The sequence below is a fragment of the Mesorhizobium sp. f-mel genome (assembly GCF_053850215.1).
The window spans coordinates 110773-163952 of the sequence record NZ_JBSPTO010000009.1 but is presented as its reverse complement, the minus strand read 5'-3'; the positions used below and the strand labels follow the sequence as shown (position 1 = coordinate 163952).

Annotated in this window: 61 protein-coding genes, 2 tRNA genes and 1 pseudogene (2 of these 64 only partly in view); 29 read left to right on the top strand and 35 right to left on the bottom strand. The window is 62.0% G+C overall.

The window, feature by feature from the left end:
- Positions 1 to 420, top strand: the 3' portion of a protein-coding gene (locus ACWUKX_RS14575; RefSeq protein WP_456007563.1) for a hypothetical protein. 168 nt of this gene lie to the left of the window's left edge; 420 of the gene's 588 nt are visible here — the last part of the coding sequence; its start codon lies off the left edge, out of view; the stop codon is at positions 418 to 420.
- A 36-nt stretch (positions 421 to 456) separates the two neighbouring features.
- Here the strand turns inward: ACWUKX_RS14575 and ACWUKX_RS14570 are convergent, their stop codons facing one another.
- Positions 457 to 1161: a TetR/AcrR family transcriptional regulator gene (locus ACWUKX_RS14570; RefSeq protein ID WP_456007561.1), complete on the bottom strand. Its 705-nt coding sequence runs from the start codon at positions 1159 to 1161 to the stop codon at positions 457 to 459.
- Between the two features lie 77 nt (positions 1162 to 1238).
- On the opposite strand from ACWUKX_RS14570, the gene ACWUKX_RS14565 reads away from it, so the two are divergent.
- The 4 genes from ACWUKX_RS14565 to ACWUKX_RS14550 all read left to right on the top strand — a co-directional run bounded on the left by ACWUKX_RS14565 (position 1239) and on the right by ACWUKX_RS14550 (position 4702).
- The gene (locus ACWUKX_RS14565) at positions 1239 to 2021 is read left to right on the top strand and encodes an NIPSNAP family protein (protein WP_456007559.1); all 783 of its coding nucleotides are present in this window, start codon (positions 1239 to 1241) and stop codon (positions 2019 to 2021) included.
- Positions 2022 to 2168: 147 nt separating this feature from the next.
- The gene (gene fumC / locus ACWUKX_RS14560; protein WP_456007556.1) at positions 2169 to 3566 is read left to right on the top strand and encodes a class II fumarate hydratase; all 1398 of its coding nucleotides are present in this window, start codon (positions 2169 to 2171) and stop codon (positions 3564 to 3566) included.
- 122 nt (positions 3567 to 3688) lie between these two features.
- The gene (locus tag ACWUKX_RS14555) at positions 3689 to 4111 is read left to right on the top strand and encodes a DoxX family protein (RefSeq protein WP_456007540.1); all 423 of its coding nucleotides are present in this window, start codon (positions 3689 to 3691) and stop codon (positions 4109 to 4111) included.
- Positions 4112 to 4279: 168 nt separating this feature from the next.
- Entirely contained in the window at positions 4280 to 4702 is a 423-nt protein-coding gene (locus ACWUKX_RS14550) for a DoxX family protein (RefSeq protein ID WP_456007538.1), read from the top strand.
- Between the two features lie 28 nt (positions 4703 to 4730).
- Here the strand turns inward: ACWUKX_RS14550 and ppx are convergent, their stop codons facing one another.
- Together ppx and ACWUKX_RS14540 are read right to left on the bottom strand one after the other, a co-directional pair.
- Positions 4731 to 6266, bottom strand: a complete 1536-nt coding sequence (gene ppx, locus ACWUKX_RS14545; RefSeq protein WP_456007536.1) for an exopolyphosphatase — start codon at positions 6264 to 6266, stop codon at positions 4731 to 4733.
- Positions 6266 to 8467, bottom strand: a complete 2202-nt coding sequence (locus ACWUKX_RS14540) for an RNA degradosome polyphosphate kinase (protein ID WP_029354247.1) — start codon at positions 8465 to 8467, stop codon at positions 6266 to 6268. Before ACWUKX_RS14540 ends, ppx begins: the two co-directional genes overlap by 1 nt.
- 321 nt (positions 8468 to 8788) lie before the next feature.
- On the opposite strand from ACWUKX_RS14540, the gene ACWUKX_RS14535 reads away from it, so the two are divergent.
- Both ACWUKX_RS14535 and ACWUKX_RS14530 read left to right on the top strand, forming a co-directional pair.
- Positions 8789 to 9034, top strand: a complete 246-nt coding sequence (locus ACWUKX_RS14535) for a zinc-finger domain-containing protein (RefSeq protein WP_456007534.1) — start codon at positions 8789 to 8791, stop codon at positions 9032 to 9034.
- Between the two features lie 16 nt (positions 9035 to 9050).
- Positions 9051 to 10295, top strand: coding sequence for an FAD-dependent monooxygenase (locus tag ACWUKX_RS14530; RefSeq protein ID WP_456007532.1), 1245 nt, complete (start codon positions 9051 to 9053; stop codon positions 10293 to 10295).
- Here the strand turns inward: ACWUKX_RS14530 and ACWUKX_RS14525 are convergent.
- From ACWUKX_RS14525 to ACWUKX_RS14505, 5 genes are all read right to left on the bottom strand, one after another.
- On the bottom strand, positions 10286 to 10972 hold the full coding sequence (locus tag ACWUKX_RS14525; RefSeq protein WP_456007530.1) for a TIGR02117 family protein: 687 nt from the start codon (positions 10970 to 10972) through the stop codon (positions 10286 to 10288). The genes ACWUKX_RS14530 and ACWUKX_RS14525 overlap by 10 nt on opposite strands.
- A 103-nt stretch (positions 10973 to 11075) precedes the next feature.
- A complete protein-coding gene (locus ACWUKX_RS14520) occupies positions 11076 to 11879 on the bottom strand; it encodes an amino acid ABC transporter ATP-binding protein (protein ID WP_065008990.1) in 804 nt (267 codons plus the stop codon).
- Between the two features lie 21 nt (positions 11880 to 11900).
- A complete protein-coding gene (locus ACWUKX_RS14515; RefSeq protein WP_456007528.1) occupies positions 11901 to 13058 on the bottom strand; it encodes an amino acid ABC transporter permease in 1158 nt (385 codons plus the stop codon).
- A 4-nt stretch (positions 13059 to 13062) separates the two neighbouring features.
- Entirely contained in the window at positions 13063 to 14250 is a 1188-nt protein-coding gene (locus tag ACWUKX_RS14510) for an amino acid ABC transporter permease (RefSeq protein ID WP_029354257.1), read from the bottom strand.
- A 63-nt stretch (positions 14251 to 14313) separates the two neighbouring features.
- Positions 14314 to 15342 (bottom strand): amino acid ABC transporter substrate-binding protein, encoded by a 1029-nt coding sequence (locus ACWUKX_RS14505; protein ID WP_127209546.1) that lies wholly within the window; start codon positions 15340 to 15342, stop codon positions 14314 to 14316.
- Between the two features lie 445 nt (positions 15343 to 15787).
- Here ACWUKX_RS14505 and ACWUKX_RS14500 point away from each other — a divergent pair, with 445 nt between their 5' ends.
- The 6 genes from ACWUKX_RS14500 to ACWUKX_RS14475 all read left to right on the top strand — a co-directional run bounded on the left by ACWUKX_RS14500 (position 15788) and on the right by ACWUKX_RS14475 (position 19689).
- The gene (locus tag ACWUKX_RS14500; protein WP_456007526.1) at positions 15788 to 16957 is read left to right on the top strand and encodes a cystathionine beta-lyase; all 1170 of its coding nucleotides are present in this window, start codon (positions 15788 to 15790) and stop codon (positions 16955 to 16957) included.
- Between the two features lie 210 nt (positions 16958 to 17167).
- The gene (locus ACWUKX_RS14495) at positions 17168 to 17848 is read left to right on the top strand and encodes an RNA polymerase sigma factor (RefSeq protein ID WP_456007524.1); all 681 of its coding nucleotides are present in this window, start codon (positions 17168 to 17170) and stop codon (positions 17846 to 17848) included.
- Positions 17849 to 17947: 99 nt separating this feature from the next.
- A complete protein-coding gene (locus tag ACWUKX_RS14490; RefSeq protein ID WP_029354260.1) occupies positions 17948 to 18472 on the top strand; it encodes a DUF4142 domain-containing protein in 525 nt (174 codons plus the stop codon).
- Positions 18469 to 18798 (top strand): cupredoxin domain-containing protein, encoded by a 330-nt coding sequence (locus tag ACWUKX_RS14485; protein ID WP_456007522.1) that lies wholly within the window; start codon positions 18469 to 18471, stop codon positions 18796 to 18798. The genes ACWUKX_RS14490 and ACWUKX_RS14485 overlap by 4 nt, the downstream gene beginning before the upstream one ends.
- 238 nt (positions 18799 to 19036) lie before the next feature.
- A complete protein-coding gene (locus tag ACWUKX_RS14480) occupies positions 19037 to 19189 on the top strand; it encodes a hypothetical protein (protein WP_456007520.1) in 153 nt (50 codons plus the stop codon).
- 110 nt (positions 19190 to 19299) lie between these two features.
- A complete protein-coding gene (locus ACWUKX_RS14475) occupies positions 19300 to 19689 on the top strand; it encodes a YkvA family protein (RefSeq protein WP_029354264.1) in 390 nt (129 codons plus the stop codon).
- 51 nt (positions 19690 to 19740) lie between these two features.
- Here the strand turns inward: ACWUKX_RS14475 and ACWUKX_RS14470 are convergent, their stop codons facing one another.
- Positions 19741 to 20967 carry an anion transporter gene (locus tag ACWUKX_RS14470; RefSeq protein ID WP_456007518.1) on the bottom strand — a complete coding sequence of 409 codons (1227 nt, stop codon included), beginning with the start codon at positions 20965 to 20967 and terminating at the stop codon, positions 19741 to 19743.
- A gap of 521 nt (positions 20968 to 21488) precedes the next feature.
- Between ACWUKX_RS14470 and ACWUKX_RS14465 the strand changes: the two genes are divergently transcribed.
- Positions 21489 to 22781: an Nramp family divalent metal transporter gene (locus ACWUKX_RS14465; RefSeq protein WP_456007516.1), complete on the top strand. Its 1293-nt coding sequence runs from the start codon at positions 21489 to 21491 to the stop codon at positions 22779 to 22781.
- A 42-nt stretch (positions 22782 to 22823) separates the two neighbouring features.
- Here the strand turns inward: ACWUKX_RS14465 and ACWUKX_RS14460 are convergent, their stop codons facing one another.
- From ACWUKX_RS14460 to ACWUKX_RS14420, 9 genes are all read right to left on the bottom strand, one after another.
- Positions 22824 to 23045 (bottom strand): hypothetical protein, encoded by a 222-nt coding sequence (locus ACWUKX_RS14460; RefSeq protein WP_456007514.1) that lies wholly within the window; start codon positions 23043 to 23045, stop codon positions 22824 to 22826.
- A 40-nt stretch (positions 23046 to 23085) separates the two neighbouring features.
- Complete coding sequence (locus tag ACWUKX_RS14455; protein WP_455850524.1) at positions 23086 to 23286, bottom strand: hypothetical protein; 201 nt, start codon at positions 23284 to 23286, stop codon at positions 23086 to 23088.
- Positions 23287 to 23361: 75 nt separating this feature from the next.
- Positions 23362 to 23661, bottom strand: coding sequence for a DUF1236 domain-containing protein (locus ACWUKX_RS14450; protein WP_095519499.1), 300 nt, complete (start codon positions 23659 to 23661; stop codon positions 23362 to 23364).
- 791 nt (positions 23662 to 24452) lie between these two features.
- Complete coding sequence (locus ACWUKX_RS14445) at positions 24453 to 24734, bottom strand: hypothetical protein (protein WP_456007512.1); 282 nt, start codon at positions 24732 to 24734, stop codon at positions 24453 to 24455.
- Positions 24735 to 25131: 397 nt separating this feature from the next.
- Positions 25132 to 25341, bottom strand: coding sequence for a hypothetical protein (locus tag ACWUKX_RS14440; RefSeq protein ID WP_352962406.1), 210 nt, complete (start codon positions 25339 to 25341; stop codon positions 25132 to 25134).
- 128 nt (positions 25342 to 25469) lie between these two features.
- Positions 25470 to 25754, bottom strand: a complete 285-nt coding sequence (locus ACWUKX_RS14435; RefSeq protein ID WP_456007510.1) for a DUF982 domain-containing protein — start codon at positions 25752 to 25754, stop codon at positions 25470 to 25472.
- Between the two features lie 691 nt (positions 25755 to 26445).
- A complete protein-coding gene (locus ACWUKX_RS14430) occupies positions 26446 to 26613 on the bottom strand; it encodes a hypothetical protein (RefSeq protein ID WP_456007508.1) in 168 nt (55 codons plus the stop codon).
- Between the two features lie 358 nt (positions 26614 to 26971).
- Positions 26972 to 27262 carry a hypothetical protein gene (locus ACWUKX_RS14425; RefSeq protein WP_456007506.1) on the bottom strand — a complete coding sequence of 97 codons (291 nt, stop codon included), beginning with the start codon at positions 27260 to 27262 and terminating at the stop codon, positions 26972 to 26974.
- Positions 27263 to 28009: 747 nt separating this feature from the next.
- Positions 28010 to 28294: a DUF982 domain-containing protein gene (locus ACWUKX_RS14420; protein WP_456007504.1), complete on the bottom strand. Its 285-nt coding sequence runs from the start codon at positions 28292 to 28294 to the stop codon at positions 28010 to 28012.
- 56 nt (positions 28295 to 28350) lie between these two features.
- On the opposite strand from ACWUKX_RS14420, the gene ACWUKX_RS14415 reads away from it, so the two are divergent.
- Positions 28351 to 28674, top strand: a complete 324-nt coding sequence (locus tag ACWUKX_RS14415) for a hypothetical protein (RefSeq protein ID WP_456007502.1) — start codon at positions 28351 to 28353, stop codon at positions 28672 to 28674.
- A 38-nt stretch (positions 28675 to 28712) separates the two neighbouring features.
- On the opposite strand, the gene ACWUKX_RS14410 is transcribed toward ACWUKX_RS14415, so the two are convergent.
- Both ACWUKX_RS14410 and ACWUKX_RS14405 read right to left on the bottom strand, forming a co-directional pair.
- Positions 28713 to 28789, bottom strand: a tRNA-Arg gene (locus tag ACWUKX_RS14410).
- 61 nt (positions 28790 to 28850) lie between these two features.
- Positions 28851 to 29156: an ETC complex I subunit gene (locus tag ACWUKX_RS14405; RefSeq protein WP_127320127.1), complete on the bottom strand. Its 306-nt coding sequence runs from the start codon at positions 29154 to 29156 to the stop codon at positions 28851 to 28853.
- A 974-nt stretch (positions 29157 to 30130) separates the two neighbouring features.
- On the opposite strand from ACWUKX_RS14405, the gene ACWUKX_RS14400 reads away from it, so the two are divergent.
- Positions 30131 to 30207, top strand: a tRNA-Pro gene (locus tag ACWUKX_RS14400).
- A gap of 132 nt (positions 30208 to 30339) precedes the next feature.
- Here ACWUKX_RS14400 and ACWUKX_RS14395 read toward each other — a convergent pair.
- The gene (locus ACWUKX_RS14395) at positions 30340 to 31167 is read right to left on the bottom strand and encodes an alpha/beta fold hydrolase (RefSeq protein ID WP_456007500.1); all 828 of its coding nucleotides are present in this window, start codon (positions 31165 to 31167) and stop codon (positions 30340 to 30342) included.
- A 129-nt stretch (positions 31168 to 31296) separates the two neighbouring features.
- On the opposite strand from ACWUKX_RS14395, the gene ACWUKX_RS14390 reads away from it, so the two are divergent.
- Positions 31297 to 32268, top strand: a complete 972-nt coding sequence (locus ACWUKX_RS14390; RefSeq protein ID WP_456007498.1) for a GlxA family transcriptional regulator — start codon at positions 31297 to 31299, stop codon at positions 32266 to 32268.
- Positions 32269 to 32394: 126 nt separating this feature from the next.
- Here ACWUKX_RS14390 and ACWUKX_RS14385 read toward each other — a convergent pair whose 3' ends face one another.
- The 5 genes from ACWUKX_RS14385 to ACWUKX_RS14365 form a co-directional block, all read right to left on the bottom strand.
- Positions 32395 to 32778: a type II toxin-antitoxin system VapC family toxin gene (locus ACWUKX_RS14385; RefSeq protein WP_029354282.1), complete on the bottom strand. Its 384-nt coding sequence runs from the start codon at positions 32776 to 32778 to the stop codon at positions 32395 to 32397.
- On the bottom strand, positions 32775 to 33032 hold the full coding sequence (locus tag ACWUKX_RS14380) for a type II toxin-antitoxin system Phd/YefM family antitoxin (RefSeq protein ID WP_029354283.1): 258 nt from the start codon (positions 33030 to 33032) through the stop codon (positions 32775 to 32777). The genes ACWUKX_RS14385 and ACWUKX_RS14380 overlap by 4 nt, the downstream gene beginning before the upstream one ends.
- 318 nt (positions 33033 to 33350) lie before the next feature.
- Positions 33351 to 34058 (bottom strand): DnaA regulatory inactivator HdaA, encoded by a 708-nt coding sequence (gene hdaA / locus ACWUKX_RS14375; protein ID WP_456007496.1) that lies wholly within the window; start codon positions 34056 to 34058, stop codon positions 33351 to 33353.
- A gap of 5 nt (positions 34059 to 34063) precedes the next feature.
- Positions 34064 to 35263, bottom strand: coding sequence for an AI-2E family transporter (locus tag ACWUKX_RS14370; RefSeq protein WP_455850437.1), 1200 nt, complete (start codon positions 35261 to 35263; stop codon positions 34064 to 34066).
- The gene (locus ACWUKX_RS14365; protein ID WP_029354290.1) at positions 35235 to 35792 is read right to left on the bottom strand and encodes a CDP-alcohol phosphatidyltransferase family protein; all 558 of its coding nucleotides are present in this window, start codon (positions 35790 to 35792) and stop codon (positions 35235 to 35237) included. Before ACWUKX_RS14365 ends, ACWUKX_RS14370 begins: the two co-directional genes overlap by 29 nt.
- 616 nt (positions 35793 to 36408) lie before the next feature.
- Between ACWUKX_RS14365 and purM the strand changes: the two genes are divergently transcribed.
- From purM to ACWUKX_RS14350, 3 genes are read left to right on the top strand one after another with little or no spacing between them, the layout of a single operon-like run.
- Positions 36409 to 37473 carry a phosphoribosylformylglycinamidine cyclo-ligase gene (gene purM, locus ACWUKX_RS14360; protein WP_455850438.1) on the top strand — a complete coding sequence of 355 codons (1065 nt, stop codon included), beginning with the start codon at positions 36409 to 36411 and terminating at the stop codon, positions 37471 to 37473.
- Positions 37470 to 38180 (top strand): phosphoribosylglycinamide formyltransferase, encoded by a 711-nt coding sequence (purN, locus tag ACWUKX_RS14355; protein ID WP_456007494.1) that lies wholly within the window; start codon positions 37470 to 37472, stop codon positions 38178 to 38180. Before purM ends, purN begins: the two co-directional genes overlap by 4 nt.
- A gap of 25 nt (positions 38181 to 38205) precedes the next feature.
- Positions 38206 to 38721 carry a SixA phosphatase family protein gene (locus tag ACWUKX_RS14350; protein ID WP_456007592.1) on the top strand — a complete coding sequence of 172 codons (516 nt, stop codon included), beginning with the start codon at positions 38206 to 38208 and terminating at the stop codon, positions 38719 to 38721.
- A 198-nt stretch (positions 38722 to 38919) separates the two neighbouring features.
- Here the strand turns inward: ACWUKX_RS14350 and ACWUKX_RS14345 are convergent, their stop codons facing one another.
- From ACWUKX_RS14345 to ACWUKX_RS14320, 6 genes and pseudogenes are all read right to left on the bottom strand, one after another.
- Positions 38920 to 39189: a DUF680 domain-containing protein gene (locus ACWUKX_RS14345; protein ID WP_456007492.1), complete on the bottom strand. Its 270-nt coding sequence runs from the start codon at positions 39187 to 39189 to the stop codon at positions 38920 to 38922.
- A gap of 376 nt (positions 39190 to 39565) precedes the next feature.
- Positions 39566 to 39727, bottom strand: a complete 162-nt coding sequence (locus ACWUKX_RS14340) for a DUF2270 domain-containing protein (RefSeq protein WP_456007490.1) — start codon at positions 39725 to 39727, stop codon at positions 39566 to 39568.
- Positions 39728 to 39843: 116 nt separating this feature from the next.
- Positions 39844 to 39933, bottom strand: a pseudogene (locus ACWUKX_RS14335) (DUF2270 domain-containing protein); the annotation flags it as partial.
- 223 nt (positions 39934 to 40156) lie between these two features.
- Positions 40157 to 42265, bottom strand: coding sequence for a molybdopterin-containing oxidoreductase family protein (locus tag ACWUKX_RS14330; protein WP_455837251.1), 2109 nt, complete (start codon positions 42263 to 42265; stop codon positions 40157 to 40159).
- Positions 42266 to 42313: 48 nt separating this feature from the next.
- Entirely contained in the window at positions 42314 to 44191 is a 1878-nt protein-coding gene (locus tag ACWUKX_RS14325) for an ATP-binding cassette domain-containing protein (protein ID WP_456007488.1), read from the bottom strand.
- Between the two features lie 396 nt (positions 44192 to 44587).
- Complete coding sequence (locus ACWUKX_RS14320; protein WP_029354302.1) at positions 44588 to 44773, bottom strand: hypothetical protein; 186 nt, start codon at positions 44771 to 44773, stop codon at positions 44588 to 44590.
- A gap of 150 nt (positions 44774 to 44923) precedes the next feature.
- On the opposite strand from ACWUKX_RS14320, the gene ACWUKX_RS14315 reads away from it, so the two are divergent.
- From ACWUKX_RS14315 to ACWUKX_RS14305, 3 genes are all read left to right on the top strand, one after another.
- A complete protein-coding gene (locus ACWUKX_RS14315) occupies positions 44924 to 45094 on the top strand; it encodes a hypothetical protein (RefSeq protein ID WP_456007486.1) in 171 nt (56 codons plus the stop codon).
- Between the two features lie 101 nt (positions 45095 to 45195).
- On the top strand, positions 45196 to 47277 hold the full coding sequence (locus ACWUKX_RS14310; RefSeq protein WP_456007484.1) for an ATP-dependent helicase: 2082 nt from the start codon (positions 45196 to 45198) through the stop codon (positions 47275 to 47277).
- Positions 47278 to 47430: 153 nt separating this feature from the next.
- Positions 47431 to 47733: a DUF982 domain-containing protein gene (locus ACWUKX_RS14305; RefSeq protein ID WP_065008963.1), complete on the top strand. Its 303-nt coding sequence runs from the start codon at positions 47431 to 47433 to the stop codon at positions 47731 to 47733.
- Between the two features lie 87 nt (positions 47734 to 47820).
- On the opposite strand, the gene ACWUKX_RS14300 is transcribed toward ACWUKX_RS14305, so the two are convergent.
- Together ACWUKX_RS14300 and ACWUKX_RS14295 are read right to left on the bottom strand one after the other, a co-directional pair.
- The gene (locus ACWUKX_RS14300) at positions 47821 to 48609 is read right to left on the bottom strand and encodes a GGDEF domain-containing protein (RefSeq protein ID WP_456007482.1); all 789 of its coding nucleotides are present in this window, start codon (positions 48607 to 48609) and stop codon (positions 47821 to 47823) included.
- 100 nt (positions 48610 to 48709) lie between these two features.
- On the bottom strand, positions 48710 to 49222 hold the full coding sequence (locus ACWUKX_RS14295) for a DinB family protein (RefSeq protein WP_456007480.1): 513 nt from the start codon (positions 49220 to 49222) through the stop codon (positions 48710 to 48712).
- A gap of 91 nt (positions 49223 to 49313) precedes the next feature.
- On the opposite strand from ACWUKX_RS14295, the gene ACWUKX_RS14290 reads away from it, so the two are divergent.
- The 4 genes from ACWUKX_RS14290 to ndk all read left to right on the top strand — a co-directional run bounded on the left by ACWUKX_RS14290 (position 49314) and on the right by ndk (position 51632).
- Positions 49314 to 50009 carry a glutathione S-transferase family protein gene (locus tag ACWUKX_RS14290; protein ID WP_456007478.1) on the top strand — a complete coding sequence of 232 codons (696 nt, stop codon included), beginning with the start codon at positions 49314 to 49316 and terminating at the stop codon, positions 50007 to 50009.
- An 81-nt stretch (positions 50010 to 50090) separates the two neighbouring features.
- Positions 50091 to 50726: a 5,6-dimethylbenzimidazole synthase gene (gene bluB / locus ACWUKX_RS14285; RefSeq protein ID WP_456007476.1), complete on the top strand. Its 636-nt coding sequence runs from the start codon at positions 50091 to 50093 to the stop codon at positions 50724 to 50726.
- A gap of 57 nt (positions 50727 to 50783) precedes the next feature.
- Positions 50784 to 51080 (top strand): DUF1905 domain-containing protein, encoded by a 297-nt coding sequence (locus tag ACWUKX_RS14280; protein WP_029354315.1) that lies wholly within the window; start codon positions 50784 to 50786, stop codon positions 51078 to 51080.
- A 129-nt stretch (positions 51081 to 51209) separates the two neighbouring features.
- The gene (gene ndk / locus ACWUKX_RS14275; RefSeq protein ID WP_456007474.1) at positions 51210 to 51632 is read left to right on the top strand and encodes a nucleoside-diphosphate kinase; all 423 of its coding nucleotides are present in this window, start codon (positions 51210 to 51212) and stop codon (positions 51630 to 51632) included.
- A 137-nt stretch (positions 51633 to 51769) separates the two neighbouring features.
- Here the strand turns inward: ndk and ACWUKX_RS14270 are convergent, their stop codons facing one another.
- Positions 51770 to 52534 carry a YbaY family lipoprotein gene (locus tag ACWUKX_RS14270; RefSeq protein WP_455837258.1) on the bottom strand — a complete coding sequence of 255 codons (765 nt, stop codon included), beginning with the start codon at positions 52532 to 52534 and terminating at the stop codon, positions 51770 to 51772.
- A 280-nt stretch (positions 52535 to 52814) separates the two neighbouring features.
- Between ACWUKX_RS14270 and ACWUKX_RS14265 the strand changes: the two genes are divergently transcribed.
- On the top strand, positions 52815 to 53138 hold the full coding sequence (locus ACWUKX_RS14265) for a BufA1 family periplasmic bufferin-type metallophore (RefSeq protein ID WP_164759703.1): 324 nt from the start codon (positions 52815 to 52817) through the stop codon (positions 53136 to 53138).
- A 32-nt stretch (positions 53139 to 53170) separates the two neighbouring features.
- On the top strand, positions 53171 to 53180 hold the 5' end (the start) of the coding sequence (gene bufB, locus ACWUKX_RS14260) for an MNIO family bufferin maturase (RefSeq protein WP_456007472.1). 914 nt of this gene lie beyond the right edge of the window; only the first 10 of its 924 coding nucleotides appear in the window; the start codon lies at positions 53171 to 53173; the stop codon falls past the right edge of the window.

The following is a 53180-nucleotide window of genomic DNA, read 5'->3' as shown; positions in this document are numbered from 1 at the left end:
TACCAATCCCAATCGCCGCAGACGCAGTTTCTGTTCGGCGGCCTGATCGAGGTGTTTCGCGACAGCGAGACCGGTCAGCTTGCCATGATCCCGTTTTCCGATCTCAGAAAGCTGTTTCCGCTCAAGGCCGGGGCGAAGAGCAAGACGATATTCGTCCGTCTCGCAGCAAACAAACAACCGAAGGGCACCGAGACGCTCGAGATCAACGTCAAGGGCAAGGAGACCTTCAGCCTGGGCGACTGCAAATACAACGTGCTCGCCGTGAGGCAGACGATCAAGAACGAGGCCGGCAAGACACAGGATGAATTCACCGCGCTGTACGCGCCCGACCTGCAGGCCGTTCTGGCCAGGCGCTATGACGAGGGCACCAGCGGCGAAAGCGTGGTCGGCTACGAGGTGATCAAACCGCTGCCAAATTAAGTCCCGGCAGGGCAGAGGGCGACTGGCGCTCCGGCATCAAAAGGCTTTGTACTGCCGCAGCGCCCTGCGACGTCGCTTCGCTCCTGCTCCGCCCTTGGATGACGAAACTGGGGAAGCTGCCTGCTCCAGCGCGTTCAGGCAATCCCGCAGCACACCAGAATCCTGCGTCGTCTTGGCCATCGACATGGCGCCGGAATAGGTCGCGACCGCAAGCGCGGCGAAGCGCTGCGGATTGGTGTCCTGCTCCCTGCCCGCCTGCTGGTCGGCCCGAACCTTGTCGGCGATTGCCTGGCGCCATGCCGAAAAGATGCCGGCAAGGGCAGCGCGAAAATCCGTATCGGCCAGCGACAGTTCATGCGCCAGATTGTTGAGCGGGCAGCCGCGCACGAAACCCTGTTGCTCCAGTTCCGCCGCCACGGCCTCGAACACGCCGCGCACGCCCTCGCGCGCCGAGCCTGCCGCCTGCACCGGCGCGATCCATGTTTCTTCGACGGCCGCGGAGACCCGCTCCTCGATCACCGCCAGCGCCAGCGCCTTCTTGGTCGGGAAATGATGATGCAGCGCGCCGCCGGTGACGCCCGCCGCCGCCATCAGGTCGCCGAGGCTGGAAGCGTGGTAGCCGCGCGCCTGAAAGGAGGCTTCGGCGACATCGAGCACGCGTTTGCGCAGGCCGCCCGGGTCGTTGGTGCGTTTCCCGGGCCGCATCTTCAGGCGAGCGGTTATCTCTGCTGACATTTCCATACGATAGCAGATTGACAAAACAGGACAACCGGTCTGTTTATAAAACAGGATGAACACCCTGTTTTGGAGATTGTGCGATGAGCCTGCCCCCGAATGCCCCGTCGAAATCCAGCCTCAACGCCTCGCCGGTCGTCGAGCTCAGGCAATACACACTGAAACCTGGCCGGCGCGACACGCTGATCGACGTCTTCGACGGTCACCTGATCGAGGGTCAGGAAGCGGCGGGGATGACGATCATCGGTCAGTTCCGCGATCTCGACCGGCCTGACATGTTCGTCTGGCTGCGCGGCTTCGACGGTATGGAAGCGCGGAAAAATTCGCTGACCGCTTTCTACGAGGGACCCGTATGGGCGGCCTGGCGCGATGCCGCCAACGCCACGATGATTTCCTCCGACGACGTGCTGTTGCTGAAACCGGCATGGCCGGGCGCGGGTTTCCAGCTGACAGGCTCACAACGGACAGCCGTGCCGGCTTACGAAAAGCCAAGCGGAGACAATCGCTTGTCGGACAGTGTTGTCATCAAGATTCATCATCTGCGGCCCGGCGCCGAGGCCGACTTCGCCAGCCGCTTCGAAACCGACGCCATTCCCACGCTGGCGGAATTTGGCGCACGGCCACTTGCTGCGTTTGTCACCGAACATGCCGAAAACAGCTTTCCCCGCCTGCCGGTGAGATCAGGTGAAAACGTCTTCATCAGTGTCACCGCCTTCGACAGCGCGGACGCCCATGCCCGCCACGAGGCAGCCCTTGCCAGTTCCCCGGAGTGGCAGGCACTCGAGCGGGAGGCCCAGTCATGTCTGGCTAGATCGACCAAGACCTTGCGCCTATCTGCAACCTCACAGTCGCTGCTTGGGCGGTGAGAGGCAAGCCTCTTCCTTCTCCCCCCTGCGGTTGAAGGAAGTGAGGTTCGTTCAACCGATTTGCATCCTTGCGGCTCGCAATCTCCGCTTGAAGCCATTTGTGCAACGCGATACGCCGGTGCCGAATTCGACAGACTGGAGACACAAGTGAGCGCGCCAGAGACCAGAACCGAAACCGACACGTTCGGTCCCATCGACGTCGCCGCCGACCGTTATTGGGGCGCGCAGGCGCAGCGTTCGCTGGGCAATTTCAAGATCGGCTGGGAAAAGCAGCCGGCGTCGATCGTTCGCGCGCTCGGCATCGTCAAGCGGGCGGCGGCCGAAACCAATATGGAGCTGAAGCGGCTCGACCCGGCCATCGGCAAGGCGATCGTCGAAGCCGCTCAGGAAGTCATCGACGGCAAGCTCGACGATCATTTCCCGCTGGTCGTCTGGCAGACCGGCTCGGGCACGCAATCCAACATGAACGCCAACGAGGTGATCTCCAATCGGGCGATCGAACTGCTGGGCGGCGTCATGGGCTCCAAGAAACCGGTGCACCCCAACGACCACGTCAATATGAGCCAGTCGTCGAACGATACCTATCCGACGGCTATGCACATCGCCTGCGCCGAGCGCATCGTGCACGACCTGTTGCCGGCGCTGAAGCATTTGCATGCGGCGCTCGAAGCCAAGACCAAAGCTTTCGCCCACATCATCAAGATCGGCCGCACCCACACGCAGGACGCGACGCCCCTCACCCTTGGCCAGGAATTCTCCGGCTATGCCGCGCAGGTCGCCTCGGCGATCAAACGCATTGAGATGACGCTGCCCGGCCTGCAGGAACTGGCGCAAGGCGGCACGGCCGTCGGCACCGGCCTCAACGCGCCGATCGGCTTTGCCGAGAAGGTGGCGGCGCGAATCGCTGACATCACCGGCATCGGCTTCGTCACCGCGCCGAACAAGTTCGAGGCCCTGGCCGCGCACGATTCCATGGTGTTTTCGCATGGCGCCATCAACGCCTGCGCCGGCGCCCTGTTCAAGATTGCCAACGACATTCGTCTGCTCGGCTCCGGCCCGCGCTCCGGCCTCGGTGAACTGTCGCTGCCGGAAAACGAGCCGGGTTCATCGATCATGCCGGGCAAGGTCAACCCCACCCAGTGCGAGGCGTTGACGCAGGTCTGCATCCAGGTGTTCGGCAACAATGCCGCACTGACCTTCGCCGGCAGCCAGGGCCATTTCGAGCTCAACGTCTATAACCCGCTGATGGCCTATAATTTCCTGCAATCGGTGCAGCTGCTCGCCGACGCCTCCATCTCGTTCACCGACAATTGCGTCGTGGGTATTGAGGCGCGGGAAGAGAACATCAAGGCCGCACTCGACCGCTCGCTGATGCTGGTGACGGCGCTGGCGCCGACCATCGGCTACGACAACGCCGCCAAAATCGCCAAGACCGCGCACAAGAAGGGTACAACCTTGCGGGAGGAAGCGCTGGCCACCGGGTTGGTCAGCGAGGCCGACTACGACCGCCTGGTGCGCCCGGAGGACATGACGCATCCGGGATGATTTTGAGCTGATCGCAAAAACGTTACTGCTGTGAACAATCTGTAACCAAATCTGCATCTTTGGTGAACAGTCGCCCTGCTCTATGTGGATGGGCAACGCAACCCTTCCGGAGAGAGCCCATCATGTCTACCAATACATCCGTTGCCGGTTCCGGCACCGTTTCCAACGCCTCGGCCACCATCCTGTTTGGCCGCGTTCTGCTTTCAGTCATTTTCGTGCTTTCCGGTTTCGGCAAGCTCACTGCGATTGCCGGCACCGCCGGTTACTTCGGCAGCATGGGCCTGCCGATGCCGACCGTAACGGCGATTGTCGTCGGCCTGATCGAGCTGCTTGGCGGTCTCGCCATCCTCATCGGCTTTCAGACCCGGATCACCGCCTGGGTGCTGGCAATCTTCACCGTCGCCACGGGACTGGTCGCCCACACCGGCTGGGCCGATCAGATGCAGATGATCAGCTTCATGAAGAACCTGGCGATTGCCGGCGGCTTCCTCGTGCTGGCTTCCTCAGGCGCCGGCGCCTATTCGGTCGACGCCAAGCGCGGCTGACGCAGGCTTATAACTAGTGCAGCAAGGGGCGCGGAATTTTTCGCGCCCCTTTTTCGTTGTCGATCTAACGACCTTCGATTGGCCGGGCCGAGTGGCCTGGCTCGAATTTCTGCTAAGATCGAGACGTCGGGGTGAGCCAACCGGCTGGCCGACCTCGGAGGTGACCAAATGCCCCGCAATGCGCTGCTACTGCTTTCCCGACTGCTGCTCGCCGCGCTATTCGTTCCGTCCGGCTTTCACGCGCTTAGCGACATCGCCGGCACATCGGGCTATTTCGCCGGCCTCGGCCTACCGCTGCCGACGCTTGCTGCCTGGGGCACGGGGCTGTTCGAGCTGATCGCCGGGCTGCTCATCCTCGTCGGCTTCAAGACACCTGTCTTTGCGCTTCTGCTTGCCGCCTTCTGCATCGCGGCAGGCTTCATCGGCCATTATGGCCAGGGCGGCGAGGATCCGACGCTGACCTTCATGCATTCACAGATGCTGATGAAGGACATCGCCTTATCAGGCGGTTTTTTGGCATTGGCGATGGCTGGCGCCGGCGCCTATTCGTTTGATGGGCGGATACTTCGGATCGGCCCTGAAACGACTTGACCGGCACAAGCTGTTTGTCTGAGCCAGATTACTTGGCTGGCATATTGGGGCCGCTCTCGACCGCCAGCACCAGCCGGCGGTTGGTGACCCTCGCCAGCTGTGCCAGCCGGCCGGCCGGCCGCTCGCCGTAAAGGTCGGCCAGCGACGCGGGCAGCACCAGCGCAAGCACGCCATTGCCGCGGCTCTCCCATTTCAACCGCGGCATGACGCCCGGCATCGCCGCCGTCAGCAGATAGACGACGCGCATTACGGCGGCCAGCACGCGGGCGCGCTCGATATAGCGTGGTGTCGCCAGTGCCTTGATTTCCGGCGCGATCGATTCGTTGAAGATGCCCTCATGACGGTAGGCGTTGGCCAGCGCCAGGAAGGCGCGGCCGGGATGGTCGACGCCGATGAAGGAGGCGTGGGCAATGATGTTGAGCGATTGCTTGCCGCGATATTCGGGATGTGCGCGCCAGCCGATGTCGGCCAGCAGACAGGCGGCCTGGCGGTAACGCGCCTCGTCGACCGTCTCCTCGATGCCGAAGGCGGCGAAGGTCTTGCCCGTCCACTCGACAAGCTCATGCGCGTGGGTGACCGAGCGCGAACGCAGCCGGGCGAGTTCCTCCGAGGCCGAGATCAGCGGATCTGCCTTCTGATCGGCTTTGTCGAGCAGCGAATAGAGGAAGCCCTCGCGCACGCCCAGCGCCGAGACGATGATCTTGGACGGCTGCATCGCCGCCATGATCTCCTGCAGCACGATGGCGCCATAGGGTAGCAGCGAGCGGCGGTTCTTTGAGACGCCCTCGATACCCCTTACCTTCTCGATCTCGCCCTTGGCGACCTGCTTGAGGAAGTTCGTAGCGCTGTCGATGCCGATCTCGTAATGGTGCATGACGCTCAGCGGATAGCTGGTCATTTCCATGTACAGCCGGGCGAGGTTTCGCCAGGTGCCGCCGACCGCATAGAACGGCCTGCCCTGCCCGCCTTTCAGCAGCTTTGCCCGTGCCAATTCGTCGCGCGCTATCTTTGCCGCCTGGGCCAGTGAATTCTTGGCCATGTCCTGCAGACGCAGGCCGCCCAGCGGCAGCGTGATGCCGTCGCCGATTGCCTCGCCATCGACGTCGACCAGTTCGAGGCTGCCGCCGCCGAGGTCGCCGGCGATGCCGTTGGCCGGGTGGAAGCCGGAAATGACGCCAAGCGCGGAATAGTGGGCTTCCTGGCGCCCGCTCAGCACCTGGACCTCGGTCTTGAGTACATCTTCGGCGCGGTGGATGAAATCGGGACCGTTGACCGCCTCGCGGGCGGCGGCGGTCGCGAGCACATACATTTGCTCGGCGCCGACCTGCTCGGACAGCGCGCGGAAACGCCGAAACTCCTCCATCGAGCGGGTCACCGCCTCGGGATCGAGCTTTCCGGTCGAGACGATGCCGCGACCGAGGCCGGCCAGCATCTTTTCGTTGAACAGCGTGGTCGGCGAGCGCGCCAGCCCCTCATAGACGACAAGACGGATCGAGTTCGACCCGATGTCGATGATGGACAGCGGTCGGCGGTCCTGAAGCCGGCCCTGGGACGTTGAAATCATCAGCCGGTCGCTGCGGCGTTTTTCTTGCGGCGCTTGAACTGCGCGATGCGCTTGGGCGCATGCGATTTCAGCGCATCACCGCGTCCGGAAAGGCTCGGATTGGTCATGAAATATTCCTGCGCGTTGAACGGTTCCTCGCCCTCCTCAAGCGTGGCGCGCCGGGAGGTTCCGTCAGCCAATACGTCGAAACTTTGCTGGTTGTCCATGATGTTGCCCAGCATGATCTGGCCGAGGACTTGTTCATGCACCGTTGGATTGGTGATCGGCACCATGGTTTCGACGCGACGGTCGAGATTGCGCGGCATCAAATCGGCCGATGAGATGTAGACGACCGCCCCGTCCGACGGCAGTCCATGGCCGTTGCCGAAACAATAGATGCGGCTGTGTTCGAGAAAGCGGCCGACGATCGACTTGACCCTTATGTTTTCCGACAGGCCCGGCACCTGGGGCCTCAGACAGCAGATGCCGCGCACGACAAGATCGATCTCGACGCCGGCGCGGCTGGCGTCATAAAGCGCGTCGATGATGATCGGATCCACCAGCGCATTCATCTTCATCCAGATGCGGGCCGGCCGGCCTTCCAGCGCATGGGTAATCTCGTCTGAAATATGCTTGAGAATCCGGCTTCTCAGCGTGAAGGGCGAGATAGCCAGCCGCATCTCATCGGTCGGCTCGGCGTAGCCGGTGATGAAATTGAACAGCTGGGCGACGTCGCGGGCGATCGTCGGAGCGGTGGTGAAGAAGGACAGGTCGGTGTAGATGCGCGCGGTGACGGGATGGTAGTTGCCGGTGCCGAGATGCACATAGTTGCGCAGCTTGCCGTCCTCGCGCCGCACCACCAGCGACATTTTCGCGTGTGTCTTCAATTCGAGGAAGCCGAACACGACCTGAACGCCGGCGCGCTCGAGGTCGCGCGCCCAGCGGATGTTGGCTTCCTCGTCGAAACGCGCCTTGAGCTCGACCAGCGCGGTAACCGACTTGCCGGCCTCCGCCGCGTCGACCAAAGCGCGCACGATCGGGCTGTCGTTCGAGGTTCGATAGAGCGTCTGCTTGATCGCCACGACTTCCGGGTCGGCCATCGCCTGGCGCAGAAACTGCACCACAACGTCGAAGGATTCATAGGGGTGATGAACGATGATGTCCTTCTCGCGGATGGCGGCGAAACAGTCGCCGCCATGCTCGCGGATGCGCTCGGGAAAGCGCGGATTATAGGGCGTGAATTTGAGATCGTCGCGGGCGATGGCGACGATCTCGGAAATCTGGCTGAGCGCCAGCGGACCGGTGAGCACGCTGATGCGGCTCGATGAGACACCAAGCTCGCCGGCGACGAACTCGCGCAGTTCGGCCGGCATCAGCTTGTCGAATTCGATGCGGATGACCGAGCCGCGGCGGCGCCGCTTCAACGCCGTCTCGAACAGGCGCACGAGATCCTCGGACTCCTCCTCGACCTCGATGTCACTGTCGCGGATGATGCGGAACGTTCCAGAACCCTTGACTTCGTAGCCGGGGAACAGCTTGCCGATGTAGAGGCCGACCGCTTCTTCCAGCGGAATGAAGCGGACATGACGCTTGCGGTCGGGCAAGCGGATGAAGCGCTTCAGCGCCACCGGCAGACGCAACAGCGCGCTCATCTCCTCGCCATTCCTGCGATGGCGCAATTGCAGGGCCATCGAGAAGCCGAGATTGGGAATGAACGGGAATGGATGCGCCGGGTCGATCGACAGCGGTGTGAGCACCGGAAACACCTGCTCCTGGAAATGATCCTCGAGCCAGGTTTTCTCGTCCTTGGTCAGCCCATCGCGGCTGATGCTCTCGATGCCTTCCTTGTCGAGCAGCAGCATCAGCGCGGAAAGGCTTTTCTGCTGGTCTTCCTGCAGACGCTCGACTTCGCGCAGCAATTGTTCGAGCTGTTGTTCGGGGGTGCGGCCGTCCGGGCTCTTCAGCGTGATGCCTTCGCGGACCTGGCCGGCGAGACCGGCGACGCGAACCATGAAGAACTCATCGAGATTGGCGGCCGAAATCGATAGGAAGCGGACACGCTCGAGCAACGGATGGTTGGCGTTTAGCGATTCCTCGAGGACGCGGCGGTTGAATTGCAGCCAGGAAAACTCGCGGTTCACGAAGCGGTCCGGGTTGCCGCCCTCGGGGCTCGCCACCTCGACAGTGGTGAATTCGCTCTGCACCGGCTTTAGTTCGTTCATGGTTCCTGCTCGTTTCGCACCCGCTGGCCACAGCGCCGCGCGTCTTTGCGGACGCGCAAAGGACGCTCTACCGCTCTTAAGCTACGCACGATCCCCAGCGAACCGAATTCGGTTTTCGGGGCCATGCCTTAACCGGCTTAGCTTATCCTGTGACAGGCTTTTACGACAGTTTGATTTCATCGATCTTGCAAAGAGACAGCTTATGATCCAGATGCAATCCAGGCTACAGCGCGGCGCGCCCTTGGACTCGCAAAGGACGCGGCGGGAATTTTGATTTTTTGCGCGTGATCCGGGGTCATGCGGCAAATGTAGGAGACGACGATGGCAAGCGGTTCCATTCCCCATTTCCAGAACGATGCGGGCTATGCGGCGATCGACATCGGCGTGAAGGAATTCATGTGCACCGGCGCCAACCCCCCTTTCGACCATCCCCATGTGTTTCTCGACATGGGCGACGACAATGAAAAGGTCTGCCCCTATTGCTCGACGCTTTTTCGCTATTCGCCAAAGCTGAAGGCGACGGAAACGCAGCCTGCGGGATGCCTCTATATCCCTCAGGCAGCCTGAGGCGCACGCCATCCCCATGGACGACATCCGGTCCCGGCAGGTCGTTATCGCCGGAGCCGGCGTCGCCGGACTGACTGCGGCGCTGGCATTTTCCGAACGCGGCTATCTGGTGCGGCTGTTCGAACAGGCGCCGCGCCTCGAAGCAGCCGGCGCCGGCATCCAGCTGTCACCCAACGCAACGCGCATCCTTCGCCAGCTCGGCGTGCTCGACCGGCTGTTGCCGGCGGCGGTGCGGCCGGAGGCGGTCGTGCTCAAGGACGCCGCCACACTGCGCGAGCTGGCGCGGGTGCCGCTTGGCGAAGAAGCCGAAAGGCGCTGGCACGCGCCCTATCTCGTCGCTCATCGGGCCGATCTGCAAGACGCGCTGATGGCGCGCCTTGCCGAACAGCCCGACATCAGTCTCGTCACCGGCGCGCGCGTCGGCGGCATCGCCGCAGGACCGCGCCATACCACGGCAACAGTCGAGATTGCCGGCAAGACGGTCGAAGCCGACGGCTTTCTGCTGATCGGCGCCGACGGCGTGTGGTCGGCTATCCGTGCTCTTGGCGGGTTTGCGGCCAAAAGCCGGTTTTCGGGCGAGCTTGCCTGGCGCGCTACGATCAGTGCAGACAGTGTCGCGGGAGAAGCGCTTGCGGCGGTCGGCGCCGCCAATTGCGTGACCGCCTTCCTGCATCCCGGTTTTCACCTCGTCGCCTATCCGGTCAGCAACGGCACGGCGTTCAACCTGGCCGCCTTCACCAGGGGCGAGATCATCGCCGAGGGCTGGTCGGGCCACGCCGACCCTAACATCCTCGTCGGCGCGATGCGTGGCACGGCGGCAGCACTGGCCCGGCTTGCCGAGGATGCCGGCCCGTGGACCGCATGGCCGATCCATACGGTCGACCAGGCACAGCCATGGACAACGCCCGCCGGCATCGCGCTGATCGGCGACGCTGCGCATGCGATGACGCCGTTTGCGGCGCAAGGCGCGGCGATGGCGATCGAGGATGCCGCAACCCTTGCAGGTTTTGTCGCCGCCTCGCCTGCCGACCCCTGGAACGCCCTTGCCGCCTGGGAAAAGGTGCGGCGCCCGCGCATCGCCAAGGTCGCCCGCCGCGGTGCTGTCAACCGTCTCGCCTGGCACGCTTCCGGGCCGGTGGCGGTCGCGCGCAACCTGTTTCTGAGATTGCGCTCTCCGGAAAGGCTCGCCGCCGATCTCGATTGGCTTTATGGCCGGCAGGTGCCGGAACCGTCGGACACTAGTGCCAAGCATCAATTATAAATCCGCATCGACAGGTCGAGCGAGGCCGGCAGCGGATTCCACCAGCCTGTCCGCAGGCCGGCGATACGCAGAGCCGCCGCTGTCCAGGTGTTGCAGCCAACCAGTGCGTTGAAGTGGCCGTTGGCTTCGTAGAAGCGGTCGAACCTGGAATAGGCGGCATTCTCGACTGGGATGGGACCGTTCGGCCCTTGCTGGAAACTCGCGGTGATGAAGTCGAGCAGCGCCGCAAAACGCTCCTCGCTGATGTCGAAGCCGGCGACGTCGGGGTGCGGCTCGACAACGTTGCCGGCGACATTGATATGCATCACCGATGCGTCCAGTGTCAGCGCCTTCATCACCGGCACCGCCTTCAGTTCCGACCAGGTCGGCGTCTCCAGATAGAAGGCGCGGCCTCCCCAGCCGAAGACGATGTAGCGGACCCCAGCCATGTCGGCCGGAATGCCGCCATCGACCAGGAAATGGAAGCGCTTGCGCACGTCGTCATCGACCGGGACGGCGATATCGGTGTGGATCGGATTTTTCAGCACCAGGATGTGCCTGGTGGCTACGGGATCGGCGGCGGCCGCCGGCAAGAGCGGCCGTGGAATGAATGTGCCCAAAACCACGGCAAGCACGATTGCCACCACCAGAATGGCGAGAAAACGCCCAAGCTTTTTCACGAGGGACGGCTTTTTCATGAGGTACGGCCTCGCAATCTGGGCGCAATCGCCGGCTGACGGCCCAGACGCAAAAGAGCCCGGCAGGATTTCGGCCGGGCTCTTTTGATTCGCGTGAGAGCGATCAGTGCAGGATCTGCGACAGGAACAGTTTTGTGCGCTCGTGGCGCGGATTGTCGAAGAACTCGGCCGGCGTGTTCTGCTCGACGATCTGGCCCTGATCCATGAAGATCACACGGTTGGCGACCTTGCGGGCAAAGCCCATCTCGTGGGTGACGCAGAGCATGGTCATGCCCTCTTCGGCGAGGCCGACCATTGTCTCCAGCACTTCCTTGATCATTTCGGGATCGAGCGCAGAGGTCGGCTCGTCGAACAGCATGATGCGCGGGTTCATGCATAACGAGCGGGCGATGGCGACGCGCTGCTGCTGGCCGCCGGAAAGCTGGCCGGGATATTTGTTGGCCTGTTCCGGGATCTTGACGCGCGTGAGGAAGTGCATGGCGATTTCCTCGGCCTGCTTCTTCGGCGTCTTGCGCACCCAGATCGGCGCCAGCGTGCAGTTTTCCAGGATGGTCAAATGCGGGAACAGGTTGAAGTGCTGGAAAACCATGCCGACCTCGCGGCGCACTTCGTCAATCTTCTTGAGGTCGTTGGTCAATTCCTTGCCATCGACGATGATCTTGCCCTTCTGGTGCTCTTCCAGCCGGTTGATGCAGCGGATCATCGTCGATTTGCCGGAGCCCGAAGGGCCGCAAATGACGATGCGCTCGCCGCGCATCACCTTCAGATTGATATCCTTCAGCACGTGGAATTCGCCGTACCATTTGTGCATAGCGATGATGTCGATGGCGACGTCGGTGGTGGAAACCTGCATCTTGGCGGCATTGACCTTGATCTCTTCCGCGCTGACTGCATTTTCTGTGGCCATGGAAGGTTCCCTTTTTTGTTCTTAGCGTTTGTAGCTGGTATCGAGCCGGCGTTCCGTGAACATCGAATAACGCGACATGCCGAAACAGAACATCCAGAAGACGAAGGCAGCGAACACCAGGCCGGACCTGGCCGTCTGCGGCGTTGCCCAGTTGGCGTCGGAGAAATTCTGTTTGACGACGCCGAGCAGGTCGAACATCGAGATGATTGAGACCAGGCTGGTGTCCTTGAACATGCCGATGAAGGTATTGACGATGCCGGGAATGACCAGCTTCAGCGCCTGCGGCAGCACGATCAGGCCCATCTTCTGCCAGTAGCCGAGGCCGAGCGAATCCGCACCCTCATACTGGCCCTTGGGGATCGCCTGCAGGCCGCCGCGCACCACTTCGGCCATATAGGCAGCGGCAAACAGCGAGACACCGATCAGCGCGCGCAAGAACTTGTCGAAGGTGACGCCGGCCGGCAGGAACAGCGGCAGCATGACGCTGGCCATGAACAGGACGGTGATCAGCGGGATGCCGCGAACCGTCTCGATGAAGATGACGCACAGCATCTTGACGATCGGCATCTTCGATCGCCGCCCCAGCGCCAGCACAATGCCGATCGGCAGCGACACGGCAATGCCGACGAAGGACAGGGTGAGCGTCACCAGAAGCCCGCCCCATAGCGAGGTTTCGACATGCGGCAGGCCGAACACGCCGCCAACCAGCAGGATGAAAGCAACGATCGGCAGCGCCCCGAAGAACAAAATTGCGTTCAGCCCCTTGCGCGGCACCTTCGGGATCAGCAGCGGCACCAGAAGCGCCACAAACAGGATGGCGACCAGGATCGGCCGCCAGCGCTCATCGATCGGATAGCGGCCGAACATGAACTGGCCGAATTTGGCGTTGACGAAGGCCCAGCAGGCGCCCGACCAACCATCCGGCTGGATGCCGCCCTGCGCCACCGTGGCGCAGAAAGTACGGTCGGTGCCGGTCCATTGGGCGTTGATGAAAGCCCAGCTGATCAGTTGCGGCAGGATCATCGCGACCAGCACGATGCCGATGATGGTCAGGATCGTGTCGCCGGTCGAAGCAATCAGGTTTTTGCGTATCCAGGCGCCCAGACCGCGCTCACTTGCTGGCGCCGACTGTGCCAGCGCCATTTCGACGCGGACGAAGGAAAGGTCGTGCTCCTGCATGTCGCTACCTCTCCACCAGCGCCATTCTGGCGTTGACCACGTTCATGATCGCCGACGTCAACAGGCTGAGCGCGAGATAGACCACCATCATGATCAGCACGCACTCGATCGCCTGGCCGGTCTGGTTCAGCACCGTGCCGGTCGTCGCCGTCAGGTCCGGGTAGCCGATGGCGATGGCCAGCGACGAGTTCTTAGTCAGGTTCAGATACTGGCTGGTCAGCGGCGGAATGACGATGCGCATGGCTTGCGGAATGACGACAAGCCGCAGAATCGATCCCGGCCGCAGCCCGAGCGCACCGGCTGCCTCGGTCTGCCCCTTACTGACGCCCATGATGCCGGCCCGCACGATTTCGGCGATGAAGGCGGCCGTATAGAAGGACAGCGCCAGGTAGAGAGACAGGAACTCCGGCTTGACCTGAAAGCCGCCGGTCAGGTTGAAGGTCGATTGCTTTGGATAATCGAAGCTCAGCGGGAAGCCGCTCAGCGCATAGGCCAGCAACGGCAAGCCGATGATCAAAGCCGCCGATGTCCAGAACACAGGGAATTGCTGGCCGGTCGCCATCTGCCGCTGACGCGCCTTGCGGGCGACGAACCACGCCATGGCGATGCCGAGAAGCAGAGCGACCAGGATCAGCCAGGAGCCTTCGCCCCACACGGCGCGCGGAAAATAAAAGCCACGTTGGTTGAGAAAGGAGCTGAACGGCAAATTGATGCTCTCGCGCGGCGGCGGCAGCACCGAAAGCACGCCTGAATACCAGAAGAAGATGACCAGCAGCGGCGGGATGTTGCGGAAGACCTCGACATAGACCGTGCAGATCTTGCGGATCAGCCAGTTGTGCGAAAGTCGGCCGACGCCGAGGATAAAGCCGATTATGGTCGCGGTGATGATGCCGGAGACGGCAACGATGAGCGTGTTGATGAAGCCGACCAGAATGGCGCGGCCATAGGTGGAATCCGACGAGTAGGCGATGGCGCTGTCACTGATGTCGAAGCCGGCGCGGCCCCTGAGGAAACCGAAGCCTGATGCAATGCGCAGGCGCGTCAGATTGTCGATGGTGTTTTGGACGATCCACCAAACCAACGCCACCAGCACGATGACGACCACCGCCTGGAAGAATATGCCCCGGACCTTCGGATCGTTGATGAAGGAGCCGCGGCTTGGCTCCTCGCGAAGAATTTCCTGCGATGCCATTCAACCATCCCCTGGAAAGAGAAACCGGAAGGCAGGAAAGCTGCCTTCCGGATCACATTTCGATCAGCGGATCGGCGGAGCGTATTGTAGGCCGCCCTTGGTCCACAATGCGTTGATGCCGCGCGCGATCTTCAGCGGGCTGCCCGAACCGACATTGCGTTCGAACATTTCGCCATAGTTGCCGACAGCCTTGACGATGTTGACCACCCAGTCATTGGAGACACCGAGATCGGTGCCGATCTTGGTGTCGGGCTCAGTTCCGAGCACGCGCTTGATCTCCGGGTTGTCCGAGTTCTTCATCTCGTCGACATTGGCCTTGGTGATGCCGAGTTCCTCGGCCTGCAGCAACGCGAAATAAGTCCACTTGACGATGTGGTACCACTGGTCGTCACCCTGACGCACGGCCGGTCCAAGCGGTTCTTTTGAGATGATCTCGGGCAGCACAACGTGGTCGGCCGGGGCGCCAAGCGTCAGGCGGATGCCGTAGAGACCCGACTGGTCGGTGGTGTAGACATCGCAGCGGCCGGCGTCATAGGCGGCGTTGACCTCTTCCAATTTCTCGAAGACGACCGGGTTGTACTCCATCTTGTTCGACTTGAAATAGTCGGCAAGGTTGAGCTCGGTTGTCGTGCCGCTCTGCACGCAAACCGCCGCGCCGGAAAGCTGCAGCGCGGAATTCACGCCCGGCAGCTTCTTGGCGTTGATCATGAAGCCCTGGCCGTCATAATAGGTCACGCCAATGAAGTTCAGGCCGAGTGCGGTATCGCGGTTGATGGTCCAGGTGGTGTTGCGCGACAGGATGTCGATCTCGCCTGACTGCAGCGCGGTGAAGCGTTCCTTGGCGCTGAGCGGCGTGAACTTGACCTTGGTGCCATCGCCGAAAACGGCGGCCGCGACAGCGCGGCAGAAATCCGCATCGATGCCTTGCCAGTCGCCCTTGTCGTCCGGCGCCGAGAAGCCGGCCAGACCGGTCGAGACGCCGCATTGGATGAAGCCCTTGGCCTTGACGTCGTCGAGCGTGGCCGCCGACGCGGCCGAAGCCACCAACCCAAGCGCGGCGGCGCCCAGAATGCCGATTGCAATGTGTTTCATAACCCACAGACCCTTTTCTGTTTTTTTCAGGCGAACCTGACTTTTTCCGTGTGAACGCAGCTTCCCGTTCCGGCCCATTCCCGGAACCCCGCATCGCAACCGACGCGCTGCCTCCCATTCACGAACTGCATCGAAGGCGATTATTTCAGTGAGGTCAAGGGAAATGACCTAAACCGAAAGAGTTTGAAAACCAATTGCCGCAAATGCCTGAATTGCAGACAAACGCGCCTGGAAATTAGCCAGCCATGCGAACAAAGCCGGCAAAGCCCGGTCAACGCAAATTGGGGGCTGGGCCGGCAAAACCCGTCGCTCGGATTTACGGCTCATCACTGACTTGTCGTGCGATAAATTGGCATATCCAAAGTCCGCCGGCTGGCGGATGGCGAACGGTTGCGCCGCCAATGCCGCCGCACTATGGCTAGCGCTTCATCAGAGGCGAAGCGCAATGGCAAAAGACGGCAACGAAATGGGCATCAACACGCGGCTTGCCCATTCGGGCAACAATCCGCAAGACTATTTCGGCTTCGTCAATCCGCCGGTCGTGCATGCCTCGACCGTGCTCTATCCCAATGCGGCGACGATGGCGGCACGCAGCCAGAAATACACCTACGGAACGCGCGGCACGCCGACCACCGACGCGCTTGCCGGCGCGATCGACGCGCTCGAAGGCTCGGCCGGCACTATCCTGGTGCCCTCGGGCCTGGCGGCGGTGACGGTGCCGCTGCTCGCCTTCCTGTCGGCGGGCGACCATGTCCTGATCGTCGATTCCGTCTATCACCCGACCCGCAATTTCGCCGACACGATGCTGAAACGGCTGGGCGTCGAGGTTGAGTATTACGATCCGCATGTCGGTGCCGGTATAGCGGCGCTGATCAAGCCCAACACCAGGGTCGTGTTCACCGAATCGCCGGCCTCCAACACGTTCGAGGTGCAGGACATACCGGCCATCGCCAGCGCGGCACACGCCGCAGGCGCGATCGTCATGATGGATAACACCTGGGCGACGCCGCTCTACTTCCGCCCGCTCGACTACGGCGTCGACATCTCGATTCATGCGGCGACGAAATACCCGGCTGGCCATTCCGATGTGCTGCTCGGCACCGCGTCGGCCAACAAGGCCTGCTGGAAACAGCTTTGCGAGACGTTCTACACGATGGGCTGCTGCGCCGGGCCCGACGATGTCTATCAGGTGCTGCGCGGCCTGCGCACCATGGGCGTGCGCCTCGACCACCATCAGCGCAGCGCACTGGCCATAGGCGCCTGGCTGGAGGGCCAGCCGGGCGTGGCGCGCGTGTTGCATCCCGCGCTTGCCAGCCACCCCGATCACGCTCTCTGGAGGCGCGACTTCTGCGGCTCGAGCGGCATTTTTTCGATCGTCCTCAAGGGCGGCGGCCAGAAACAGCAGCATGCCTTCCTCGACGCGCTCAGGATATTCGGCCTTGGCTATTCCTGGGGCGGCTATGAGAGCCTTGCCGTGCCGGTCTTCCTCGGCGACCGCGTCGTCGCCAAGGGCCCTTATGACGGCCCGCTCATTCGCTTGCAGATCGGGCTTGAAGACGTCGACGACCTGAAAGACGATCTGTCGCGCGGCCTCGCTGCGGCGGCGGCTGCTTGAGCGACGGCAGGGTCTTCCAACGGCGCATCCTCGGCCTGATCACGCAGACCGATCTGCTGGCCGCAACGGCGCGCGCAAGCTGCAGACAAGCTGCTGGTCGAAGCGGTAGCGTAGTCGGGCCGCCGGGAAAATGTTCGGGAACCTTTTCTCGGTTAGTCCGTCCAATGTTTCGATCGGAGGATTTGCTTCCGGTCAGGAGATTGGCTCGCGATGAGGAAACCGCTCACGGCTGCGACCGTCATGCCCGCCGCATCTGGCGAGATGCAGCTTGTCGGCCGCGCCTTGGCACGCGAGGGCGGAGCCTTCCGCACCATTATCAAGATGCACAATCAGCGGCTCTATCGTATCGCCCGCAGCGTCGTCCGCAACGACAGCGAGGCTGAGGACATCGTGCAGGAGGCCTATGTCAGGGCCTTTGCCCAGCTCGGGGATTTTCGCGGCGAATCCTCTCTCGCCACATGGCTGTCGCGCATCGTCATCAATGAGGCGCTTGGGCGTTTGCGCAAAAGGCGGCGAACGGTAGCGATGCCGCAAAGTCTACAAGCCGAAATCATCAAGTTTCCCCTTAATCCCAGCGATGATCCGGAGCGGACGATGGCGCAACGGCAGATCCTCGAGCTTGTCGAACGGGCGACCGATCGCCTTCCCGATGTCTACCGGACAGTATTCGTGGCGCGGGTGATCGAGGGTCTCAGCATAGACGAGACCGCAGCATTGCTTGATGTGCGGCCCGAAACCGTCAAGACCCGGCTGCACCGGGCCCGCGCCCTCGTCCGCAAGGCGCTGGACGATCAGATCGGCCCGGTGCTGCTCGATGCCTTCCCCTTCGCCGGCCGCCGGTGTGAACGGCTGACCGCCGCGGTGATGCAGCGGCTTGGCTTTAGAGACTGATTTTTCCCGAATTCCCGGGAACGTTTGCCCCCGCCCGGCATCCAATCATCGTCAACTGGAAATGCCCGGAGCCATTCGCATCCGGCGAAGGAGAACGTCATGTTTATTCGATCGACCACCGCACTGGCAGCGCTTTTCCTGCTCAGCACAGCAACGTTGGCGCAAGCCTCCGATAAGCCGAGCGACCCGCAGATCGCCCACATCGCCTACACAGCCGGCGTGCTTGACGTCGAGGCGGCCATGCAAGCGCTGAAGAAATCGAAAAACAAGGAGATTCTCGACTTCGCCAAAGACATGGTGCGAGACCATGAAGCCGTAAACAAACAAGCGCTTGACCTGGTCAAGAAGCTCAACGTGACGCCAGAGGACAACGCCACCAGCAAGGCGCTGACCAAGGCGGCGGACGAGGAACGGGCGAAGCTCGCCAAGCTCGACGGCGCCGCGTTCGACAAGGCCTATGTTGACAACGAGGTCGCCTATCACAAGCAGGTCAACGGCGCGCTCGAAACCCTGCTGATCCCCTCGGCCGAGAATGCCGAACTGAAGAGCCTGCTGGAGACCGGCCTGAAGCTATTCCAGGGCCATGAACAGCATGCCGAACATGTCGCCGGCATGCTGAAATGAGTACAGCACCGACGGTGTCGAAACGGCATCTGTGGATTGCAATGGCGCTAACTATTGCTGCCACATCCGCCAAGGCCGAAACGATTGAGGTGACGATCGAGAAGCTGGTGTTTTCGCCCGCAAGCATCGAGGCGAAGGTCGGCGACACTATCGAGTGGGTCAACAAAGACGTGTTCGCCCACACTGCGACCGTCACAGGCGGCTGGGAGGTGATGATCCCGCCGAAGACATCGGCGAGCCTGACGCTGAAGAGGGCAGGTTCGTTCGATTATTTCTGCCGCTTCCACCCGAACATGAAAGGCCAAATGACGGTGACGTCGCCCTAGCCAAGCCAGCAGAGACCGCCCTGCACGCGCAGGGCGGTCGGGCGGCATCAAGCCACCTGGTAGCGAGGCGCCGGCTCGCCGGTCTGCGTCGCGGCGAACAGGGTGGCGCGAACAGGGTGGCGCGGGCAGCGTCCCACAGCGCGCGGTCTGATAGAGGTCCGCCAGGATGTCAACGACCGGCGAACGAAACATGCTGTGCTGACGCCACTCGGAAAAGCGATACCAGCAGGCATATGTCGTGTCGGTCGAGGCCAACCGGCGCTTCGAGGCGATTTTAGGGGCGGCCGCGGCCGAAAAGCTGAGGAGCCTTGCCGACGATGTCGCCTCGCAGGACTTTCCCGACGCCTATGTTTCGAAGCCGGCGAGCAGCACCGAATCCTCGGAGCGATAGAGCACCTTGCATCCTTTGGGACGCGCCACGGACGGTGCGGTCCAGTCTTTCTACGACCAGCGACCGCCGCTCGAATGCAGGCGGACGACAATCTGTGCTAAAGTAACCCTATGAAAGCATGGCTGGAAGCGGCAAAGAGCCGGGCGCGCGACATCAAGCTTGATGTCGTCGCCCTGTGGTTCGCCGCACGCGATCCTCGGGTGCCCTGGTCCGCGAAACTCGTGGCGGGGATGGTGGCCGCCTATGCGCTTTCCCCAATCGACCTGATCCCGGATTTCGTTCCGGTGCTCGGCTATCTTGACGACCTGATCATCGTACCGCTCGGCGTAATCCTGGCCATAAGGCTTGTTCCGCCGCCGCTGATGGACGAGTTTCGAGCGCAGGCTGCCGCGCTCGAAACACGTCCGCAAAGCAGGACGGGAATGTTCTTTATCGTGGCGCTCTGGCTGGCTTTGGCAGCTTTGCTGATCTGGGCCTTTTGGCCCACCCACGCCAGATAGTCCGGAGGCTTGCTTGCACTTGAAACCGCCCTTGCCTGCTGCGCCGGCGGCCTAAAACCCAAGCGCCAGCCACGCAGTCCCAGCAAGCAGCGTGATCAGCGTCAGCGGCAGTCCGACCCTGAAGAAGGCTCCGAAAGACAGCGCCTTGCCGGCGGCGCGCGCCTGCTCAGCGACAATCAAATTGGCGATCGAGCCGAGCAGCGTGAAATTGCCGGCCAGAGTCGAGCTCATGGCGACGACCAGCCAGGCGCGCTCGGGGCTCTCCAGGCCGGGTATGAACGGCCGCAGCGCAAGCACGGCCGGAACGTTGCTCATGATGTTGGACAGCACTGCGGTGAAGCCGGACAGCCGCCAGACATCGTCCAGCCCGAGGTCCTTTGCCGAGGCGATGATCTCGGGGGTGAGAAGCGCCTTCTCGGCGCCGGCGACGACGATGAAAAGGCCGGCGAACATGAACAGCAGCGGCCCGTCTATCTCGCGGTAGATGCGCTCCGGCTTGATAGCGCGGGTCACAAGAAGGATGGCGCCGCCGATCAGTGCGGCCTTGGCAACCGGAACGCCGGCAAAGAAGGCGATTGCCAGTCCGATGCAGACGACCACGGCCTTGAGCACCTGTCCCGGCAGCATGCGGCCGCGATAGACCTCGGGGCTGAGCTCGGTCTTGCGCGCAAATTCGGCGCGATAGACGATGCGCACGATAACGACGACGGCGACGAGGCCAAACAGCGCGACCGGCGCCAGGGCCGCCGAGAAGGCCGGATAGGAAATCCCCGAAAGCGCGCCGATGACCATATTCTGCGGGTTTCCGGTGATGGTGGCGACGCTGCCGCAATTCGACGCCGTGGCGGTGGCGATCAGGTAGGGAATTGGGTTGCGGTTGATGATCCGGGTGACGTGGACGACGATCGGCGCCATGACCAGGCAGATCGCGTCGTTGACCAGGAACGCTGACAGGACGCCGGTCAGCAGCGTCACCATCACCAGCAGCATAAACGGCGCATGTGCGTGCTCGATGGCAACGGCGCCGAGTGCGCGAAAGGCGCCAGATACCTTCAGATGCGAGACGACGATCATCATGCCGAGCAGCAGCGTGATGGTGTCGAAATTGATGGCGCGGTAGGCGTCCTCCAGGCTGAGCGCGCCGATGGCGATCATCGCCGCACCGCCGAGCAGCGCAACGCCTGCCCGGTCAAGGCGTAAGCCGGGGATCCTGCCGATGGCAACGCCGGCATAGGTCAGGATCAGGATCAGCAGTGCCGCCGCACCCATCAATGTCATTCGTGGGAAAGCCCCGTTCAGATCCGCCCTGCCCCGCCATAGGGTAGCCGGCGCAAGTGTGATTCCTGCCGCCATACGCACCTGAGCTCAATCCGATCGGGCAAGCCTTGGCAATATCAAACATTGATGCGACGCGCACAGCGCGAACCATCGAAGAGACTGGCGCACCATCGGCCAACTCATCCAGACAATCACACCAGCAGAGTTTCTCGTAAAACGTTGGGTATGCTTCCGTCGAAGATAAGGCTTAGAAGAAGCCCAAGCTCATTGAAATCGTGGCTCGATCATGGCGAGGATGGAGGCCGGCCGACCAGCAAAGCGAAGAACGCGCCTTCGGCATGGCAAGGCGAGCGCTGAACACCCGACTGACCCTGGAACAAGCAGCCGATTGCGGAGTTGAAACGGCGGTAGAGGTTTGCCGGAATGAGTTCCACTCCCGCGCTGCGGTACATCTATTGGGTAATTGTTCTCGACGTTTCGGTCGTGCTTGCGCCTTACGCTCTTAGCGCGGCGTGGCCGCAATGACGCAGCGCGATCCTAACGCCACTTCACCACAGGAAGACAAGAAAGACGGCATCGGACGAGCACTTGGACTCGGCCTTATCACCGGCGCTGCTGACGACGACTGCTCGGCCATCGGTACCTATGCGAGTGCCGGCGCGCGCTTTGGCCCAGACCTGCTTTGGACCGCTCCTGTAACGCTGCCGATGATGTACACTGTCGTGTATCTCTCGTCGAAGCTTGGACAGGTTTCGGGCCGTGGCCTCTTTCATGCGATCAAGGACTTCTACCCAGGGTGGCTGCTCTGGGCTGTTCTTGTGGGCGTGCTGATCGGCAACACGATCGAAGCAGCCGCCGATCTCGGCGGCATGGCTGCATCCATCAACATCTTCCTTCCTGTTCCGATCCCCCTCATTGTGATCGTAGTCGCGGCCGCGATCTTTGCTCTCCAGCTTTGGGGCTCCTACACGCTCATTCGTAACATCTTTCGCTGGCTCGCGCTGGCCCTGCTTGCCTATGTCGGCTCAGCCATCATGGCGAAGCCGGATGCGGCAGCCGTGCTGTGGGGCACCCTTGTTCCGAAGATCGAGTTCAGCCGCGAGTTCCTGTCCATCCTGGTGGCCATCATCGGCACCACCCTTTCAGCGTATCTCTACACCTGGCAGTCGAATGAGGAGGTGGAGGAAGAGATTGCCGAGGGGAGAACGACGCTGAAGGAGCGCAAGGGTGCCACGGACGGTGAACTGCGCCGCTCCCGCCGCGATATCCTGATCGGCATGATCTTTTCCAATCTCATCATGTACTTCATCATCCTGTCGACAGGGTCTACGCTCTATGAAGCCGGCGAGCACGACGTAGAGACCGCCGCTCAAGCAGCCGAAGCTCTCAAGCCGCTCGCTGGTGCAGCCGCTGGCGTACTGTTCGCTGCCGGCGTGATCGGGGTCGGGTTCCTTGCCGTTCCGGTCATGACGACAGGTGCGGCATACGATCTGGCGCAAGCAGTTGGATGGAAGCACAGTCTTCATGCCAAGCCGCGTGAGGCGCCAAAGTTCTATATCGCGATCGGCGCCTTCACGCTGATTGCTGTCGGCCTGAATTTCCTGGGTTTCAACCCGATGAAGGCGCTCGTCTGGTCCGGCATCGTGCAGGGCTTTTCTACGCCGCCACTGCTTCTTCTTATCATGCTCATGACGAACAACCCGCGGATCATGGGAGACAAGGTCAACAGCCGCACCACCAACGCTCTGGGATGGGCTACTACGATCGCAATCTTTTCCGCCTCTTTAGGGCTGGTAGCGACCTGGTTTATCTAAGGTCACCATGACGCTCGCGCCCCATACCCCGGCAATTCGAGCTCACACGTCTCTACCGTGCTCCCGGGGCGGCGTGGCCAAGTGCGCGTGCTTCTGGAAGATCGCAATCTTGTCGGGATAGGTAATCCGGATTTCGCGTCCGCATCCGTCGCACTTGTAATGGGAAACGACCTGAAACCAGCTGCCGTTCTTGATGACGGTGAAGTTGCACTGCGGGCAGTGGAAAGTCAGGCCGACAGAGAACAGGCTGGGAGAGAGGGACATTGCAGCACTTCACAATTGTGGAGAGTTTTGAGGCGGCTTGTTAGTCCAGCGTCTCCACGACGAAGGATGCGGCAATCAAATCGTCGGCATCGATTCTGCCCTTGCCGTCCTCCATGACGGCTGCGACTTTTCCAAAGATCTTCAGTTCATCCTCGGTAATCCGGGCGCCGCGCATCCTCTCGCTGAGGTCGGCCACGCGCATTCGCAGCGCCTGGGACGCTCCAATCTCACGGTTCGACATAATGATCACATTCCTCCCTTGCTGGCTTCCCACCGCACCTTTCGGCACGGCGGGCTGTCCTCCCAGTCGCTTTGGTCATTCGATGATTTTGATGATCTTGCGAGTGCCCGGGTCAACGACAACGGTCCGGTTGTCGACGACCACGTAGCGGTATTCGGTGTCAGGAACTTCATGAAGCTCGACCGTCTCGGGCAGGGTTGAGCCGATATTGAGCTCCACTCCAGGGATTTTCACTGAGGCGAGCGGCTGCTTCTTCACATACTCTCTGATGACCGTCTCCTGTTCAGGCGCGATAACAACGTCCTGAGCGGCAGCGGCGCCGATACCTGCCAGCAGCAGAAACCCCGCGGCTGCAGTGGAAAGACGCATTCTCATAAGTGCCTCCTTTATACGAGCTCTGTTGCGCTGAACGGCATCGTCTTCGCGCCAGCCTCACCAAACCTCAGGCAGATGCAAACGTTCCTTACCTGGGCTTCGGTCTGATAGGAGACAGGACCTAAGTCTCACCTGTTTTCGCGTAATAGCCCCTGACATCGCGCCACCCGGAACTGCGGCTGCTCGTAGTAGTTGCTCGCTGTGAGTTCACGGGAGGAATCCAATGGAGAATAGCGTCCACCAAGCCCGCTGGTTGCTCGCTCCGGTCTTCGCCGTCTCCATCGCGTTCCTGGCGATTGGAATGGTCGTTAGCTAGGAACAATCGGACTTTGACGATTGGACCGAAGAACGAAATTGAGATCTGCGCAGCTAAGTCCCTTCCTGCGCTGATAAAGGACCACCCGCCATTCCTCGATTTGGCGGGTGGTCCGAGCGAGCGCGACTGAGGCGTCCTCGTCGCTGGAGCCCAGCACCGAGGCGGGCGCAGCTCTTCCTCGCCCCGGAGATGCCTGATGTGGAGCCTCATGCCGGGGCACGGCGCGGTTCGTCGCGTTTTTTATGCCTTCGGTGTAGCCGGTTGCGCGGTTTTGAGTTTCTGACACCGGATTTTAGAGCACTCACCCGTCTCTCGAGTTTCTCGAAGCATTCTCGCAGCCGTGGATGCCCTAGCCATGGAATCCGCCAAAGCTACAAGCACGGATTCGTCCGCAGGTTTCGCGACAAAAGTACCGGCCTTGAAGGCCTCACCGCGGCCCTCGATGTCCGTGGCACTATAAATTACAAAAGGGATATTACGGGAGTTCTTCAGCAACCGAAGAGCTGATGCAGTCCTGCAAGAGCACGTCCAGGATGACGACGTCAGGCTCAACAAGGGCCAAAATTTGTCGTGCACGATTGCAACTTGGCTCTGAGGCCACCGCGAAGCCAGCCTCTCTGAGTGACGTCTCGATATCGATGACGATCATCGGCTCGTCCTCAAAGATGAGCGCTAGAGGCTTTCTCATGTCCTCCTCCTTGATGGGCAGGAGCACGATGTGCGCTGACATCCCGGCAACGGCGCCCGGATAATTCATAGTCCTGTCAGGATCAGAGTCCATACTCATTTTTAACGAGCGAAAACAGTCGCGTCGCACCTAGTCTTCCCAAAGCCTTGGAAGCGAGTTGCCGAAGATCGTCCTTGCCGCGCAAGTGCTTCACCCCGGCCTTGACCAGGAGGGGACACCGATCTCGCAGCTTGGTTCACAGGAGATGCGGCAGAAGCCGAACGCCCTCCCCGAGCCGGGTATTGCATACGGAAGTCAAAAAGCCCGCCGCACCTTTCGGCACGGCGGGAGATCAGTCGTTCACCAGGCACAGGGTGGGCGGGGGTGGGTGTGCCCGGATCGTAGGAAATCCTACGCGCGCCGGCTGCGTCTCGTCTACCAACCGGCGGTTGGGAGCGTCAACTCGGTTGGCTTGCTTTACCCGGGCCTACCGCCCCAGAGCTTGTTTCGAAGCCGACAGAAGTTCTTCCTCGTCCACCACTCCCGCCATGTAATTGGCAATAATTCGGGACGCGAGCGACTCGCGCTGTTGTTCCGATTGGCCGTCAATCTTCAAACGATTGAACACGCGGCCAAGTAGCGCCAGCTCTGACGGGTTGAAAACACCCGAATCCTCTGCTCTTCCACGAAGCGGCATGACAAACCCCCTTCGCCCAGAGATTTTGTTCGTGCAGCATTATTATACACAAAAAACCGCACCCCGTTGCAGAATCGCAGACGCGAGATGCGCCCTCGCGGAAGATCTGCAAGCGGGCGAGGACGACCTCACATCAGATCTTCAGCAACCCCGTCGAATTTCTTGAGGCGTTCGCTTGGAGGCTTCCGCTTAAGCAGTCCCTGTTCAGTTGCAGCCGCCTCGAAAGCGGCGAACGCAGCTTGGTGGCTGCAATGTCCGGCCAGGCATTCCTCGATCATTCGGATTGCTTCAAGTCGGGACGGCTTGTCCATGAATGGCCATGGTTGCTGAAGCGCCGTCTCAGCATCAGGTATCGACGCGACCACCATCGGCCTGTGATTCAGGCAGATTGTAATCGGGATGCACGCCGTCATTTTTGTCGCTCCGCAGGATTGAAGGCGGTTACACGCAAAGACATGGCGGTGGTTGCATGAACGTCCCTGGGGCAGTGGTGCTCTGAATTCACCGGCCGAGGCCCCGTTGCGGCCCCAGGGGCTGGACGTCCGAAGACCCTTGATCGTTTCGGTTACCTGAACGAAGAAGCCCGCGCCTCACGGAGGGAGGACGCGGGCTGATCGGAGCATCGCCCGACCGGCAGCAGTCTTGAGAGGGAACCAAGACCATGCTGCACGTCCCGAACTTCCGGCTTAAACCTATGTTCCAGCGAGGGTCGAAAAAAGGCGGTGAAAGCAGGACCTATTTGCGTTGCATCTACCGACCCAACGGCAGTTTTGACGCTGAGACGAGTTCGTCCTCGTCAGTGATACCAGCCGTATAATTTGCAAGGATCCGGGAGGCGAGTACTTCGCGCCTATGTTCGGATTCGCTCTCAATTTTGAGTCGGTCGAACACACGGCCCAGCAAAGCTACTTCGGATGCACTGAAGACGCCAGCTTCTTTAGCTTTTCGATAAATCGGCATATCACCCCTCCGGCTCAAACATTCTGCGCAACTAATACGCTTCAGGACATCTCGGACAACAAAAAAGCCCGCCGCACCTTTCGGCACGGCGGGCTGACGCCTTAGTCGTTCACCAGGCGCCGATTATATATCTGACAAACCCGCCTACCGCTTGGCAGCTAGCGACTTTGCTTCCCGGAGCAGCGATGCCCAATGAGCCCCGAGGAGGAAGATAAGCTCTCGGGCCTGTTCTTCGGTAATGCCGGTTTCTTTGACCAAGCGTTGAACGAAGATTTCAGGGCTGTTCGGCGCTCTATCCTGTTCGTCAGCCATAAGAAAGCTCCTTACGCCAAACTTCCCTATCTGGCGCTTGTTCCCAATCGCGCGACAAAAAAGCACCGAGCTAGCCATAGCCGTAGAGGCATGGCTCCACCGTAAAAACCGGTAACGCCTTGTTGAAGTCGTCCCGCTCTTCGGCCACGGTCTTACGGGCTCTCGATTGAAAAGCCCGCGCCTCTGGCGGAGAGCGCGGGCCCGATCGGGTCGCGGCCCGATCTACAGCGGGCAGCGAGAGGGGGCATGCCCACTGGTCACGGACAATTTTTAGAAATCGCTAAAGTTCCACCCTGACTAGTACTTTGGAAATGATTGCAGGAGCGTCGATACGAGCGCGCTGCGGGTGCTTACCACGCTATAGAAAGTACCACCCAGCGAGGGCGTACACTGCCAAGCCCAACATTGAGAGCACATACACAACCAGGAACAAGGGAACCACGGACCGCTGGCTGTCGAGGGCGGCGTCAGCTTTTTCCAGTTCCTCAACCAGATTGCGATCCTGCCTGGCCTTCGTGACCACGTCCGGCCCAATTTTACTGTCGGTCTCTCTCGAAATCCTTTTCGCGATATCGGCTCGGATCACAGGGTCCTCGGGCAGGTTGCCCGGAAACCACTCAGGAAGATTGTCGCCATCGTTCTTGCCCATGGCGCCAACAAGTTTCCTGTCTCACTTATGTTCCAAGTTTCTAATGCAAGTTTTTGACCAAGGTTGTCGCTCGCCCGTCGATAACTCAAATCCATGCAGAAGCCCGCGCCCCAACGGAGGGGAAGGCAAGGGCGGCGGCCGGGAAACGACAACGATCAACCGCCGACCGTCCAGACAAGCAGTGCGACGCCGATGGCGTAGGAAACCAGAACAACCGCCACCGTGACCTAAAGCTTAGATCAGCCAAAGCGGCCATTTCGCTGAGAAGTTGCTTCATGACGGCGAAACGCACGCCCGCGCCTGGTGTTCCGTGCGGGCAATAAAGCCCGCGTCCTGGAGTGAGAGGACGCGGGCTGATCGGAGGGTGCAATCCGATCTCGCAGCAGGTCTGTGGGTGCTGCAGGAGCCGAACATTCGCTCTAGCCAAGTTGTTCCATACGAAACAAAACAGCCCGCCGCACCTTTTGGCACGGCGGGCGATCAGTCGTTCACCAGGCACGAGGGGGTGGGGTGGGTGTGCCCGGATCGTAGGAAATCCTACGCGCGCCGGCTGCGTCGCATCTACCGACCAGCGGTTGGAGGGTCACTCGGTTAGCTTGCTTTACCCGGCCTACCGCCCCAGCGCTTGTTTCGCCGACAGAAGTTCTTCCTCGTGCACCACTCCCGCATGTAATTGGCAATAATTCGGGACGCAGCGCAGACGGAGATGCGCCCTCGCGGAAGATCCGCAAGCGGGCGAGGACGACCTCACATCAGATCTTCAGCAACCCCGTCGAATTTCTTGAGGCCTTCGCTTGGAGGCTTCTGCTTAAGCAGTCCCTGTTCAGTTGCAGCCGCCTCGAAAGCGGCGAACGCAGCTTGGTGACTGCAATGTCCGGCCAGGCATTCCTCGATCAGTCGGATTGCTTCAAGTCGGGACGGCTTGTCCATGAATGGCCATGGTTGCTGAAGCGCCGTCTCAGCATCAGGTATCGACGCGACCACCATCGGCCTGTGATTCAGGTAGATTGTAATCGGGATGAACGCCGTCATTTTTGTCGCTCCGCAGGATTGAAGGCGGTTAAACGCAAAGACATGGCGGTGGTTGCATGAAGGTGCATCATCGTGAATTCAGAGCGCCGCCGCCCGAGCCTCTAGACACGACGCAATCGGAACTGGCCGAGCGATCAAGGGTATCGGTTCCCACGAGAAGGCCGTTGGTCACCACATGCGAGCGCATCTGTTTCGACCGCAAGAAGGTCAATCTCAGCCTCGTCTTTGCCGGTCAGACCGTCGGCATCGAACAGGTCGAGGACCGAATCTGGCTGACTAACTTCATGGACTATGATTTGGGATATTTCGACGATGAGATGCAGACTGGAACCACTGGACAACCCTTCAGGCCGAAAGGGTTACCCATGTCTCCGGTATAAACCGTAACCTATGTGTCCAGAACGGACCCTGAAAATGCTGGCGATCCCGACAGGATTCGAACCTGTGACCATCGGCTTAGAAGGCCGGTGCTCTATCCAGCTGAGCTACGGGACCGCTGGGCCGACGCCAAGGGCCGGCTGAATCATGCGCTGGGACGGCTGCCCGGCATTGCCGGTCAATGCGTCCAGGGCGTCCTGCGGTCATAGCGGAAATTCTCCGCATAGGAAATCTGGCGGCGCTTGGATTCTTTCGGCTCCTCGACACGGAAGGCCAGCCCCTCTTTCTCGGCATAGGCCACCGCCTCTTCCCGGGTGTCGAAGGTGAGCCTGATCTGGCTCCGCATGTCACCCGACGTGGTGTAGCCCATCAGCGGATCGATTTTCTTGCGCATCTCGGGATCGAATTCCAGCACCCAGTGGCCGGTCTTTGCCTTGCCGGACTGCATCGCGGTTTTGGCTGGGCTGAAAATGCGCGCGGACATGGACACCTCGTTGCTACGGGCAAGCGGCACCGCCGCTGTATTCCCGTCATTACTGCGCAATGCCGCCGGCGGCAAGGCCGATGCCTGCCGTACCTTTCGACACGGCGGGCCACCGACGGTGACCGCGCGACGGTTCACGGCAAAAGACCCTGCCGTTTGTTCCGTTTTCGTCTCTTAGGGGGTCGCGCAGCCAGCCCGGAACCTATAGCCCGCAAGGACTCGGGCCGCGGTAATCAGCAGCGGGAGCCGTGACGAGCACGTTGTGCCGGCGCCCAAGGCGCTTGGCGAATCCCGATGCAAATCGTTCTCGTCTCGCTTTGGCACAATGGGATTGGCATCTGAATTGCTACATCTGACTTGCTAATTGAGACTCGCCAGAGTGTAGCCACAGCGCTTGGGAAGGGGGATGGAAATGGGCTTAGCCGAAGACTTGTCTGATGTTGCGCTCACATTCGAATGTCCGGATTGCTCGCATCCGGCGGTAAGGAAGGGCTCTGCGCTAAGGACGATCGCGCACTTCAGATGTGACGGGTGCAACGCCAAGGTGCGGATCACTTATCCGCAGAAGCTAGCGATCTTCGAAAAGCACAAGCTATTGGCCGCCCGAAGGGCGTTGCAATTGGCTAGCTAAACCTTTTCCAGGTTGTCGGTCGCGCGGATTTCGATGAGCACAAGATTGCTGAATTCTGGACGTGGTATCGTTGGTGACGGGCTGAGGATCGCTCAATTCAACAGCTTTCATGCTGGCGAAGCGATTGATGGTCCAAGCACCGCCGCCGGTTGACGCGCCGGTAGCGCCGGAGGGCGACAAGGCGCGGCTACTTCATTTTTCTATCCATGAGGAGCGCGATGAACAGCCGTGGGACGTTTGGGGACTTTTCGTGCAACTCCCTGCCACTCTATGGCGCTCGTTCCGTTTTTGTCGTTTCGGGGGTTGCCTTCCAAAGCCCGGAACCCTATAGCCCGCAAGCACTCGGAGTGTAGCGCAGCCTGGTAGCGCATCTGGTTTGGGACCAGAGGGTCGGGAGTTCGAATCTCTCCACTCCGACCATTCATTCACCGCGACGAGCAGCAGCCGTGCTGCCGGCGCACCTGCGCCGGACAGCATCTGCGGCCGACGAAGCACCCAGCGACCGACGGGCAGCCCGTATTTCCGCGCGTGCCCGCCTGAAGCTGCGAAGCGTCAGCTTTGGATGAATGCCAGGAGATCCGGATTGATGATCTCCGGGTGGGTGGTGCACATGCCGTGCGGAAGGCCCTTGTAGACCTTGAGCGTGCCGTGTTTCACCAGCTCGGCTGCAAGCAGAGCGGAGTCGGCAATCGGCACGATCTGATCGTCATCGCCGTGCATGATCAGGACAGGCACGTCGATCTTCTTCAGGTCCTCCGTAAAGTCGGTCTCGGAAAAAGCCTCGATGCAGTCGTAATGGGCCTTGGCTCCGCCCATCATGCCCTGGCGCCACCAATTATCGACAGCCCCTTGCGAGACCTTGGCGCCCTCGCGATTGAAGCCGTAGAACGGGCCAGCCGGCACGTCCCTGTAGAACTGGGCGCGGTTGGCGACCAAAGCGGCACGGAAGCCGTCGAAGACCTCGATCGGCAGGCCGCCGGGGTTGCTGTCGGTCTTGAGCATGATCGGCGGCACCGCGCCGATCAGCACCGCCTTGGCGACGCGTCCTTCGCCACCGTAGCGGGCAACGTAACGCGCCACCTCGCCGCCGCCGGTCGAATGGCCGATATGGACGGCGTTCTTGAGATCAAGGTGAGCGACCAGAGCCGCGACATCGGCGGCATAGGTCTCCATCTCGTTGCCGGTCGCCGTCTGTGTCGAGCGGCCGTGCCCACGACGGTCATGCGCGATCACGCGATAGCCCTTGTCGAGGAAGAACAGCATCTGGTTGTCCCAGTCATCGGCGGTGAGCGGCCAGCCGTGATGGAACACGATTGGCTGGCCTGTGCCCCAATCCTTGTAGAAAATCTCGGTGCCGTCCCTGGTGGTGAATGTGCTCATCCTCTTACTCCTTGATGCAGGTGGCTGAATTGGTTGGGGGAAGGTTGGTTCCTTCTGTGGACAAAGCTATCGCAACGGAGTCATGGTGAGGATTGGCAAAACAGACATTGAACAAGGCAAAACTGACAGATGGTGGCGGCCCGTGATCCGGTCGAAATCGGGCTTCTGGTGTATCCCGGCGTTCAGGAAGCGGCAGTACTGGGCCTCACCGATCTCTTTCAGCTGGCCAACCGGCTGGCTTCCGAACGGTCGCCGGATGCGCTGAGGCTTCGCGTCACTCATTGGCAGTGGCAAGAGGCGAGTCAAACGGTCATCCCCACCTTCGACAGCGAGCCCCGCCCTGGCCATGGACCTGCCATGGTCATCTTGCCTCCGACCCTGGGTGATCCGATTCCAAGCGAGGCGGCCGCGCCCTATGCCGACTGGCTCAGGGCCCGCCATGCGGCGGGCGCGACGCTCGGCTCGGTCTGCGCCGGCGCCTTCGTGCTGGCCGAGACCGGCCTGCTGTCGGGTCGTGTTGCGACCACGCATTGGGCCTATCGCGACGCGCTGGCGATACGCTTTCCCGACATCCTACTCAATGCCGACAAGCTGGTCATCGACGATGGCGACATCATCACCGCCGGCGGCTATATGGCCTGGACCGATCTCGGTCTGAAACTCGTCGACCGGGTGCTTGGGCCGACCGTCATGATAGAGACGGCGCGTTTCATGCTGGTGGACCCGCCGGGACGCGAGCAACGCTTCTACAGCCCGTTTGCTCCCAGGCTGAACCATGGCGACGAGGCCATCCTCAAGGTGCAGCACTGGCTCCAGGCGAGAGGCGCGCGCGATGTGACGCTTACCACCATGGCGGAGCATGCGACCTTGGAGGAGCGGACTTTTTTGCGCCGCTTTCGCAACGCCACCGGCCTCAAGCCGACCGAGTATTGCCAGCACCTGCGCGTCGGCAAGGCGCGTGAGATGCTGGAAACGACGACCCGATCCATCGACCAGATCGCCTGGGATGTCGGCTATGACGATCCCGGCTCCTTCCGCAAAGTGTTCGCCAGGATAACCGGCCTGGTGCCGGGCGATTATCGCAGGCGTTTTAGCGTGTAACGAGCGGCCCTGCCCGGCGAAAGCTGAGCGGTGGCGGTTGCGGTGTGACGAGTCTCGACCGGGACGGCCGGACGACGCGAATGGGCGGCAAACAGGATCGCGCTTATCGTCTGCTTGCTTCCTCCCTTAGAGAGCGGTTTCGATATCGGTCCTTGAAAAATCGTCGCCGACATAAAGCAGGCGGCAGGCATGTTCCTTGGCCACCTCATAGGCGAAGCAGTCACCGAAATTGAGCGCGGCCGGGTGAATGCCCTTACCCCATTTTGCGTAGGCCTCGGCGATGCGACGCGCAGAGGCCGGCGTCACTGCCGCAATTTCGAAACCAAGCCCGTCGATCAGGCCGGACAGCTCTTCGCCGACATTGCGCCGGGCCGCGACGATCAGCGCTTCGGCCACGGTGCCGGCGGAAATCAGAATGACGTCTTCGGCCTCGAGCGCCGCGATGCAGACATCAGCCTCCGGCTCGTCAAGAACGATCGCCATCAGCGCCGAGGTATCGACCACGATCATTCAGGCAGGCCATCATCGCCGTAGAGAAAATCCTGGCTTCGCGCGGCAGATGGCCCGACCTTCGCCCTGGCGGCGCCGGATGCGCGCATCGCCTCCAGCAATGCCCGACGGCTTTTCCTGTCCGGCACTGCCTTGACCGGAACCAGGCGCACGGCCGCATGACCGTGGCGGGTCAGAATGATCTCGTCACCTGCCTCGGCACGACGCACCAATTCGGTCAGCTGTCCCTTAGCGTCTGTAACGGATACCTGCATCGCGCCTCCTCTATGGACCATCCTCTGGTCCACATTTGCAATGAAAATAGACCATTCAACGGTCCATTACAACAGCCAAGGGCGGAGCGGGATTGCGATTACTCCGTGGGCGCGGTTGCCAGTGCCGTATACGCGCGACTGGCGACCCCCCTTTGAAGGCAAGCTCGCCGGGAAGAGAACCCCAACCGCCTCATCTCCCGGCGAGCCTACAACCTGATTTGATACGCATCAGGACCGGGGTTAGCCGGCAAGGCTGACCTTGCAAGATGGATGCCAGCACTGATTTCCCGAAATGGGACACCGCCTGAGCCTGTCGTATCAGATCTCGAACTCGCCCTGCCCCTCATCCATCGCGCTGACGGTTTCGGCGGCCAGCGCCCTAGTGATCGGCGTCTTGCGCTCCAGTGCCGTGCGATCCAGCCGCTCGACCACCCGCATCGCGGTTGCCAGCGAGCGTTCGATTCGGCGCACCAGATATTGCACGACATGCGGCTCGACCTCGACCTGGCGGTCGGCGAACAGTTTGGTGATGACGCCGGCCAGCAAGTGATCGTCGGGCTCGTGGATCTCGACCGTCGCCGCCGCCTTCAGCCGCGAAGCGAGGTCCGGAAGTCTGACGCCCCAGGCGGACGGAAAGCGCCGCGTGGTCAAGAGCAAGGTCGAGCCGGCCCCGCGCACTGCGTTGATCAGATGGAACAGCCCCTCTTCATCGACCGGACCGGCATCGGCATCGTCGATCAGGGCCGGCCGCGCGCCGAGGCTCGCCATGCAGTCGCCGATCCGCCCGGCGTCGATCTTCACTGCGCCGGCGCGGGCGCGCCAGATGGAGGCCAGGTGGGTTTTTCCAGAGCCCGCCGGACCGGCGAGCACGACCACCGGCGACGGCCAGTCCGGCCAGCGGTCGACCAGCGCCACCGCCTGGCTGTTGGTGCCGGAGACGACGAGCTCATCGCGCGAATAGCTGGTGCCGTGGCCGAGATCGAGCGGCAACTGGCGCGGCGGGTCGATCTTGTTGTGGTCCGGCATCTGGCTCAACTGCGCGGCCCACCGCTCCCGCGGCGACGCGCCGGCAGCGGCGGAACAGGTTCGGTATTGTGGCCCTTGTAGAGCGGCGAATCGAGATAGCGGGAAATGGCAAAGCGCACCAGAACGGCAACGGCGGCCGAAGCCGGCACGGCGATCAGCAAGCCGACGAAGCCGAACAGCGCGCCGAAGGCAAACAGCGAAAACATCAGCCACACCGGATGCAGGCCGACGCTTTTGCCGACCAGCCTCGGCTGCAGGATGTTGCCCTCGATAAACTGGCCGACGAAGAACACGCCGGCCACCGCCGCGACCATGGTCCAGTCCGGCCAGAACTGGACGAAGGCGACGCCGACGGCCAGCACCAACCCGGTCAGCGAGCCGACATAGGGAATAAAAGAGATCAGCCCGGCGAACAGGCCGATGAGGATGCCGAAATTCAGGCCGGTCAAGGTCAGCCCGGTGGCGTACATGGCGCCCAGTACCAGGCACAGCGTGCCCTGGCCGCGCACAAAGCCGGCGGTGGCGGTGTTGATGTCGTTGGCGATTGCCCTGACGGTCTGGACATAGTCGCGCGGCACCCAGCTGTCGACAATCGCCACCATGCGGTCCCAGTCGAGCAGCATGTAGAAGGCGACGACGGGCGTGACGACGAACAGGCTGACCACCGATACCAGCGCCACGCCGGAGCTCCAGATCGAGGTGAACACCGTGGTCAAAAGACCGAAGCCGGAGGTCAGCAGCGAATTCAACCCTTCGCGCAGGCCATTGGCGTCGACGCCGAAATTCTCTTCCAGCCATCTCGGATCGAAGCTGGTGATCAGGGTCTGCAGGCGGGTCAGGTATTCCGGCAGCTTACTGGCGAAATCGGCCATCTGCGAAGCCAGCACCGGAATCAGGATGACGAAGGCCAGTACCAGAACGACGATGAAGGCAAACAGGATGACAATCGTCGCCATCAGCCTGGACAGGCCGAGCCGCTGCAGCCGGTCTGCGACCGGGTCGAGGAAGTAGGCGAGCACCATGCCGGCGACGAACGGCAGCAGGATGCCGCTGAAGACATAGAGGAAGATCGCGAGGATGACGGCGCTGATCAGCCAGAAGCGGATTTGGCGGCGAAACACGCCAGACGCGGCAGCATCGGCAGCCGCAGCCTCGGCAGCCGCGTCGATGTCCTGGTCAGGTGCCCGGTGTGGAGCCTTCGCCATAGCCGCTCATATGCCTCAGCCAAGCCACGAGATAGGCCGCGGCCGAAGCCACGGTCAAGACCCCGGACAGCAATATGAGCATCGGCCTCAGCGGGTCGAGATCGAGGGCGAGGGCCAGTTCGCCCAGCACCACCGCCGCCAGCCCGATCTGGATGGCGGTGTTGGCTTTCGACACGAAGAGCGGCTTCATCTCGACCGGGTGGGCCATGACGGTGGACAAAACGACGGCGCAGACGATCAGCGCATCGCGCGACACCATGGTGATGACCAGCCACAGCGGCAATTCACCAATGAAGCCCAGCACCACGAACACCGAGACCAGCAGCAATTTGTCGGCCATCGGATCGAGATAGGCGCCAAGCTGCGAAAACTGATTGAAGTGGCGGGCGATGAAGCCGTCGACGCCGTCGGAAATGCCGGCGATCAGGAAGCCGGCGAAAGCCCAGTCCCAGCGCGCCTGCAGCATGGCCAGCACCACGCCCGGCACCAGCACGAAACGCATGATCGTGATCATGTTGGGGATGGTCAAACGCATATCCCGTCGCTTCTGTTTTGATGATACATGATGGAGATGAGAGGCTACGGCAAGTGGCGACGCTCTCTGCTCGCTCACCTGCTCCACTCCAAACCGAAAAAGAAGCTAGCGAATGTCGATGGCACAGAGAATTACAATCGCCCTGCGTGTCACACTTTGCTATTTGGCCGGAGTGACAGAAAGCCTCCTGGCTTTCGCATCTTTAACGACTCCACACCGCGACTCAGCGATGCATGATCATTTGACCAGTTTCGTTCTTCAACTGGTCGTCGGCCTTCTAGTGTCTTGGCCTCTCTGGTTAGTGGCTGCCGCCGTGGCGTTCGTTTTCGGGCGGTCAGTCGACCTAAACCCAGGTGTCTGGAGTGTGGCGGCAAGTTTGATCGCCGCCGGTTTCTCCTACGGAGTCCTCCCGAGCGGCGAGGTCAGGTCTTTAGCGACCGTCGGTGCCCTGGCCGCTGCGCTGGCGGGCATTTCTTTCTACTGCTGGAGCGTATGGAGCCCGGTTCGGCCGGTCTAATTGAACACCGCCATCGCCCTTGCCTTGCGGGGCAAAACCGTTCATGCGAAGAGCCCTCAAGCAAACGAAACAGCGATGAGCAGGCGCCGGAAAATGAGCAAGCGCAAGAACGGGCTCACCTATGCCGAGGCGGGTGTCGACATCGATGCCGGCAATCTCATGGTCGAGAAGATCAAGCCGCTGGTGCGCGCGACGCGCCGGCCGGGCGCCGATGGCGAGATCGGCGGCTTTGGCGGCCTGTTCGACCTCAAGGCCGCCGGCTTCACCGACCCGGTGCTGGTCGCCGCCAATGACGGCGTCGGCACCAAGCTGAAGATCGCCATCGATGCGGGCAAGCACGACACGATCGGCATCGACCTCGTCGCGATGTGCGTCAACGATATCGTCGTGCAGGGCGCCGAGCCATTGTTCTTCCTCGACTATTTCGCCACCGGCAAGCTCGATCCAGACCAGGGTGCTTCGATCGTCGGCGGCATCGCCGAGGGCTGCCGGCAGGCCGGATGCGCGCTGATCGGCGGCGAGACGGCGGAAATGCCCGGCATGTATCACGGCAACGACTACGACCTTGCCGGCTTTGCCGTGGGCGCGGCCGAACGCGGCCAGTTGCTGCCGACCGACGACATCGTCGAGGGCGACGTGCTGTTGGGGCTGGCCTCGTCGGGCGTGCATTCAAATGGCTTTTCGCTGGTCCGCCGCATCGTCGCCACCAGCGGCCTTGCGTGGACCGATCCAGCGCCCTTCAACGATGAAGCCACGCTGGCCGAGGCGCTGCTCGAGCCGACCCGCATCTACGTCAAGTCGATCCTCAAGGCGATCCGTAACACGCATGGCATCAAGGCGCTGGCCCACATCACCGGCGGCGGCTTTCCTGAAAACATCCCGCGCGTCCTGCCGAAAGATTTTTCCGCTGAGCTCGATCTCGATGCCATCGAGGTGCCGGCGGTATTCTCGTGGCTGGCGAAGACCGGCGGCGTGGCGCCCGCAGAGATGATGCGCACTTTCAACTGCGGTGTCGGCATGATCCTCGCCGTCGCCTCCGGCCAGGCGGCACAGGTCGCGGCCGTCCTGCAGGAGGCCGGTGAGAGCGTGACGCCGATCGGCCGCATCGTGCCGCGCCGCGACGCCGGCGTGATCTATCGGGGCTCGATCGGCCTATGAACGCGCGCAAACGCACCGTGGTGCTGATTTCGGGACGCGGCTCCAACATGACGGCGCTGATCGCCGCGGCCAGCAACCTGGACTATCCGGCCGAGATCGTCGGCGTCATTTCCGACCGGGCCAATGCCGCCGGTCTCGGTATCGCCGCGGCGCGCGGCATCGCCACCAAGGTGATTTCGCGAGCCGACTATACCAGCAAGGAAGCGCATGACGGGGCGATCGACGCCGCACTTGTCTCGTTCGGCGCCGAGATCGTGGCGCTGGCCGGTTACATGCGCATCCTCGGCGTGCGCTTCGTCGAGAAGTGGCTGGGACGGATGATCAACATCCACCCTGCCCTGTTGCCGGCCTTCAAGGGGCTGGATACGCATGCGCGAGCCATCCGCGCGGGCATCCGCATCCATGGGTGCACGGTGCATTTCGTCACCCTGGACATGGATGACGGCCCGATCATCGCCCAGGCCGCCGTGCCGGTGATGGTCGGCGACAATGAGGACATGCTCGCCGCGCGCGTGCTGAAGGCCGAGCACCGGCTTTATCCGCTGGCGCTCGGGCTGGTCGCCGAAGGCAAGGCGCGGATGGAGGGCGGCCGTACCGTGCTTGCCCACTTCGCCGAGGATGCCGACAACAGCTCCTCCGTGGTCATGGCACCCGATCCGCTGCGCGAGGAGACCGACCTCGAGCATCTGGCGCGCATCACGCCCTGAGCAGGAGAAGGCTGGCATGGCGACAATGAAGCAACTCCTTCTTCTGCGTCATGCCAAATCGAGCTGGGACGATCCTGACCTTATCGACTTCGACCGGCCGCTTTCCGGGCGCGGGGTGAAGGCCGCCCCGCTGGCCGGGCGCGAACTGGCCAGGCAGGGCTGGCTGCCGGACCTGGCGCTGGTGTCGCCGGCGCTGCGCAGCCGCGACACATGGCGGCTGGTCTCGGCGGAACTGCCGGCGAAAACGCCGGCCAAATTTGTTCAGGCGCTCTACGAGGCCAGCGCGGCAGACGTTCTCGCCAAGGTGCGGCAGGCAAATGCGGCAACGAGCAGCCTCTTGGTGCTCGGTCATAATCCCGGCCTGGAGGAATTCGCACGCCGGCTGGCCGGCGCCGGATCGGATGCCGCGGCACTCAAAAAGCTTGAAGAAAAATTCCCGACCGCAGCCCTGGCCCGCTTCGTTTTCGACGGTGACTGGGCACGGCTGGCCCTCGGGGATGCCCGGCTGACGCACTGCGTTTGGCCGAAGGATCTGCGCTAGCGCATGGGCCCGAAAATCGAAATTGATTTTTGCTGCGCTGTCCTTCGGTTCGGAAAGGATCATGCGCAAAATTAAGTGCTGCAGCGTCCTATGCGCGTGCAAAAAACGGGGCGGGTGCTTAGGCTGAGACTTCTTGATAGGCAGAAGCAAAACGGCGGGCCAAGGCCCGCCGCACTTTGCGTTCCGGAGCTTGAGGGCTTAGCGGCCCCAGTTGCCCCGGACTGATTGAGGCACGACGGACTGGGCCGTGCCGGACTCGGGCGTCGCATTGGTGTTGACAGCGTTGTGCTCGGTCGGGAACAGCTTGCCGATCGAACCCGTGAACGTGTCGTCGACATTTCCAACAGGCGCATTGCCAGCGGGCGCTGCCGGCTGGTTGACGCCATCCGAACCATAGTGGTCGCTGCCGGCAAAGGCGCTGCCTGCGGCAATGAGGATGGCGGCAGCGGTAAGAGCAATCTTGGTCATTTCAGGTACTCCAGTATTTCATATTTTTCAGTGTTGTGTCCGTCTCGTGGCGTGCCTTGGGAGGATTTCGCGTCGCTCGGACTACCCCGAGGTGGGTTGGCATTGTGGCGGTTTCCAATCACAAAGATGTTCCGGCCATGCCGTGAATCGGGTGCTTGAAATCCGCCAAAAGGCTTCCTTCGCCACAATCTTTGGCATCCTTTTCAATGTGTTAGGCGAATCTTCCTGCCGCGGGTGCACGGTATTTTCTGAGCCGGCGTTCACACCGTCCTGCACGGCGCGTCAACGGAAACGAACCGATCGGTTCGATTTCCGCTGATGCACAAATGTAATTCGCAGATCTACCGGCTTTGCGTTGCTGCTCTAGACGTGCACGTCACCAAGGAGAGTTCGCCATCGTCGCGAGCACCCAGGAACGCATCAGGATCCAGGCCATCAGCAGGATCAGCAGCATGCGGATGTAGTTTCGACGCAGACGGCGCGCCAACGCCGCTCGTTGCGAAATGAGGAATTTTGGAGTGCGCAGGCTTTCGCCCACGACCAACAGCCAATCGGACGCGAAGTCGGCTGCGGCGAGAATATCTGCGCGAAATAGTGCCGTTCGAACGGGCGCACGCGGCCCGGTAAACGTCGAAGAAGCGATACCGCCGCGCTTCTATCCACAGCAGCAACAAAGACAAGCAGCTTGGCAAAAAGCAGCACGCCGTGATGCGCGCTGGCCGTCGAAAGCGAGACGGACAACATCGCCGCGACGACCGTTATCGCCCAATTGCTCGTCCGATCCAGGCGGGTCGCGCCATCCCTTCATGCGCAGAATCTCGGCGCGATGAAAGTGCGACATCGTGGTTACGAGTTCACCGGACGAAAGTGCCCTTCCGATGGGGTGGCGCCGCCAACGCTTCTGCCATCACCATACCTCCACCCGCCCACGCAAAAACGACCGGATGGATATATCGGTTCCGACGCTTCACTTCGCCGCGCGCAGCCAGACCTTATTGTCGTGGAACGCAGCACCGCCATAGGGCGCCGGCGCGTCGGCGCCGGTCAGGACGTTGATGCCCTCGCCGCGCTCGTGGGCGCTGTTCGGCCAGATACCTTCGGCGATTACGACGCCGCGCCTGATGCCGTCGAACAATCTTGCGTGCAGCACGACTTCGCCCCGCGCATTGCCGATCTCGACGCGGTCGCCATTGGCCAGCCGATAGGCTGCCGCATCGTCCGGATGCAAAAGCAGTTCCGGCCGGCCCTCCTTGGCTTTCGACACCGGCGTCTCCGAAAAAGTCGAGTTGAGGAAATTGCGCGCCGGCGAGGTGGTCAGCCGGAACGGATGCGCCGCATCCGCCACCTCGATCAGGTCGACGTGGTCGGGGAATTCCGGCAGGCTTGCCACCGGCCCGAACAGGCCCATGCTTTTCGGCGGCCGGTTGGGCGCCGCCTGCCCGGTCCAGTCGGCGCGGAAGCGGAATTTTCCGTCCGCGTGGCCGAAGCCGTCAATAAAATGCGCCGCCTCGAAATCCGGCTGCAAATCGAGCCACTTTTCTTCCTTGAGGCTCGAAAAACTGCCGAGTCCGCGCTTGCCCAAAATGATGTCGATATGCTGCTGCTCGGTCATGCCAAAGCCAGGCCTGTCGCCAACACCGAGCCGCTTGCCGAGTTCCTCGATGACGAAATGGTTGGTGCGCGGCCCTTCCGGCGGGTCGATCAGCTTCGGACCAAGCGTGATGTGCTGGTTGCCGCCGCCCTTGTAGACATCGTCATGCTCGAGGAACATCGTCGCCGGCAGCACGACATCGGCGAGTTTTGCGGTGTCGGTCATGAACTGCTCGTGCACGCAGGAAAACAGGTCGTCGCGTAAAAAGCCCTGCTTCACCAGCCGCTGCTCCGGCGCGACATTGACCGGATTGGTGTTCTGGATCAGCAGCGCCGTCACCGGCGGGCCGCCATAAAGCGCATCCGCCGCCCCGGTCAGCACCGGGCCGATGCGCGAATGGTCGAGATGGCGGATCGCGGGGTCGCGCATCCGCGCGCCTTCCAGCAGTTCCTGGTTCAGCTTGAAGATACCCGAATTGGAATGGAAGGCGCCGCCGCCCTCATATTGCCAGCAGCCGGTGACCGCGGCGATCGAGGCTGCGGCATGCATGTTGACAGAGCCGTTGCGTTGGCGCGAGAAGCCGTAGCCGAGGCGGAAATAGGTTTTCTTCGTCGTGCCGACGAGACGGGCGAAGGCCTCGATCTCGTCGAGGGAAAGCCCGGTAATATCAGCCGCCCATTGCGGCGTCCTCGTCCGAAGATGCGCTTCCAGACCGTGCGGGTCGTCGGTGTATTTTTCCAAATAGGCGCGGTCGGCCATGCCGTCACGGAACAGCACATGCATCACCGCGCAGGCCAGCGCGCCGTCGGTGCCGGGCTTCAGCACCAGGCCGAGATCGGCCTGCTTCATCGTCGCATTCTCGTAGACGTCGATGACGACGATTTTGGCGCCGCGTTCCTTGCGCGCCTTGATCGCGTGGGTCATGACGTTGACCTGGGTGGCCACGGCATTGGTGCCCCAGATCACCACGCAGTCGGACTTGGCCATCTCGCGCGGGTCGGGACCGCGCAACGCCCCGGCGCCCATCATCCAGCCGGTCCAAGCCAGATTGGTGCAGATAGAACCGAAGAAGCCGGAGTACTTTTTCGCGTGGCGCAGCCGCTCGATGCCGTCGCGCTGCACCAGCCCCATCGTGCCGGCATAGTAATAGGGCCAGACCGTCTCCGAGCCGCATTTTGCCTCGGCCGCAATGAATTTTTCGGCGACGAGGTCGAGTGCGGCCTCCCAGCTCGCTTCCTTCCAGACGCCCTCGCCTTTGGCGCCGGCGCGGATCAGTGGCTTCAACAAGCGGTCGGGGTGATGGACGCGATCGGCATAGCGGGCGACCTTGGCGCAGATGACGCCTGACGTATACGTGTTGGCCTTTGCGCCATGGACGCGGCCGATGCGCTTGCTGTCGAGTAGCTCGACCTCGAGCGCGCAGGTCGAAGGGCAATCATGCGGACAGGCCGAATGGCCGATCCTGAGCTTGGCGTGCTGATTCATAGGGCCAAACTAGCCGTTTATGGCGGCGGCGTGTAGGGCCAGATGGCGCTACTCCGCCGTGCCTTCCTCGTATTCCGCCGACATCGACAGCCATTTTTCCTCATGGGCGGCCAGCGTCTGGGCCAGTTGCGAGCGCTCCTTGGCCAGCCGTGTCGCCGTCGACGGGTCCTTTTCATAGACCGCTGGGTTGGCGAGTTCGTCCTCGATCAAGTCGATGCGCTTACGGATGCGGTCCATCAGCGCTTCGGTGGCGCGGATTTCCTTGGCCAGTGGCTCGAAGATGGCGCGGCGTGCGGCCGCGTCGCGGCGGCGGTCGGCCTTCGAGGCTTTTTCGGCTTCGCGCTTGCCGCGGCGGTCGCCGGAAATACCGGTGACCAGCGTCTTGTAGTCATCGAGGTCGCCGTCAAAAGGATTGACCGTCCCATCCTTGACCAGCCATAGGCGGTCGGCCGTTGCCTCGAGCAGATGGCGGTCGTGCGAGATCAGGATGACGGCGCCGGGAAACTCGTTCAGCGCATGGATCAGCGATTCACGGCTGTCGATGTCGAGATGGTTGGTCGGTTCGTCGAGGATGAACAGGTTTGGGCCCTCGAAAGCCGACAGGCCCATCAGCAGTCGCGCCTTCTCGCCGCCCGACAGGTCCTTGGCGGCGGTGTTCATCTTTTCGGTGGTCAGGCCGAACTGGGCGACACGGCCGCGCACTTTCGATTCCGGCGCTTCCGGCATCAGCCGGCGGACATGCTCATAGGCGTTTTCGTTCGGCCGGAGATCGTCGAGCTGATGCTGGGCAAAGATCGCCACCTTCAGCCCGGGAGCCACCGTCATGGTGCCGGTCTCCTGCTTCAGCCGGCCCGACAGAAGCTTGGCGAAGGTCGACTTGCCGTTGCCATTGGCGCCAAGCAGCGCGATGCGGTCATCGGCGTCGATGCGCAGCGTCATCTTCTTCAGGATCGGCTGACCCTCGGTATAGCCGACATTGACATTGTTCAGCGCGATGATCGGCGAGGCGACCGTCTTCACCGGCTCGGGAAAGGAGAACGGCCGCACGTTGTCGTTCACAATTGCGGCGATCGGCTTCATCTTCTCCAGCGCCTTGATGCGCGACTGCGCCTGTCTCGCCTTGGAAGCCTTGGCCCGAAAGCGCTCGACGAAGGATTCCATGTGCTTGCGCGCGGCTTCCTGCTTGACCCTGCCCTTCTCCTGCAATTCGCGCTGCTCGGTGTATTGGCGTTCGAACTGGTCGTAGCCGCCGCGCCAGAAAGTCAGCTTCTTCTGGTCGAGATGGACGATCGAGTTGACGGCGCGGTTGAGCAGGTCGCGGTCGTGCGAGATCAGAAGTACGGTGTGCGGATATTTCGACACGTAGTTTTCCAGCCACAGCGTGCCTTCGAGGTCGAGGTAGTTGGTCGGCTCGTCGAGCAGCAGCAGATCGGGCTCGGCAAACAGCACTGCGGCGAGTGCGACGCGCATGCGCCAGCCGCCGGAGAACGACGAGGCTGGCCGTCGCTGGGCGTCGTCGTCGAAGCCGAGGCCGGCGAGGATGGTGGCGGCACGCGACTCGGCCGAATGGGCGTCGATATCGGCCAGCCGCATGTGGATGTCGGCGATGCGGTGCGGATCGGTCGCCGACTTTTCCTCCTCGATCAATGCGGAGCGTTCAAGGTCGGCCTTGAGCACGATCTCGATCAGCGGCTCCTCGGTGCCGGGCGCTTCCTGCGCCACCTGGCCTATGCGCGTGTTCTTCGGCAGGCTGATCGAGCCGGTCTCGGAGGCGAGGTCGCCGGTGATCGCCTTGAACAAAGTGGTCTTGCCGGTGCCGTTGCGGCCGACGAGGCCTGCCTTGCTGCCGGCCGGCAAGGTCAGCGAGGCATGGTCGAGAAGCAGGCGTCCGGCCATGCGGAGCGAAAGGTCGTTAATGATCAGCATGGCCGCGCTTTTGCACGGGACGTCAGCGCTTCGCAAGAGCTTGAGCGCCGGTTGGCCGCATAAGGCATGAAAATGGCCGGCGGCGGCAGATTGCCTGATGCCGCGGGAGGAAAGATCCGATCGCCGGCCTCACCGGATCAGAGAGCCAGCCCTGGGTTGGGCCGGAACCTGCTGCGACGGCGCGGCGCCTTGCGAGCATCGGCTTCTCGCATCTGAAAATGGCAGTTTTGTCACATTTGTCAGTTAATTGACTGTCCAACGCGGTCGTCTTCCGCGATCGCCCCATGACGCAACAGCAAGACTCAGCTATCTCTAGGTATGCGGCGGACCTGATACCCGCCTGGCCGGCGTCATCGCTCCCTCCCAAGCGGCGCCGGCCACTTTTTCTGCGTTCCATCACTGCGCCGGCGGCGTGCCGGGTTGATCATCGCCTGACGTCGACTTGGGTGCAGGGTCGACCTGCGGGTTTTGATCGGCGCCGGGGGCCTTTGTCGGTGGGATGTTGTTATCGCAAGCCGCGACAGCCAGCGCTGCCGCCAAAACGAGCCAGGTCGGGGCCAGCAAAATTGAGAGCTTGTTCATCGCAACCTCCTGTCATCGGGCAAACGAGACGGTGCCGATTTGGTTGCACGCTCAGGCAGAGCTCGGGGCGTTCGGAAAGCGGGGAACAAAACGAGAGAGCGAGGAACAAAACGCGGGCTCTTCGGTTGGTCCACACCAATGGAGAAAATCATGATCCGTCTGCTCATGGCCGGTGCCGCCGTCTACGTGGCCTACCGTATAGTCAGGGAAATCATTGACGAGGTGCCCGATGACTTCGATCCGCTATTGCTGCCGCCTCCCGATGACGACAAGTCGTTGCGGCGGCAGTCGGCGGCAATGGGCGTAGAGCCCGAGCGCTAAGTCCAGTTCATCGGCTGGTGCGCCAGTAGAAACGGACGCATCGATCGCAACTTTTCCGTCGAAACCGTTGCGAACAAAGCGGAAACGATGCTTGATGGGCAATGAACCTCGCTGCCCGTGATTCGACCTTCCGGCCTGACTATCTCGCGAAGCTGAATGCCGAGCAGTGCCTTGCCGTCGAGCATGGCGACGGCAAGGTCGCCGGGCCGCTACTGGTGATCGCCGGAGCCGGCTCCGGCAAGACCAGCACGCTGGCGCATCGCGTCGCGCATCTGATCGTCAGGGGCGCTGACCCCAGGCGCATCCTTTTGATGACGTTTTCGCGTCGTGCCGCATCGGAAATGGCCAAGCGGGTCGAACGCATCGCCGGCGAGGTGCTCGGCCGAGACGCTTCCATCATCACCGATGCGCTGAGCTGGGCCGGCACGTTTCACGGCATCGGCGCCAGGCTGCTGCGCGATTATGCGCCGGAGATCGGCCTCGATCCGGCCTTCACCATCCATGACCGCGAGGATTCGGCCGACTTGATGAACCTCGCCCGGCACGCACTCGGCTTCTCCAAAACCGAAGGCCGTTTTCCGACCAAGGGCACGTGCCTGGCGATCTATTCGCGTGCCGTCAACGCGCAGGCGCCGCTCGGCGAGATTCTCGGTTCGGTGTTTCCCTGGTGCGCGGGTTGGGCAGAACAGCTTAAGACGCTGTTCGCCCGATATGTCGAGACCAAGCAGGAGCAGAACGTGCTCGATTACGACGACCTGCTGCTCTACTGGGCGCAGATGGCCGGCGAGCCGGAGATATCAGCGCATCTGGGCGGGCGCTTCGACCATGTGCTGGTCGACGAATACCAGGACACCAACCGGCTGCAGGCCTCGATCCTCACGGCGCTCAAGCCGGACGGCTCCGGGCTGACGGTGGTCGGTGACGATGCGCAGTCGATCTATTCGTTTCGAGCGGCGGAAGTGCGCAACATCCTCGACTTCCCCAAACAGTTCGCGCAGCCGGCCGAGATCGTCATGCTTGAGCGCAACTACCGCTCGACCGAGACCATCCTGGCCGCCGCCAATGCGGTGATCGGCGAGGCCTCGGAGCGCTTTACCAAGAACCTCTGGTCGGAGCGCAAATCGGCGGAAAAGCCGAGGCTGGTCAGCGTTCGCGACGAAGCCGAGCAGGCGAGTTACGTCTGCCAGGCTATCCTGACCGAGCGTGAGGCCGGCACGGTGCTGAAAGCGCAGGCCGTGCTGTTTCGCGCCTCGCACCACAGCGGGCCGCTGGAGATCGAGCTGACGCGCCGCAACATCCCGTTCGTCAAGTTCGGCGGGCTGAAATTCCTCGACGCCGCCCATGTCAAGGACGTGCTGGCGGTGCTGCGCTTCGCCGAAAACCCGCGTGACCGCGTCGCCGGTTTTCGCGTGCTGCAGCTTTTGCCCGGTATCGGCCCTTCGGCGGCTTCGCAGATCGTCGACACCATGGCGACTTCGCTCGACGAAACGATGGGGCTGGCGCGCTACCGGCCGCCGCAACGCGCCGCCGACGACTGGCCGGGTTTCGTCGCGCTGTTCTCGCAGCTTCGCACCGGGTCGGGAAAATGGCCTGTTGATCTCGAACAGGTCAGGCTCTGGTATGAGCCGCATCTCGACCGCATCCACGAGGACGCAACGACGCGCCGGGCCGATATTCTGCAGCTCGAACAGATCGCCTCGGGCTATGCCTCGCGCGAGCGTTTCCTGACCGAGCTGACGCTCGATCCGCCGGATGCAGCCAGCGACGAGGCCGGGCCGCCGCATCGCGACGAGGACTATCTGATCCTGTCGACCATCCATTCGGCCAAGGGCCAGGAATGGAAGAACGTCTTCGTGCTCAACACCGTCGACGGCTGCATCCCGATCGATCTCGCCGTCGGCTCGAAGGAGGATATCGACGAGGAGCGCCGCCTGCTCTACGTGGCGATGACGCGGGCCAAGGACGGTCTGCACCTGGTCATGCCGCAGCGCTTTTTCGTCCACAGCCAGGCGGCGCGCGGCGATCGCCACGTTTACGCCTCGCGCACCCGCTTCATCCCGGCCTCGATCCTCGGCGCCTTCGAACAGACATCATGGGCGAGCGTCCCGGCCAAGGACGATCCGCGCCGCCAGCCGCAAGTGCGCGTCGACCTTGGCGCCCGCATGCGTGACATGTGGAAATAGGCTCTTCGGCACGCCGCTCATACGGCGGAGTTTGGTGGCGAAAATCAAATCTCGACAACATGGAACCTGATGCCGCAATCCGCGTTTCTGGGCGTCCGATTCAGATCGGAGAGCGGCGTCCGCCGTCACCTCCGCCCAATTCGAGAGGCAAGAATGCACGACACGATGCTCTTCACCCCCGTCGCCGTTACCGTCGGCGCCGGCCACAAGCGCATAATCGCTTCGCTCTTCGACATGCATGAGTTCCTGACCGAGTTCCCGCCATCGCGGCGACGCCTGAGCTATGGCGCGGCGGTGAAGGCATGCGAGGCGGCACGTGCCGGCGAGATCTCGCCCGAAGCGGCGCGCGATGCCATGATCACCTTCGCGGCGGCGGCAGGCATTCTCTGGCCTTCGGCCCAACCGGCAGTCTCGGTCAAGCCGGTCGCGCGGGGCCAGGGCGGATACGCCGCATGACTGGCTAGGCCTCTTTTGCAACTATGGCCCGCCGAAGATGCTGTTCGTCTTAGACGGGTTTCAGACCATGGGTATCAGGCGCGGCCCTCAATGGACCGTCATCAGGTCGCCGTTCGGCAAACCGCTCAATGCCGCCGCTTCAAAGCTGACTTGGTCGCGGCCGTTTGATTTAGCCCTGTATAGGTGTTTATCCGCCACAACGAACATCTCGGCATAGGTGGTCGGTCCGCTGAAGGCGACGCCGCCGATGCTTACGGAGAGGGGACAGGGTTGCCCGCCCGGGGAAAAATCCGCCTCGCGGATACGGCGCCGTATCGCCTCCGCGACCAGCCAGGAATGCGACGGGTCGGCGCCGGGAAGGAAGACTGCGAATTCCTCACCGCCAATTCGCCCGACGATGTCGGCGCCGCGCAGCTGGTCTTGAATAGTCTTGGCGATCAGCTTGAGGGCCTGATCGCCACAGTCGTGGCCGAGGCGATCGTTGACGGACTTGAAATGGTCGGCGTCGACAATCAGCAAGGCGCCGGAGCTGGCGACAGAATGGCTGCGAGCTTGCTCGAGATAGGCTTCGACAAGCATTGAAAACGCGCCGCGATTGAACACCGCTGTCAGGCTGTCGGTCGCCGCGACAATTGTCAGTTCCTTTTGCGCGATTGCCAGCTGACGCATTTTCCACATCAGGAAAGACAGGAACGAACCGGCCAGCACCAGCGGCAGCAGCAGATCGGTGAGTTTCGCCCGCCACAGCGCTTCAGGCGACAGATACGGGAAATTGAAGGAATCGACGAAGAAGGCGGCGGCGATGCAGACCGCGGTGCCGACAACGGTGACGGCCACCACCCTGCCCCAACTCGTGGGGGAAAAATCGATCCGCATGCCATTGCTCCCGCTATGGCAGGCTATTTTGAAGCGGGAACACGAATGAAGTCCTAAGACTTTGCTTCAATTCGATCGTGATCGATCCGGATAATCCAAATCAGGCGAAGGCGCGGCCCTCTTCGCTGCGCTGGAACAGCGTGAGGTCAAGTGGCACCGAAGGCCGGCCGAGAACGGTCAGGATCGCGTGCGCCTGGCCGCGGTGATGGGTCTGGTGGTTGAAGAAATGATCAAGCGCCGGCGCCAATCGCTGCGAGACGGTGCGCATGTCGGAGACGGTCATGTAGGAGAAGCGGCCGGACAAGGCCTTGTCGCTTAACGCCCCGACCCAGTCGATGATCCTTTTGTCTTCGGCCTCGCGCGCCAGTCGCAAGCCCGGCAGGGCGCGGTGCAGGATCGTGTCGAGCCTGGCCGGCGCGTCCCCCTCGCTGGTAAAGCGCCTCATCCAGATGCGATCGGCAGTTAGAACATGGTTGAGCGTGCCCATCATCGAGCCGAAGAAAACCCCGACACTGCGGTGAAATTCTTCCTCGTCGAGATCGGCGGCGGCGTCGTAGATGCGGCTATTGGCCCATTGATTGTAGGCCGCAAACATCATGAAGTGCTGTTTCATCTTTTTCTCCCGACCCGCGAGACCCCGTTTCGGGTGCCTACCGCATCGGCCCGAAACGTCGCTCTAGTAGACCGCAAGGAAGCTGCCGCCAATGACCATTCTGCTCTATGACCTCGTCGGACGCGATGCCGCCCGTCCGTTCAGCCCACATTGTTGGAAGGCGACGATGGCGCTTGCCCACAAGGGGGGCGACATCTCAACCGTGCCGACGCGTTTTCTCGAAGTGCCCACTGTCGAAGGCGGCGCTTCGAAACTCGTTCCGGTGATCCGCGACGGCGAGAAGGTGGTCGCCAAGCCCTTCGCCATCGCGCTCTATCTCGATGAGGCCTATCCTGAGCGGCCGTCATTGTTTTCCGGCGACGGCGGCAAGGCGATGGCGCGCTTCATCGAACGCTGGTCGCAACTGACCATCCACCCCTATGTCACCACCGCGGCGATCATGGACCTCCACGCCATGCAGGATGAGCCGAACGCCGCCTATTTCCGCCAGAGCCGCGAGCAGCGCTTCGGCAAGAGACTGGAAGAGGTGATGGCGGCGCGAGACCTCGGCCTTGGCGCCTTCCGCGCCTCGCTGGAGCCGTTGCGCTCGATGCTCACCTATCAGCCGTTCATCGGCGGCCAATCACCGCTGTTTGCCGACTACATCGTCTTCGGCGCGCTGCAATGGGCGCGCATCGCCTCACCCTACCGGTTGCTCGACGACAGCGATGTGGTGGCGCAGTGGTTCGAGCGCTGCCTCGATTTGCATGGCGGCCTCGGCCGCAAGGTGGCGGCGGCTGCCGCATAGAGCAGTAAGGCAGTAGGTATGCGCACCGCCATGACTTACTGCCCTACTCCCCTACTCCCCTAACAAAGGCAGCACGACCCCATGACGTCAGGCCCGGAATTCCCGGACGATTTTCGCGCCGAGTTGGGCAACCTCTTCCTGTGGCGGCGGGACGTCAGGCGATTCAAGCCGACGCCGCTTCCGGAAGGCGCTCTGGAGCGGCTGCTTGACCTCGCCAGCATTGCGCCCTCGGTCGGGCTGAGCCAGCCCTGGCGTTTCGTCATGGTCGAGAGTGCGGAATGCCGCGCCGCGGTCAGGACATGCTTCGAGCGCTGCAATGCAGAGGCGCTCGCATCGTTCGACGGCGAACGCGCCGCGCTCTATGCACGCCTGAAGCTCGCCGGCTTGAACGAGGCGCCCTGTCAATTCGCGGTTTTCGCCGACCGCGCGACAGAACAGGGACATGGGCTCGGCCGCCTGACCATGCCCGCGACCATCGAATATTCGGCGGTGATGGCGATCCACACCTTTTGGCTGGCGGCGCGCGCGGAAGGAATAGGCATGGGCTGGGTCTCGATTCTCGATCCGGCCGAAATGGCAACGATCCTGAACGCACCGCCGGAGTGGACGCTGATCGGTTACTTCTGCGTCGGCTACCCAAGCGAGAACCACAGCGTGCCGGAACTGGAACGGGAAGGCTGGGAAATTCGGCGCGCTTCGACCGTGATAAGGCGGTAGTGCAACGGCAACGCTGCCAATCTCCTCTTGACGGCCTTAATCTGAGGAAGGGCCAAAATGTTTCGCTACGACGTGCAGGCTGAGATCTGGGTCTATCCAGGCAAGGGCGGCTGGCATTTCGTGACGCTGCCGCCGGAGCTTGGGGCACGGATCAAGACGGCGACGGCGGGGATGGCGCGGCCCTGGGGCTCGCTTGGCGTGGAAGCCATCATCGGCCAGACCAGATGGCGGACATCGCTGTTTCCTGACAAGAAGTCCGGCAGCCTGCTCTTGCCGATCAAGACGGCGGTCCGGGTCCGCGAAGGCCTTCGGGCTGGCGACACGGCCAACCTGACGATCGAGATGCAGTTATGACAACATTGGTTCTGGCTGACGGCGACACGCGATGCGGCGGCTAGGGCCAGCCTCCCCTTGGCAAGCCGGCGGGCGGCTTGTATAGAGCCCGCCACCCTGAATTCCACTCTCCATCACAAGGACGATCCCATGGCGCTCGAACGCACCTTTTCCATGATCAAGCCGGACGCGACCCGACGCAATCTCACCGGCGCCATTACCCAGATGCTCGAAGAAGCCGGCCTGCGCGTCATCGCTTCGCGCCGGGTGTGGATGAGCCGCCGCGAGGCGGAAGGCTTTTATGCCGTCCACAAGGATCGTCCGTTCTTCGGCGAGCTGGTGGAGTCCATGTCGTCGGGCCCAACCGTCGTGCAGGTGCTGGAAGGCGAGAACGCGATTGCCAATAACCGCGACGTGATGGGCGCCACCAACCCGGCCAACGCCGCCGAAGGCACCATCCGCAAGGTGCACGCGCTGTCGATCGGCGAAAATTCCGTGCACGGCTCCGACGCGCCGGAGACCGCCGCGCAGGAGATCAAATACTGGTTCTCGGACACAGAGATCGTCGGCTGAGCCGATAAGTCCATCACCACGTCACATGCAAAAAAAGGCCGGCGCAATGCTGGCCTTTTTTCTTGCGGCGATCCTGCACCGGACGCCGACGCCCTCCAACCGCGCATGATGCTCAAAACCGAAACCGGTTTGAACAATCAGCTCGCGGCGTTGAAGCGCAGAATGACGCGGCCGTCCTTGTCGGCGATAACAAGCTTGCCGGCGTCGACATGGTACGACGCCGCCTTGGCCAGCGCCTCGAACAGCGCCTTTTCCTCGGCCATGATCTCGGGCGCGCAGGCTTTGAAGGTCGAACCGATGTCATTGATGGCGATCGTCGAACCCTCGACTTTGGCGATGGCGAAGTAGACGTTGCAAGGACCGCTGCCGCCGGCCTTGCCGGCCTCGCTGATCCTGAACGTCGCCTGCGGCTCGGCGATCACACCAATGCCGTCGATATACTCGATCAGCCAGCTCTGCCCGAACACCGGCGCCGACGCCGGCTGCTCGCTCGACGTCACCATCTTCAGCATGATGGTCTGCGGCGCGTCGCTCAGCGGATCGACGTGGTGGCGCATATCGGAGATGAACAACAGCCTGTCGTCGACGGTGATGCGCGCCTGCAGCACATAGGTCATATCAGGCCGGATCACCTGGGGATCGAAGCTGATCTCGAACTTGATCGGCACCTGGCCGGCCGGCGCCATCTTGCGCTCGCCGATGACAGCGGCCGGCGCACCGGCCTGCGAGACATTGGCAAGCTGCACGAAAAGCACGGCGTTGGGCGGCAGCGCGATGCGCTCGCGATACGTCACCTCGCCCTTCAGGGTCTTCTCGGCAGCGACGGACAACTCAGGCACCAGTATACCAACGACCAGCGGCATGACACCGAAGATGAAGAACTTGGCGATCCTGCCCAGCACGATCCTGCTCCGCCAGCGCACCAAACTGGTCGCAACGTCTCGCAGGATTGCGGTGGTTCCGTGGCGCCCCACACACGCACTGTTCGCACGGCGGTGCCATCCGGCTTGTGGTCTTTGTTCGTCGGCCGCCTTGGCATGACCGGCAAAATTATGCTCAAGCCAGGTCCCGGCGATCACGAAGTCGTGTTCCCCAAAAGATGTAACACAGCGGTCTCCGGACCGAACTTACCAATGCGCGCTTGAGGAACTGGCGCGCAACAACCCAATCGGAGGTGAAATCATGACAACGAGATCAACCGTGAGCGCAGCCTTTCTGGCCGGCGCCGTTGCCACGGCTCTTGCTTCTTTTGCGACGGCCGCGCCGCTATCCGAGGCAGAGGCCAAGGCGGCGATGGATGCCGGCAAGGAGAAGTGCTTTGGCGTCGCCCTGAAGGGGCAGAACGACTGCGCGGCAGGACCTGGCACTACCTGCCAAGGCACCTCGACTGTCGATTACCAAGGCAACGCCTGGAAGTTTGTCGACGGCGGCACCTGCACGACGATGGACCTACCCGGCGACCGCAAGGGCTCGCCCACGGAACTGACCCGCGACATCCCGTCGTAAGCAATGCAACCGCCCGGAAAGCGGAGACGAAGATGAACGGAC

Excerpts from the sequence above, each read along its gene's own strand:
- ACWUKX_RS14570 (WP_456007561.1), bottom strand. The coding sequence starts at position 1,161 with ATGGAAATGTCAGCAGAGATAACCGCTCGCCTGAAGATGCGGCCCGGG.
- ACWUKX_RS14565 (WP_456007559.1), top strand. The coding sequence starts at position 1,239 with ATGAGCCTGCCCCCGAATGCCCCGTCGAAATCCAGCCTCAACGCCTCG.
- ACWUKX_RS14555 (WP_456007540.1), top strand. The coding sequence starts at position 3,689 with ATGTCTACCAATACATCCGTTGCCGGTTCCGGCACCGTTTCCAACGCC.
- ACWUKX_RS14550 (WP_456007538.1), top strand. The coding sequence starts at position 4,280 with ATGCCCCGCAATGCGCTGCTACTGCTTTCCCGACTGCTGCTCGCCGCG.
- ppx (WP_456007536.1), bottom strand. The coding sequence starts at position 6,266 with ATGATTTCAACGTCCCAGGGCCGGCTTCAGGACCGCCGACCGCTGTCC.
- ACWUKX_RS14540 (WP_029354247.1), bottom strand. The coding sequence starts at position 8,467 with ATGAACGAACTAAAGCCGGTGCAGAGCGAATTCACCACTGTCGAGGTG.
- ACWUKX_RS14535 (WP_456007534.1), top strand. The coding sequence starts at position 8,789 with ATGGCAAGCGGTTCCATTCCCCATTTCCAGAACGATGCGGGCTATGCG.
- ACWUKX_RS14530 (WP_456007532.1), top strand. The coding sequence starts at position 9,051 with ATGGACGACATCCGGTCCCGGCAGGTCGTTATCGCCGGAGCCGGCGTC.
- ACWUKX_RS14525 (WP_456007530.1), bottom strand. The coding sequence starts at position 10,972 with ATGAAAAAGCCGTCCCTCGTGAAAAAGCTTGGGCGTTTTCTCGCCATT.
- ACWUKX_RS14520 (WP_065008990.1), bottom strand. The coding sequence starts at position 11,879 with ATGGCCACAGAAAATGCAGTCAGCGCGGAAGAGATCAAGGTCAATGCC.
- ACWUKX_RS14515 (WP_456007528.1), bottom strand. The coding sequence starts at position 13,058 with ATGCAGGAGCACGACCTTTCCTTCGTCCGCGTCGAAATGGCGCTGGCA.
- ACWUKX_RS14510 (WP_029354257.1), bottom strand. The coding sequence starts at position 14,250 with ATGGCATCGCAGGAAATTCTTCGCGAGGAGCCAAGCCGCGGCTCCTTC.
- ACWUKX_RS14505 (WP_127209546.1), bottom strand. The coding sequence starts at position 15,342 with ATGAAACACATTGCAATCGGCATTCTGGGCGCCGCCGCGCTTGGGTTG.
- ACWUKX_RS14500 (WP_456007526.1), top strand. The coding sequence starts at position 15,788 with ATGGCAAAAGACGGCAACGAAATGGGCATCAACACGCGGCTTGCCCAT.
- ACWUKX_RS14495 (WP_456007524.1), top strand. The coding sequence starts at position 17,168 with ATGAGGAAACCGCTCACGGCTGCGACCGTCATGCCCGCCGCATCTGGC.
- ACWUKX_RS14490 (WP_029354260.1), top strand. The coding sequence starts at position 17,948 with ATGTTTATTCGATCGACCACCGCACTGGCAGCGCTTTTCCTGCTCAGC.
- ACWUKX_RS14485 (WP_456007522.1), top strand. The coding sequence starts at position 18,469 with ATGAGTACAGCACCGACGGTGTCGAAACGGCATCTGTGGATTGCAATG.
- ACWUKX_RS14475 (WP_029354264.1), top strand. The coding sequence starts at position 19,300 with ATGAAAGCATGGCTGGAAGCGGCAAAGAGCCGGGCGCGCGACATCAAG.
- ACWUKX_RS14470 (WP_456007518.1), bottom strand. The coding sequence starts at position 20,967 with ATGACATTGATGGGTGCGGCGGCACTGCTGATCCTGATCCTGACCTAT.
- ACWUKX_RS14465 (WP_456007516.1), top strand. The coding sequence starts at position 21,489 with ATGACGCAGCGCGATCCTAACGCCACTTCACCACAGGAAGACAAGAAA.
- ACWUKX_RS14460 (WP_456007514.1), bottom strand. The coding sequence starts at position 23,045 with ATGTCCCTCTCTCCCAGCCTGTTCTCTGTCGGCCTGACTTTCCACTGC.
- ACWUKX_RS14455 (WP_455850524.1), bottom strand. The coding sequence starts at position 23,286 with ATGTCGAACCGTGAGATTGGAGCGTCCCAGGCGCTGCGAATGCGCGTG.
- ACWUKX_RS14450 (WP_095519499.1), bottom strand. The coding sequence starts at position 23,661 with ATGAGAATGCGTCTTTCCACTGCAGCCGCGGGGTTTCTGCTGCTGGCA.
- ACWUKX_RS14445 (WP_456007512.1), bottom strand. The coding sequence starts at position 24,734 with ATGAATTATCCGGGCGCCGTTGCCGGGATGTCAGCGCACATCGTGCTC.
- ACWUKX_RS14440 (WP_352962406.1), bottom strand. The coding sequence starts at position 25,341 with ATGCCGCTTCGTGGAAGAGCAGAGGATTCGGGTGTTTTCAACCCGTCA.
- ACWUKX_RS14435 (WP_456007510.1), bottom strand. The coding sequence starts at position 25,754 with ATGACGGCGTGCATCCCGATTACAATCTGCCTGAATCACAGGCCGATG.
- ACWUKX_RS14430 (WP_456007508.1), bottom strand. The coding sequence starts at position 26,613 with ATGGCTGACGAACAGGATAGAGCGCCGAACAGCCCTGAAATCTTCGTT.
- ACWUKX_RS14425 (WP_456007506.1), bottom strand. The coding sequence starts at position 27,262 with ATGGGCAAGAACGATGGCGACAATCTTCCTGAGTGGTTTCCGGGCAAC.
- ACWUKX_RS14420 (WP_456007504.1), bottom strand. The coding sequence starts at position 28,294 with ATGACGGCGTTCATCCCGATTACAATCTACCTGAATCACAGGCCGATG.
- ACWUKX_RS14415 (WP_456007502.1), top strand. The coding sequence starts at position 28,351 with ATGAAGGTGCATCATCGTGAATTCAGAGCGCCGCCGCCCGAGCCTCTA.
- ACWUKX_RS14405 (WP_127320127.1), bottom strand. The coding sequence starts at position 29,156 with ATGTCCGCGCGCATTTTCAGCCCAGCCAAAACCGCGATGCAGTCCGGC.
- ACWUKX_RS14395 (WP_456007500.1), bottom strand. The coding sequence starts at position 31,167 with ATGAGCACATTCACCACCAGGGACGGCACCGAGATTTTCTACAAGGAT.
- ACWUKX_RS14390 (WP_456007498.1), top strand. The coding sequence starts at position 31,297 with ATGGTGGCGGCCCGTGATCCGGTCGAAATCGGGCTTCTGGTGTATCCC.
- ACWUKX_RS14385 (WP_029354282.1), bottom strand. The coding sequence starts at position 32,778 with ATGATCGTGGTCGATACCTCGGCGCTGATGGCGATCGTTCTTGACGAG.
- ACWUKX_RS14380 (WP_029354283.1), bottom strand. The coding sequence starts at position 33,032 with ATGCAGGTATCCGTTACAGACGCTAAGGGACAGCTGACCGAATTGGTG.
- hdaA (WP_456007496.1), bottom strand. The coding sequence starts at position 34,058 with ATGCCGGACCACAACAAGATCGACCCGCCGCGCCAGTTGCCGCTCGAT.
- ACWUKX_RS14370 (WP_455850437.1), bottom strand. The coding sequence starts at position 35,263 with ATGGCGAAGGCTCCACACCGGGCACCTGACCAGGACATCGACGCGGCT.
- purM (WP_455850438.1), top strand. The coding sequence starts at position 36,409 with ATGAGCAAGCGCAAGAACGGGCTCACCTATGCCGAGGCGGGTGTCGAC.
- purN (WP_456007494.1), top strand. The coding sequence starts at position 37,470 with ATGAACGCGCGCAAACGCACCGTGGTGCTGATTTCGGGACGCGGCTCC.
- ACWUKX_RS14350 (WP_456007592.1), top strand. The coding sequence starts at position 38,206 with ATGAAGCAACTCCTTCTTCTGCGTCATGCCAAATCGAGCTGGGACGAT.
- ACWUKX_RS14345 (WP_456007492.1), bottom strand. The coding sequence starts at position 39,189 with ATGACCAAGATTGCTCTTACCGCTGCCGCCATCCTCATTGCCGCAGGC.
- ACWUKX_RS14330 (WP_455837251.1), bottom strand. The coding sequence starts at position 42,265 with ATGAATCAGCACGCCAAGCTCAGGATCGGCCATTCGGCCTGTCCGCAT.
- ACWUKX_RS14325 (WP_456007488.1), bottom strand. The coding sequence starts at position 44,191 with ATGCTGATCATTAACGACCTTTCGCTCCGCATGGCCGGACGCCTGCTT.
- ACWUKX_RS14320 (WP_029354302.1), bottom strand. The coding sequence starts at position 44,773 with ATGAACAAGCTCTCAATTTTGCTGGCCCCGACCTGGCTCGTTTTGGCG.
- ACWUKX_RS14315 (WP_456007486.1), top strand. The coding sequence starts at position 44,924 with ATGATCCGTCTGCTCATGGCCGGTGCCGCCGTCTACGTGGCCTACCGT.
- ACWUKX_RS14310 (WP_456007484.1), top strand. The coding sequence starts at position 45,196 with ATGAACCTCGCTGCCCGTGATTCGACCTTCCGGCCTGACTATCTCGCG.
- ACWUKX_RS14305 (WP_065008963.1), top strand. The coding sequence starts at position 47,431 with ATGCACGACACGATGCTCTTCACCCCCGTCGCCGTTACCGTCGGCGCC.
- ACWUKX_RS14300 (WP_456007482.1), bottom strand. The coding sequence starts at position 48,609 with ATGCGGATCGATTTTTCCCCCACGAGTTGGGGCAGGGTGGTGGCCGTC.
- ACWUKX_RS14295 (WP_456007480.1), bottom strand. The coding sequence starts at position 49,222 with ATGAAACAGCACTTCATGATGTTTGCGGCCTACAATCAATGGGCCAAT.
- ACWUKX_RS14290 (WP_456007478.1), top strand. The coding sequence starts at position 49,314 with ATGACCATTCTGCTCTATGACCTCGTCGGACGCGATGCCGCCCGTCCG.
- bluB (WP_456007476.1), top strand. The coding sequence starts at position 50,091 with ATGACGTCAGGCCCGGAATTCCCGGACGATTTTCGCGCCGAGTTGGGC.
- ACWUKX_RS14280 (WP_029354315.1), top strand. The coding sequence starts at position 50,784 with ATGTTTCGCTACGACGTGCAGGCTGAGATCTGGGTCTATCCAGGCAAG.
- ndk (WP_456007474.1), top strand. The coding sequence starts at position 51,210 with ATGGCGCTCGAACGCACCTTTTCCATGATCAAGCCGGACGCGACCCGA.
- ACWUKX_RS14265 (WP_164759703.1), top strand. The coding sequence starts at position 52,815 with ATGACAACGAGATCAACCGTGAGCGCAGCCTTTCTGGCCGGCGCCGTT.